This is a genomic window from Variovorax durovernensis, from assembly GCF_977011995.1.
The window spans coordinates 3,399,925-3,455,606 of record NZ_CDRNCW010000001.1 but is presented as its reverse complement, the minus strand read 5'-3'; the positions used below and the strand labels follow the sequence as shown (position 1 = coordinate 3,455,606).

Below are 55,682 nucleotides of genomic sequence, written 5' to 3'. Positions count from 1 at the left end.
CCCAGGAAGCTGAAGGTTTCCGGCTTACCCAACCCGCGCTGCCTTCTTCTCACCGCCGCGTGACGGCCGAACTCCAGCAGCCGGGTCTTGTCCCCATGAAGCTCGAGCGCGAACTGCTCGAGCCTATGCCGCATCGCATCCCAGAAGCGCCTCGCATCGGCTTCGTGCTCGAAGCCGGCAACAATGTCGTCGGCATAGCGCACGACGATCACATTGCCGCTGGCTTCTCGCCCCCGCCATTGTTGAGCCCAGAGATCGAAGACGTAGTGCAGGTAGACGTTGGCCAGCAGCGGCGATGCCACTGCTCCTTGAGGTGTCCCCTTCTCACTGACGCTCCAGTTCCCGTCTTCCAGGACGCCCGCGTTGAGCCACTTGCGCACAAGGCGGATGACGCGCTCGTCGCCAATCCGGTGCTCCAGGAATCGGACCAACCAGTCTTGGCTAACCGAATCAAAGAAGCCTCGAATGTCGGCGTCGAGAATCCAGTTCACCGGGGTGTTGCAGATCGCCACCGACAGTGCGTCCAACGCGTCATGCGGCCTGCGCCCGGGCCGAAACCCGTACGAGAACCCGAGGAAGTCTTCCTCATAGATGGCGTTGAGCACCGCGATGAGAGCGCGCTGGACGATCTTGTCTTCCAGCGCTGCGATCCCCAGCGGGCGCTGTTTGCCGTCTGGCTTCGGTATCAACCGCCGCCTGACGGGTAGTGCCCGGTAGCTACCGCTGTGGACCTTCGCATGCAGCTCCTGAAGGTTGCCCTCCAGGTTCGCCTCGTAGTCCTGCCACGTCAGGCCGTCCACTCCGGGTGCGGCGCGGCGCTTGAGCGCCAGGAACGCGTCCCTCAGCAAGTCGACCGTCACGTGGTGCAGCAGCGCAGTGAACTTCTCCTTCTTCCGCTGCCTTGCAGCGTTGCGTACACGGTCCAACCCCTGTGACACGCTATCGCGGCCCTGTGTCCGTCGCGTGTGCGGTTGGCCCGTGTTCCCCTTGGTCCCCGCCCTTGGCTCCGCCCACTCCGCAGTCGGTCGCCCGACCTTGTTCGCAGGCTTCATCGCTACTATGGCGGAGTCTGACTTCTCGGGTCCGTTCATCATCGGCTACGGCTCCTCGCCTTCCCGATGCGGGCCAGCCCCATACCGCGGCTGGTCAAACCCGAGATCTCCCGGTTCCCGTGCAAAGAGCGTGCGTGCATGCCAGGTTCTACGACCACGCCGGGTTGCCCAAGTGCTTGCGTGAACGCACTTGGACATGTTGCCTTCCGCTACACAGACAGCGTCAGCACCCGGGAACAGTTTCCTATCGCGGCTCAATGGCTGGCCTGCACGTACCCCTACCGACGCTTCACGTGCATCCTCACGAATGCACGCGCACGGCTCGGGGCCGATGTGGTTCGCTACTCCTTCATCGCAGTGGACTTGCACCACCTACTCCTTGCCGGTCTCCCGGCGCACCTGTGTGGAAACTCCAGCGGTGCATCCAGTATGCCGAAGCATCGCGTTTACAGAGCTCTGACGACGTCTCGAGCGATCCGACGGTCTTGTTCCGCGTGTGGGGGTTTCGCAGGCATTCGATGTGCTGCGCAAGCGCTGATGTGTTGAAGAAGGCTCACGCCCCTACCAAGCGCACCGCCTTCATCATCTTCGCCACCCCCAGAATCCGCATCACCCGCTTGAGGTTGTACGCCAGCACATGCAGGCTCATCTCGGTGCCCACATGCGCCTGAGGTTGCCCCTGAAAAGTGGAGTTCTTAACCCTTGTTGAAAATACCGACAAGGAGTTCAGAGATGAGTGACAAGCAGGTGCGTGCGCAGTACACGCGAGAGTTCAAGCAGGAGGCTGTTCGGCAGGTCCGCTCGGGTCAGGCGATTGCGGTGGTGGCCAAGGTACTGGGCATCCCCAAAGCGAGCCTGGGCAACTGGGTGCGGCTGTCAGCCAAGGGAGAATTGGACGGTGCGGGCGGTGGTGACAAGAGCATCCAAGTCTCGCCCGAGCAGATGGAGATAGCCCGGTTGCGTGCAGAGAATGCTCGCCTTCGCATGGAGCGCGACATCGCAAAAAAAGCCGCGGCGTACTTCGCGCAGGACACGCTGCGAGGTACGCCTGGATTCACCAAATGAGAAAGCTGTACCCGGTGAATGTGTCCTGCGGGGTGCTGGAGGTCAGCGCCAGCGGGTACTTCAACTGGCTGCGCCGGCGTGATTCTGGCCACGGTAGACCTGCCAGGCGTCACAGCGACGAAGCCCTGCTGGCGTACATGCGCGCCATCCACGCCGAGGTGAAGGGGGAATACGGTTGGCCACGCATGCACAAGGAACTGCTGGCCCGGGGCATCCGAGTGGGCAAAGACCGGGTGCGCAAACTCATGCAGCAGCACGGCATCAGGGCCAAGACCAAACGCAAGTTCGTGGTGACCACCGATAGCCGCCACAGCCTGCCGGTGGCGCCCGACTTGGTACAGCGGCGCTTCAACCCCGAGGCGCCCAACCAGCTCTGGAGTGGCGATATCACCTACATCCAAACCGACGAGGGCTGGCTTTACCTGGCTGCGGTCATCGACCTGTTCAACCGTCAGGTGGTGGGTTGGAGCCTGCAGCCGCACATGCAGGCCAGCCTGGTCAAGGACGCGCTGGCCATGGCGTGGTGGCGCCGCAGGCCGCCTCCTGGGGTGATATTCCACAGCGACCGGGGCAGCCAGTATTGCAGCCATGAGTTCCAAGATGCCTTGAAGGGCTGGGGCATGCGTTCATCGATGAGCCGCAAAGGCAACTGCTGGGATAACGCACCGACCGAGAGCTTCTGGGGCCGGCTGAAAACAGCCAGCGTGCATGGGCACAAATTCGCTACCCGTGAGCAGGCCAGGCAGGCGGTGATGGACTGGATGGCCTTCTACAATCACCGCAGGCTGCATTCATCGCTGGACTACCTCAGCCCGATGCAGTACGAGCAGCGCTGGTACGAGGCACAGCGTAAAAAGGCCGCGTGAATCGTGGGTTAAGAGCTACACGAAACAGGGGCAAGGTCAGCCAGCGTCTTCGTCAGGAAGTGCGTCGAGCCCATCCAGTGTTTCAGCGTGCCGAAGACGTGCTCCACGGTGCGCCGTCGCAGTGTCATGGCATCGGGCTTCTTGTCCAGTCTTTGCTGCACGCGCTCAAGCACCGTTTCGTGCTCCCATCGACGGATGCGTCGGTAGTCGCCTGTCGTGCACTGATCCTTGATCGGGCACCTGGGGCAGGCGCTGGTCCAGTAGACGCGCAGCGCATTGCCGTTCTTCTCCAATGTGTTGCACCTGTAGATGGCGCGCTCGCCGGCGGGGCACTGGTATTCATCTTCCTTGGCGATGTAGATGAAGTCGCTCTTGTCGAAGCGCCCCGCAGCCTTGGCCCCCGAGGTCATCGGCTTGGGCACGTAGGTCGTGATGCCCGCGTCCTCGCAGGCCTTAAGCTCGATGCCATTGAAGTAGCCACGATCGGCGAAGGCTTGCAGCTTCCCGGTGCCCATGGCCTCGCGTGCCGCCTTGGCCATGTTGCTCAGCTGTGCCCGGTCGTTGCCGATGTTGGTGACCTCGTGCGCCACGATGAGGTGGTGTTTGGCATCGACCGCCGTCTGCACGTTGTAGCCGACCATGCCCGCGCCCTTGGCCTGTGAGTTCATCGACCGGGCATCGGGATCGGTGGTGGAGCGCTGACCATCTGGCTCGTTCTTCAACTGCTCCCGGGTCTCATCGAGTTGCCGCATCTGCTCGCGCAGCTTGCGGATCTTGTCCGTCAGTCGCTCGGTCTTGGCCTCGACCTCCGCAGGCTGGGTACGGTCGGCGGTCTCCAGGGCATCGAGGTAGCGCTGGATGCTTTGTTCGATCTGACGCTGACGAGCGTCAACCTTGCCCGGGGTGAAGTTGGCGTCGCGGCTGTTGACGGCTTTGAACTTGCTGCCATCGATGGCCACGATAGTCTGGGAGAAGAGCTTCAGGTCGCGGCACAGGCCGATGAAGCGCTTGCAGACGTTGCGGATGCCCGCGCTGTTGTGATGGCGGAAGTCGGCGATGGTCTTGAAGTCCGGGGCCAGGCGGCCGGTGAGCCACATGAGCTCGACGTTGCGTTGCGCTTCGCGCTCCAGGCGTCGGCTGGACTGGATGCGATTGAGGTATCCGTAGATGTAGAGCTTGAGCAGGACACTCGGGTGGTACGCTGGCCGGCCGGTGGCTGCAGGGTCTGCACCTTGGAAGCCCAGTGAGCGCAGGTCCAGCTCTTCAACGAAGGCGTCGACGACGCGCACCGGGTTGTCCTGGCCGATATAGTCGTCAAGGCACTCGGGTAGCAAGGTGACTTGCTCGCGGGACTCGCCTTCGATGAATCGCTTCATGGGCACCTCGCTTGAACAGGTGACCCGATTTTATTTTTGAGAAGGCGTGGGGGGAAGTGTTTTCACACAGCCTCGGCCAAGACCCGCAAGGACGACTGGGACGCCTGGAAGAAGCAGTTCGGCGCGCCGCGCGCAAGGCCCGCCAGCCGGCTGCAGTTCGACCACCTGCACTTCGTGCTGCAAGCGGCGGTCGACGGCCTGGGCATCGCGCTGGCGCCGACCTCTCTGGTTTCGCACGACCTGGCCTCGGGCCGCCTGCAGTCGCCGCTGCCCGCGCTGCGCATGACGCTGGACCGCTACTACTACGGCCTGTCGCCCGACGCCGCGCCGGAAGCGGCTTACGTGGCGGAGTGGTTCGAGCGCATGCAGGCCGAGGCGGCCAAGGCGACTTAAGAAGCCACCAGCGACCGGATCACGTCCGCCACGCCGACCGTGCCCTTGCGCACGTCGGCATCGCCGCCCGCGAAGGTGATCCAGCCCTCGTTGAAGCCGTCGAGCATCTGGATGCGCGGCACCGGATCGCGCATGCCCTGCGCAAGAAAGACCGCGCCCCAGGTCTCGCGCGGCACCGCCTGTGCCTGCACCGCGCGGCCCAGCACGGCAGACAACGCAGCCGCGATGTCGTGCTGGCTCAGGCGCTGCGGGCCTTCGAGCTCGACGATGCGCGGCGCCTCGCCCGGCTGCATCAGCAATTCGGCGGCGACGCGGCCCACGTCGGCGGTGGCGACCATCGGCACCGCGCGCTCCAGCGGCTGCAGGTAGCTGGAGAGCACGCCCTGTTCGCGCGCCTGTGCGATGTCCCAGGCCAGGTTCTCCAGGAACCATGCGGGCCGCAGGAAGGTGACGGGAAGCGGCAGCGTGGCCAGCGCCTCTTCCATCAGGGTGCGCTGGCTCAGCAAGTTGGGCTGCGCGGCCTGCGCGCCCACGGTCGACAGGCACACCGCCCTGGCAGGCCGCGCCGCATCGAGCGCCTGGCGCACCGCGCCAATCACCGCCCTCGCCTCGGGAAAGCCGGGCTGCGGATCGAACTGCGAAGGCGGCAGCACGAAAACGCCCGTCGCGCCGGTGAAGGCATGCGTGAGCGCCTGCGCGTCTTCCATTTCCGCGATGGCGACTTCGCAGCCTTGATCGGCCCAGAAGCTGCCCTTGGCCGCGTCGCGGACGACCGCTCGAACAGGCTGGCCCGCCGCCAGCAAGGTGCGTGCGACGGCACCGCCGACCTTGCCTGTGATACCGGTGATTGCGTACATGAAACTTTCCTTTCGAATGCGTGGAGTCAAGATGGGGTCGAATGGTAAAAACCGATCATCTTTGAGTAAAGCGACTGAGCGGCATATCATTCATGACACCTGATCACCAATGAAAAAGCGCGCGCAATGACACTCGACGGACGCCTCCTCTCCAACGTCAGCGTGCTGGCCGCCGTGGTCGAAGGCGGCAGCTTCGCCAACGCCGCCACGGCGCTGGGCCTCACGCCCTCCGGCGTGAGCCGCTCCATCGCGCGACTCGAGGCACGCATCGGCGTGCGGCTGTTCGACCGCACCACGCGCTCGCTGAACCTCACCGACGAGGGCCGGCTGCTTTACGCCAACATCAATCCGCTGGTGCTCGGCATCGAGGACGCGGTGACGATCGCGTCGGGCGCATCCGGCGCGGTGCGCGGGCGCCTGCGCGTCAACACCGACGCATTCACCTCGCGCCTGCTGCTGGCGCGACACCTGCCGCGTTTTCTTGCACAGTACCCCGAGCTCACGCTGGAGCTGATCGCGCGCGAACAACTAGGGCGTGTTAACACTAATAGCGATTGCGTCCACTGCGGCGGATACTTCGGGGCATGGAGATCACACCCGAGCAATTCGCCACGATTGAGCACTGCCTGCCCAAGCAGCGTGGCAACGTCAGCCTGAGCAATCTGCAGGTGGTCAATGCGATCCTCTACGTGGCCGAGCATGGCTGCAAGTGGCGCGGACTGCCCAAGCGGTTTGGCAACTGGCACACCATCTACACGCGCATGAACCGCTGGACCAAGGCCGGTGTACTTGATCGCATGTTCGAGGAGTTGCAGCGAGCGCAGGTCGTGCGCATCAAGATCGAAGCAGTCTCGCTGGACTCCACAAGCATCAAGGTCCATCCCGACGGCACAGGGGCACTAAAAAAAACGGTCCGCAGTCCATCGGAAAGTCCCGAGGTGGATGGAACACCAAGATTCATATGGTTGCCGCGGATGCTCGAACGGCCGTGACGTTTTCGCTCTCGCCTGGGCAGGCGCACGACGCACCCGAAGGCCGGCGCCTGCTCAGCAGTCTTGGGCCGACCAGCAGACCGGTGCATTTGTTGATGGACCGTGCCTACGAAGGCAACGAGACACGGCAGCTGGCACTGGATCTGGGTTTCATTCCGGTGGTGCCACCAATGAAGACGCGGATCGAACCGTGGGACTACGACCGCGAGATGTACAAGCGCCGCAATGAGGTGGAGCGGTTGTTCCGTCGACTCAAAGGCTATCGCCGTATCTTCTCGCGGTTCGAGAAACTCGACCTCATGTTCCTGGGCTTCATCAGCTTCGTGCTCGTCGCTGATGGACTGAGGATGTGTTAACAGGCCCTAGGCGACCTGGTGGCCGAGGGCTTCGACATCGCCGTGCGCTTCGGCGAGCCGCCGTCGTCGTCGCTGGTGGCTCGCAAGCTGATGGACTCGCGCGTCGTCACTGTCGCAACGCCCGCCTACCTGGCGCAGCATGGTCGCCCCGCGAAGCCGGCGGATCTCGGCGGCCATGCCTGCCTGCAGGTGCGCAACCCGGCCACGGGGCAGCCCTATTCGTGGGAGTTCCAGCGCGGACACAAGCTCGAGCAGGTGCCGACCACCGGGCGGCTGCTGCTCACCGATCCGGGCACCGTGCTGGAAACCGTGCTCGCCGGCATCTGCGTGGCGCAGATCAAGGCCGTGGGCATACAGCCGCAGCTCGACAGCGGCGAACTGATCGACCTGTTTCCCGACTGGCCCGACGAGCGGCTTCCGCTCTATGCGCTCTATCCGTCACGGCACCTGCCGGCCGCGAAGGTACGCGCGTTCATCGATTTCGTGATGGAGGTCGTCTCGCCAGTGTCTTCGCCCGTGGCCTCGCCTGCTCCGAAGCCGAAGCCCCGGCGCTGATGCTCACGTCCGGAAGCGGCCAGCGCCATCGGCTGGCCGGCCGCACGATGCCGGCATGACATCCACCACGACACCGCTCCCCCGCGCCTTCCAGAATCTCGCGTGGTCCAACCTCGCCGCGCAGTCTGCCGAACAGTTGAGCCTCGCGGCAGTGCCGCTGGTCGCCGTGCTGGCACTCCAGGCCGGCCCCGGAGAAATCGGCTTCCTCGCTGCCATCCAGACACTGCCTTTCCTGCTGGTCTCCATGCCGCTGGGCCTGCTGGCAGATCGCATGTCGCGGCGGCGGCTGATGGTATGGGCCGAAGGGCTGCGGGCGGTGTCGCTGCTGATGCTGCTCGCGCTTCTGCTCTGGTCGAAGCTCGGCATTGCATGGCTTGCGGTGCTCGGGTTCCTGGGCGCCGTGGGCACTGTGGGCTTCAGCGTCGCGGCGCCTGCGCTGGTGCCGGCCCTCGTTCCACGCGAGGCGCTGGCCGTGGCCAACGGGCGGCTGGAGCTTGCGCGCAGCGCGGCATTCACCGCCGGGCCGGCGCTGGCGGGCGCGCTCGTCGCGTGGGCGGGCGCATCGGCTGCATTCGTGCTCGCTGCCGTGCTGTCGGTCTTGGCCGTCGGCCTGCTGTTGAGCCTCAGCGAGGCGCCGCGCGCGCACGTTGCATCGCGGCGCAACCCGCTGCTCGACGTGAGGGACGGCGCGCGCTTCGTCTGGCGGCATGAACTGCTGCGGCCCATGCTGATGACCGGCGCGGTCTTCAACATCTCGTGGTTCGTGCTGCAGGCGGCCTATGTGCCCTATGCGGTGCGCGTGCTGGGTCTCGGCGCGCAGGCGGTCGGCCTCACGCTCGCCATGTACGGCGCAGGCATGGTGTTTGGCGCATTGCTGACGGCACGGGTGGTGGCGCGGATGCCGTTCGGGCGCGCCATCCAGATCGGCCCGGCGGCAGCGGTCGTGGCCGGCGCGCTGATGGCGGCGACGCTCGTCGTGCCCAGCGCGGCGCTGGCCTCGCTGTCGTTCTTTCTCTTCGGCGCGGGGCCGATGGTCTGGGTCATCACCTCTGCCACGCTGCGCCAGAGCGTTGCGCCGCCGGCCATGCTCGGCCGCGTGTCGGCGGTGTTCCTGACGATCAACACCGGCGCGCGGCCTATAGGCGCGGCGCTCGGAGGACTGGTCGGCGCCACGCAGGGCGAGTCCGCCTGCCTGCTGCTGGCGCTCGCGGGCTTCGTGCTTCAGGCGGGGATCATCTTTGCCTCGCGCATCGCGACGCTGCGGCGGCTGCCTGCGCTGGCACCCACCTGAGCACCGCTAGAACAGCGAAGCCATCCCGTTCGGCCGCGCATCCTCGATGGCGAGCATGCGCAGCTTGGTCATCGCACCGCCGCCGGCCGAGAAGCCGCCCGGCTTGTTGCCCGCCGCCAGCACGCGGTGGCACGGCACAACGGGTGCAAAGGGGTTGTGGCCCATGGCCTGGCCCACCGCACGCGACAGGCTTTTGTCGCCAAGCTCTTCGGCGATCTCTCCATAGGTGCGCGTCTGCCCGGGCGGAATGCGCCGCGCGATCGCGTAGATGCGCTGGTGAAACTCCGACACGCCGCGCATGTCGAGTTCGATGTGGCTCAGGTCGTCGTGCACGCCCTGCAGCAAGCCCTGGATGGCCGAGATGGCGCGCTGCGCCGTCTCGTCGGGCGGCCCTTCGTGCAGTTCCGGAAAGCGCTGCCTCATGCGCGCCCGCGTCGCCGACTCGCCGTCGTCCGCGGGCAGTTGCACGCCGACCAGCCCCTGCGGGCCCCACGCCAGGGCGCACATGCCGATGGCAGTCTCGAACAAGGCAAAGCCGCTCATGGCGTCTCCTGCAGTGCATGCTGGCGCGACGCAAGCACGGCAGCAGCCCACAGCGTGATCGCCGACGCCACGAGGCCTCGTGCCAGGCCGCCGGGGCCGTCGGAAATCCAGCCGGTGACTGTCGGCCCGACGATCTGCCCCGCCGCGAAAACGATGGTGAACATGCTGATGCCCTGCGCCCAGCGCGCGGGCGGCAGGTTGTGGCGCACCAGCGCCGTGGTCGACGCCACCACCGACAGGAACACCCCGCCGAACAGCACGCCCGACACCAGCGCCACCGGCGCCGAGGGGCTCAGCACCGGCAGCAGCGTGGCCACGCCGAGCAGCCCGTTCAGCAGCGCCTGCGGCTGGCCGCCGCGATAGCGGTCGAGCAGCCCGGCCCACAGCCGCGAAGAAGCCACGCAGGCGACACCCAGCAGGGCATAGAACAGCGTGATGAAGCCGGCGCTGGCGCCCTGCTCCCGCAGCAGCGCGATCACGAAAGTCATGTAGCCGATGTAGCCCATGCCGAACAGCGCATAGCCTGCCAACGCCCAGCCGAAGCGGTGCAACGCCACGGGCGGTGCGCTGGCAGTTGTCGCGGACGACATTGCTGCGTGCGCCGCGGGCGTCTCCGGCATCGCGCGGCCGGCCCAGGCCAGCAGGCCGGTGGCCGCCGCGCTCGCGATGGCCAATGCCCACCACGCCCAGGCCCAGCCATGCGGCACGTCGGCCGCCGCGCGCAACACCTGCGGCACGAGCAGCGCCGACAACGCAATGCCGAAGCCGGTGCCGCCGTAGTAAATGCCGAGCAGCAGCCCGCCGCGCGAAGACCCGGCCTCGCCGAGCCGCGCGGCCAGCAAGCCGCCCGCCACGAACACCCAGGCGCTGGCAATGCCGGCCAACAGGCGCTGCAGCAGCAGGGCCGGTGCCGCGGTCACGAAGCCACTGCCCGCCATGAAGACGCTCGCCAGCACGGCGCCGACCACCAGCAGCCGGGTCACGCCGAAGCGGCGCATCAGCGTCGGCGTGATCAGCGCACCGATCAGGTAGCCCACCGCGTTCGCCGTGTTCATGCCGCCGGCCAGCGCATAGCTCCAGCCGAGGTCGGCGCGCATTGGCGGCAGCAACAGACCGTAGGAGAAGCGCGTGATGCCCAGTGACACGGCCGCGCCCATCGAGAGCGCGAATGCAAGCCGAAGTGCAGGCTGTGCCGGGGCGGCGGTGGAAGTGAGCGAGGTCGACATCAGGAGCAAAGGGGGTGCCGCGCATTTTGCGGCACCCTGCCCGATCCCGCTGCTGGGGGCACCCCTCAGGCCGTGCCAGCGACAGGGTCGCCTTGCAAGAGGTGCCGCTCCAGCAGCACGGCCACGTGCACCGCCTCTCGCCGCGCGCCGTCTTCTATCTGGTGGCGGCAGCTGGTGCCGTCGGCCACGACGACCGCATCGGGCCTGGCGCGGATGGCGGGCAGCAGGCTCGCTTCCGCCATCTGCATCGACACCTCGAAGTGGCTGGCCTCGTAGCCGAAGCTGCCGGCCATGCCGCAGCATGAGCTTTCGATCAGCTCGGGTTGCGCGCCGGGAATCAGCTTCAGCACGTCCATCACCGGGCTCACCGCGCCGAAGGCTTTCTGGTGGCAGTGGCCGTGCAGCAGGATCGGCGTCTCGGCCGGGCGCAACGCCAGTTCGAAGCGGCCGAGCTTCACTTCGCGCGCAATGAATTCCTCGAACAGCAGCGCATGCTTTGCCACCAGTTCCGCCTTCTCGCCGAAGCCCATCACCAGCGTTTCGTCGCGCAGCGTGAGCAGGCACGAGGGCTCCAGGCCGACGATGGGCACGCCGGCCCGCGCCAGCGGTACGAGCGCATCGATCAGCGCCTCGGCCTTCGCCTTGGCCTCTTCGACCATGCCGCTGGCCAGGAAGGTGCGGCCGCAGCAGTGATGCCCGCCGCGCTTCTCGACGGTGTGCAGCAGATAGCCCGCCGCCTGCAGCACGCGCGCCGCCGCGAATGCGTTCTCGCTCTCGAAAGTGCCGTTGAAGGTGTCGACGAACAGCACCGCAGCCTTGCCGCCGCGCCGCGCGATGGATAGCACCGCGTCGCGATCGGCGAACAGGCCGGGCTCGTTGTCCTTCGCGCGCCAGAAGGTGTCGCTGCGCCAGGCGGGCAGCGAGCGCCTGGCGGAAAAGCCCAGCAGCTTCTCGCCTATCCATGCGGCGCCGGGCACGCTGTTGCGCAGGTTCAGCAGCCAAGGCAGGTGGCTGGCCTTGTGGGCGTAGTCGGGCAGCCTGGCCACGAGCTTGTCTTTCAGCGTGTGGCCGTGGCGCTTCTTGTAGTGGTCGAGAAACTCGATCTTCATCTTCGCCATGTCCACGCCCGTGGGGCAGTCGCGCTTGCAGCCCTTGCAGCCGACGCACAGGTCCATGGTCTCGTGCATGGCCTCGCTGGTGAAGGCGTCGGGGCCGAGCTGGCCCGAGAGTGCGAGCCGCAAGGTGTTGGCGCGGCCGCGCGTCAGGTGCTGCTCGTCGCGCGTCGCGCGGTAGCTGGGGCACATGGTGCCGGCGTCGAACTTGCGGCAGTGGCCGTTGTTGTTGCACATCTCCACGGCCTTGGCGAGGCCGCCGGTGCTGTCGCCGCCGGTGCCGGGCGCGGTGGTCGCTTCGGTCACCGGGTCGGCGTTGACGTTCCATGCCGACCAGTCGAGCACGGGCTTGAGTTCGATGCGGCGGTACGGCTTGGGTGCGGTGGGCGGCGCAAAGCGAAACAGCGCGCCGTCGTCCATGCGCGGTGTGTCGATGATCTTGCCGGGGTTGAACAGGTCCAGCGGGTCGAGCTTGCGCTTGATGGCGCGGAAGGCTTCGTTGATGGCCGGGCCGAACTGCCATTCGATCCACTCGCCGCGGCACAGGCCGTCGCCGTGCTCGCCGCTGAAGGCGCCCTTGTACTTGCGCACCAGCGCGCTCGCTTCCTCGGCAATGGCGCGCATCTTGGCGGCGCCGTCCACGCGCATGTCCAGGATGGGCCGCACATGCAGCGTGCCGACCGATGCATGCGCGTACCAGGTGCCCCGGCTGCCGTACCTGGCGAACACTTCTGTCAGCGCATCGGTGTATTCGGCCAGGTGCTCGAGCGGCACTGCGCAGTCCTCGATGAAGCTCACCGGCTTGCCGTCGCCCTTGAGGCTCATCATGATGTTCAGACCTGCCTTGCGCACCTCCCACAGGTTCTTCTGCCGCGCGTCGTCGGGCATCTCGACCACGCTGCCGGGCAGGCCGAGGTCGCCCATCAGCTCGACCAGCCGCTTCAGCTGTGCCAGCAGCGCGGCCTTGTCGGCGCCCGAGAACTCCACCAGCAGGATGGCGGCCGGCTTGCCGATGAGCGCTGTCTCCACCGTGGGCTTGAAGGCCGGGTTCCCCAGGCTCAGCTCGATCATGGTGCGGTCGACCAGCTCCACCGCCGTCGGCCCGAGCTTCACGATGTGCTGCGCCGCATCCATCGCCGCATGGAAGGTCGGGAAGTTGACGATGCCCAGCACCTTGGCGCGCGGCAGCGGCGCGAGCTTGAGCTTCAGGCTGCGCGTGTACGCCAGCGTGCCTTCGGAGCCGATCAGCAGGTGCGCCAGGTTCACGCTGCCGTCCGCCGTGTACGGCCGCTCGCTCTGGTTGTCGAAGATGTCGAGGCTGTAGCCCGCCACGCGGCGCATCACCTTGGGCCAGTGTTCGGCGATCTGCTCGCGCTGCTGCCTTGCCAGCCCGCGCACGAACTGCGCGATGCCCGCCGCGCGCACGCCCAGCGAACCCACCGGGCCGAAGTCGACCAGCTCGCCGCTCGACAGCCACGCGCTGGCGCCCAGCACGTTGTGCACCATGTTGCCGTAGGCGATGGAGCGCGAGCCGCAGGAGTTGTTGCCCGCCATGCCGCCCAGCGTGGCCTGCGCGCTGGTCGACACGTCCACCGGATACCACAGGCCGTGCGGCTTGAGCTGCGCGTTCAGATGGTCGAGCACGAGACCGGGCTCGACGGTGGCCGTGCCCTCTTCCACGTTCACGTCGAGCACGCGCCTGAAGTGCTTGCTGTTGTCGATGACCAGCGCCGCCCCCGTGGTCTGCCCGCACTGGCTGGTGCCGCCGCCGCGCGCGAGCACAGGCACCTTCAGGTCGCGCGCGATGTCGATGGCGGTGGCGATGTCGCGTTCGTTCGTGGGCACGAAGGCGCCCACGGGCGTGATCTGGTAGATCGACGCGTCGGTGGCGTAGCGGCCGCGCGAACCGTCGTCGAACAGCACCTCGCCCTGCGTGTCGGCACGCAGCCGCCGCGCGAGGAGCTCGCAGGTGTCGTTGGGCGGAAGAACGGTTCCGGCTGGCTGCATGTGGCTGGCGGGATCGATGCGCATGGTGGGTCGTTGTTTTCTTGAAGGCGGTTCTCAGCTCGACTTGGCCGAGGGATAGATCTCCCCCGCGCGCAGCAGCTCGAGCACGGTGTCGCGCTTGCGCAGCACATGCGACACGAGCACCTTGCGCATGGCGGCGGCGTCTCGAGCGGCCAGCGCGTCGATCATCTGCTCGTGCTCTTGCACGGCGTGCTTCCACTTCGCCTCGTTCTGGTTGGTGCGAAAGCGCAGCGACTGCACGCGGGCGTTGATGGAGCGGTAGGTGTTGGACAGCACCGGGTTGGCCGCTGCGTCGTTGATGGCGGTGTGGATGCGCGCGTTGAGGCGGTAGTAGCCCGACAGGTCGCGCCGCGCGAAGCAGGCCATCATTTCGTAGTGCAGCGCGCGCACCTCGGCCAGTTCCTCGTCGGTGATGCGCTTTGCGGCCAGCTCGCCCGACATGCCCTCGAGCATGGCCAGCACCTCGAAGGTGTTGAGCACGTCGGCCTCGGTGAGCTTCACCGCCACCGCGCCGCGGTTGGGCAGCAGGTCGACCAGCCCCTCGGCCGCGAGCAGCTTGATGGCCTCGCGCAGCGGCGTGCGCGAGACGTTCAGCTGCAGGCACAGCTCGCGTTCGTTGAGCTTGGCGCCGGGCGCGATGTAGCCCTCCACCAGCATGGTCCGCAGCCGCGAGGCCACCTGGTCATGCAGTGCGAGACGCGAGATTTCGATGATTTCCGCTGTCATGGCTTTCCCTTTGAATGCATTTTGAATGCAAAAAACAGCTCTCACAACCTTGATGAATCAGGGTAAACCATCGAACAAAAATGTATTTTGAATGCAAAACTGAAAAGCGAAAGGACAGTCCATGCTGCAACTCGACATCCATCCCACCGGTCGCCACTTCCTCCAGATTCCAGGCCCGAGCCCCGTGCCCGACCGCATCCTGCGGGCCATGAGCCTGCCCACCATCGACCACCGCGGGCCGGAGTTCGGCACGCTGGGCCTGAAGGTGCTGGGCGGCATCAGGCAGGTCTTCAAGACGAAGCACCCGGTGGCGATCTACCCCGCCTCCGGCACCGGCGCATGGGAGGCCGCGCTCGCCAACACGCTGAGCCCCGGCGACCACGTGCTGATGTACGAAACCGGCCACTTCGCCTCGCTGTGGCAGAAGATGGCCACGCGCCTGGGCCTGTCGACCGAGTTCCTCGCGTGGTCGGGCACCGACGCGCAACTGCCCAGCGCGCCAAGCTGGCGTCGCGGCGTGCAGGCCGAGCTGATCGAGGCCCGCCTGCGCAAGGACACCGAGAAGAAGATCAAGGCCGTGTGCGTGGTGCACAACGAGACCTCTACAGGCGTCACCTCCGACATCGCCTCGGTGCGCAAGGCCATCGATGCGGCGGGCCATCCGGCATTGCTGATGGTCGACAGCATCTCGGGCCTGGCCAGCGCCGACTACCGCCATGACGAATGGGGCGTGGACGTGTGCGTGAGCGGCTCGCAGAAGGGCCTGATGCTGCCGCCGGGCATCAGCTTCAACGCGCTGTCGCCGCGCGCGCTCGAAGTGTCGAAGACCGCGAAGCTGCCCAAGGCCTTCTGGGCCTGGGACGAGATCGTCGAGATGAACAAGGACGGCTACTGGCCCTATACGCCCAACACCAACCTGCTGTACGGCCTGTCGGAGTCGCTGGACATGATCCTCGGCGAAGGGCTGGACAACGTGTTCGCGCGCCACCAGCGCTGGGCCGCGGGCGTGCGCGCCGCGGTCAATGCCTGGGGCCTGCCGATCCAGTGCGCCGACCCGGCCGTGTACTCGCCGGTGCTCACCGGCGTGATCACGCCCGAGGGCGTCGATGCCGACGCGCTGCGGCGGCTGATCCACCAGCGCTTCGACCTGTCGCTGGGCACCGGCCTGGGCAAGCTCAAGGGCCGCATGTTCCGCATGGGCCACCTGGGCGACAGCAACGACCTGACGCTGGTGGCCATGGTCGCCGGCGTCGAGATGGGCATGAAGCTCGCGGGCATCAAGCTGGCCGGCAGCGGCGTGCACGCGGCCATGGACCACTTCGCGAACCACACGGCACCGGCCGCGCTGCAGAAAGCCGCATAGGCACGCAGCACTGCCGGTGCTGCACCGGCACAGGCGCCCCCGGCGCGCATCGGATTCCTACCTACGACGGAGACAAAGAAGATGCAAAGACGTTCCCTCATCCAGGCCGCCGGCGCGGCCGCCGCCACGCTGGGCGTGCCCCGGCTCTTCGCGCAGGAGTGGCCTTCGGGCCCGGTGCGCATCGTGGTCGGTTTTCCGCCGGGCGGCGGCACCGACGCCCTGGCCCGCGTGGTCGCGCAGAAGCTCACCGTCATGTGGGGCCAGCAGGTCATCGTGGAGAACAAGGGCGGCGTGGCCGGCGTGCTGGCGGCCGACTACGTGGCGCAGCAGCCGGCCGACGGCAGCACGCTGCTCATGGCGCACATCAACAGCCATGCGCTGGCACCCAGCCTGCAGCCCAAGCTGCGCTACAACGTGGAGCGCGACTTCGTGCCGATCGTGCTGGTGGGCGTCACGCCCAACCTGCTGATCGCCAACCCGGGGCAGAAGGCGCTGAGCGTGAAGGACATCGTGGCCACCTGCAAGGCCGCGCCGGGCACCATCAGCTTCGGCTCTGCCGGCGCAGGCTCTGCGCAGCACCTGGCGCTGGAAATGTTCAAGCTGCAGGGCGGCGTCGATGCGCTGCACGTGCCGTACAAAGGCAGCGGCCCGCTGCTGGCGGACCTGATGGGCGGGCAGATCCAGTACAGCTTCGAGACCATGACCGCGGCCACGCCGCACGTGAAGAACGGCCGCGTCATCGCCGTCGCGCAGACGCGCACCAAGCGCGCCAAGGGCCATCCAAATGTGCCGACCATGCAGGAGCAAGGCTTCCAGGGCTTCGAGGCGACCACCTGGTACGGGCTTGCGGGGCCGGGCAAGCTGCCGGGGTCCATCGCGCAGAAGGTGAACCGCGACGTCAACACCGTGCTGGCGATGCCCGACGTGCAGGAGCGGCTAGACACCTACGGCGCGGAAGACGGCGGCGGCTCGCAGGACAAGTTCAAGCAGTTCATCAGCACGGAAATCGCGAAGTGGGCCAAGGTGGTGAAGGACGGCAATGTCCATGTCGAGACCTGAAGCTGGGAAGATCGGGCAGATGAACCCATCTCAGACCTCTCTTACCGACGCACTCGTCGCCGCGCGCCGCGGCAACCGCACCCTCGACGCCACGCCCTGGCTCGACACGCTCGAAACCGCCGACCATGCCTATGAAGTGCAGGACGCCGTGGTCGCCGCGCTCGGCTGGTTCGGCGCGGCGGCCGTGCCCGGCACCTGGAAGTCGGGCGGCGGCTCGCGCAGCGCGACGCTCACGCATGCGCCTCTGCCGCCCGCCGGTGTTCGCCCGAGCCCGGCGGACTTCAGCGACCTCGTGCTCCACACGCCCGGCATCGATGTCATTTTCAGAAGGTGACTGCACGGAATATCAAGAGTCGGCTGCACAGTCTTTTCTGATCTGTGGTCGTCTCAGAAAACGGAAAATAAAGCACGCTAAGCTGTGGAAGCCCCTGCCAAGCTCGTTCCACCTTGCAACGACGCAATCAGCGGACACGAAACATTCCCCTGCCGCGAATGGCAGGCGCACACGAGTTCAGACAGCACGGTTTCCATGCGCGCCAAGTCGGCCATCTTCTCGCGCACGTCCTTGAGCTTGTGTTCGGCCAGGCTGCTGGCCTCCTCGCAGTGGGTGCCATCGTCGAGCCGCAACAGCTCGGCAATCTCGTCCAGACTGAACCCCAGCCGCTGTGCCGATTTCACGAATTTCACCCGAACCACGTCCGCCTCCCCATAGCGGCGGATGCTGCCGTAAGGCTTGTCCGGTTCCGGCAACAGGCCCTTGCGCTGATAGAAGCGGATTGTCTCCACGTTGACCCCGGCCGCCTTGGCAAAAACGCCAATGGTCAGGTTTTCCAAATTATTTTCCATATCGCTTGACTCCGTACATGAGTACGGAAGTAAGGTTACGCTATCCAATCCAAATTCAAAAGGGCCAACGTATGTCTGAACCACAAAACGGGCGCGGTGCGCTCTTCGCCGGCGGGCTGGCCGCCATTCTTGCATCGACCTGCTGCCTGGGGCCGCTAGTACTGGTCGCCCTGGGCTTCTCCGGTGCTTGGATCGGCAACCTGACGGTGCTGGAACCCTATCGACCGTTGTTCATCGGCGCGGCGCTAGTGGCGCTGTTCTTCGCCTGGAAGCGGATTTACCGGCCCGTGCAGGCATGCAAGCCAGGTGAGGTCTGCGCGATTCCGCAGGTGCGCGCCACCTACAAGCTGATTTTCTGGATCGTGGCCGTGCTGGTCCTGGTCGCGCTTGGATTTCCCTATGTCGTTCCATTTTTCTATTAACCAGGAGTTCATCATGAAGAAACTGTTTGCCTCCCTTGCCCTCGCCGCCGCTGTTGCCCCGGTGTGGGCCGCCACGCAGACGGTCACCTTGGCCGTTCCTGGCATGACCTGCGCGACTTGTCCTATCACCATTAAAAAGGCCTTGAGCAAGGTCGACGGTGTTAGCAAGACCGAGGTCGACTTCTCAACCAAGCTTGCCGTCGTAACGTTTGACGATGCGAAGACCAACGTCCAGGCGCTTAGCAAGGCGACGACGGATGTAGGCTACCCATCTGAGCTGAAGAAGTAAGGCAACAAATAACGGCAGCATCGCTAGAACCACGGCAGAGATGCCGCTCAGGCGATTCTGCCGGTCGTCATCGCGTGAGCAGCCTGTAAACGACCCACGGAGCCTGTTCCCTGAAGCGCACAACCGATTCAGTGACCGAGGCGTCGTACTAGTTGGCTTGGGCACAACGGATAAAAGAGAGAGCGGAATGCAAGAGTTAAACGAAGTTGGTTTGAGCGTGGCGGGAATGACTTGCCCAAGTTGTACAAGGCACGTTGAGGACGCGCTGCTGGCGGTCCCCGGCGTAACGCGAGCGGCTGTCGATTATCCATCGAACAAGGCGCAAGTCACAGGCAATAGGCTTGACGTGTCCGCGCTCGTAGCAGCAGTGGGCGCCCTTGGTTACGGTGCTACGCCTACAGACGAATTTGAAAGCAAAGAGCGCAGTGTTGAACAGCCAGGACTCCTTGGCAAAGCCGCCCAGTGGCTGAGCGGCGAGCGCGCGGTGGAGAAACCGGCAGGTCAGCTGCATGTGGCGATCATCGGTACTGGCGGCGCCGCTGTGGCAGCAGCGCTGAAGGCAGCTGAAAACGGTGCCCGTGTCACCCTGATCGAGCGGGGAACTATCGGCGGCACCTGCGTCAACGTGGGCTGCGTCCCTTCTAAGATCATGATTCGGGCAGCGCATATCGCTCATCTGCGACGCGAAAGTCCTTTTGACGTGGGACTGTCGGCAACGCCCCCAGTTGTCCTGCGTGACCGTCTGCTGGCGCAACAGCAGGCCCGTGTGGACGAGCTGCGTCATGCTAAATATGAAAGCATCCTCGAAAGCAATCCGTCGATCAATCTGGTGCGAGGCAGCGCCCGATTCAAGGATGGCCAAACGCTTATCGTGGAAGCGGCAGAAGGTGACACTCGCGAAGTGGCCTTCGATCGCTGTCTCATTGCCACTGGTGCAAGCGCTGCCATCCCGCCGTTGCCTGGTCTTGCAGGAACGCCATATTGGACGTCCACCGAAGCCCTGGTTAGCGAAGCCATTCCTAAACGGCTGGCAGTAATTGGCGCCTCGGTCGTAGCACTGGAACTGGCACAAGCGTTTGCGCGCTTGGGCAGCGAGGTGACGGTCCTGGCCCGGCGCACCTTGTTTGCCAGTGACGACCCTGCCATTGGCGAGGCCGTGACTGCAGCTTTCCGTGCGGAAGGCATCACGGTGCTGACACAGACGCAGGCGAGTGCCGTGACCTATTGCGACCGCCAATTCATCCTGACGACCGCGCAGGGCGAGTTAAAGGTGGATCAATTGCTTGTTGCCACCGGCCGCACGCCAAATACCGCAAGCCTGAATCTCGAGCGCGCAGGTGTGACGTTTGACTCGCAACATCGCATCCTGATCGATCAAGGCATGCGCACGAGTGCTTCGAACATTTACGCAGCTGGCGACTGCACTGACCAGCCTCAGTACGTCTACGTTGCAGCCGCGGCTGGTACCCGGGCTGGCATTAATATGACCGGCGGCGACGTAAAGCTCGATCTCGACGCCATGCCGGCAGTCGTGTTCACCGATCCGCAAGTTGCCACGGTAGGCTACAGTGAAGCAGAGGCCCAGCGCATTGGTCTGCAAACCGAAAGCCGTACGCTCACGCTCGACAATGTGCCGCGTGCACTCGCCAACTTCGATACCCGCGGCTTTATCAAGCTTGTTGCTGAGGCAGGGTCCGGACGCATTCTCGGAGTCCAGGCTGTGACACCGGAAGCAGGCGAAATCATCCAGACTGCCGCGATTGCCATCCGGGCCCGCATGACCGTCCAGGATCTGGCTAACCAGCTTTTCCCTTACCTCACCATGGTTGAAGGTCTCAAACTGGTGGCACAGACTTTTTCGAAGGATGTGACACAGCTATCGTGCTGTGCCGGCTAAACCTTGGGCACCAAAACAGGGACAGAGGAGTTTTTATGTTTTGTGACATCAGACTTAAATTACGCCGTGTACGCGCGTGCTTGACGATCGTACTGGCAAGTACCGCAACGTTAGGCATGCCAAACCAAGCGTTGGCGGCTTATGATTTTTCTAAGCTCGGCGCCGCGATTGAAACATTGTCGCCAGAGACCGTCAGTGATTGGGAAAAGAAGGCCAGGGCTGGCGATGCCATGGCTCAGAACATCATGGGTCTTGCGTACAAATGCGGTATGGGCGTAAAGCAAAACCACGCGGCATCGATCCAGTGGTTCCGCAGGGCGGCCGAGCAGGGTGAAGCCGATGCACAGTTCAACCTCGGGCGCCTCTACGGAAGTGAAGTCGACGGTATGTATAAGAATGGGCGTGCGGCTCCTGCCAACGATGCAGAGGCTTTCAAGTGGTACCGCCTCGCTGCCGAGCAGGGACACACGCAGGCTCAAGTCAGGCTGGCCCAGCTGTTTGCAAAGGGTCTTACCGACATCGCGCCCGACCAGGTGCAGGCATACCAGTGGATGAGTCTGGCCGCAGCGTCGGGAGAACCGACAGCAGCAAAAGTCGTTGCAGACTATGCAGCTCAAATGAAGCCCGAACAGTTACAGCAAGCCCAGCTGCTGGCCGAGGAATGGCAACGCCGGCAAGGCACAAAGTAATTCGTCTTTGTTAAGCGCAGGACGTAACCGCCGAGTAAGGTTTATCCCGGTTGATCGCTGCCCGATATAACAGGTGGAAAATGGACAAGACTATTTATTCCAAAAAGATTGCCGAAAGCCTTTCATCTGGCAATCATCCTAAAGAGTTCGCAACGCTCTTTGTCGCGCTGCTCCGACAGCTAGCGATGGGGGGACCTGTATCACGCGAAAAGCTCGCCGGCGCACTCGGATGGTCTGGAGCGAGAGTTGCAACGGTACTTGAGCAGGCACCTGGTACGGAATATGACGACGAGGCCAATATCATTGGACTGGGGCTGACACTACGTGAAACCTCTCACGTTTTTGAGGTGGATGGCCGTCATTTGTACACATGGTGTGCGCTGGACACCTTGATGTTTCCCGCCTTGACCGGCAAGATTGCCCGTGTCACTTCCCGCTGCGCCGCCACCGGTAGGCCGATCACTCTCACCGTTGCACCAGAAGCAGTGCTTCATGTCGAACCGGCAGAAGCAATGGTTTCACTGCGAACTCCGGATACTTCGCCCGACATTCGTTGTTCGTTTTGCTGTCATGTGCATTTCTTTGCGTCTCCGTCTATTGCAAATTCGTGGGCTTCGACCCACCAAGGGATTGAGGTCGTGCCTGTCGAGAGTGCGTTCGACCTTGGTCATGATGTCGCGCTTAAGCTGCTAGAGGACTGCGAGGAAAGCCCAGTATGAATGCGTACTCGATATCGAAGCTGGCTGATGATGCTTGCGTCAGCGTGCATGTCGTGCGCGACTACATGATACGCGGCTTGTTGCACCCTGCTCGGCGAACCGAAAGTGGCTAGAACATTTTCGATGACAAAACACTCGGAAGGCTGCGGTTTCTCCGCGCAGCCTTCGAGTCCGGAATTGGGCTCGACGAACTGGCGCGACTTTGCAAAGCATTGGACGCAGACGATAGCGAAAGCCTGGACCGATGCGTCGAGCGCGTGCGATGGAAGATCGACGTGCGTCGAACAGTTTTGACTGTCGTCGAGGCCTCTTTGAATGAAATGGCGGCCGGTGCAGCTACTTGAGGTCCGGCCGGTAAAAGCGTTGGAATTAGCCACTTCGTATATAATATATTGATTAATATAGCTTTTTCGATGAATGTTTGACTAAAGCCTTTATCGCGACAGTGACTCCTGAAGCTGCTTAAACTGCCCCTGAATCACCGCTTTTTCCTGAAGAATCAACTTGTTCTCATCGGACAGAACTTCCGCTCTATTCTGAGAGGCTTTCAGATCCGTTTTGGTGACCTCTAATGCTTGGGATAGTACGGCCACCTGCTTATCGGCATCTGCTTTCTGGCTTGCGAGTGCGGCAATATTATCCGCCAATTGTTTGCTTTCATGCTTCCGCTCCCGGTTTTTTGCCGAGGCGTCGTTAAGTTGATGCTCCAAGTTCTGGATATCGGCCACTTGCCTATCCAAGGTGCTTTTGTGCATCGCATTGGCCTGTTCGAGCTCATGCGTTTGTCGTTGTAATTGCGCATTAGTGTCTATCAGCTCGGACGCTCTTGACTCGGCTTGGATGAGCCGGTTTTGCAGGTCTTGAATCTGGTCTTTCAGGCCCCGGTTAACCATCTGGAATTGCTCGCGCTCCTGCTGCCGGTCTTCGGCGGTGCGTTGCTGGTAGGGGGCACCTCAGAAAACGGAAAATAAAGCACGCTAAGGCATAGCTGACCTTGCCAGGCCTGCTTCGCCCTGTAGGGGGTGATCTCGGGTTCCGTGCCAATCGCAGCGGTTTGAGATTGGGGTAAACCCCTTAATCCGCTAGCGAGTCTCGTCGGGACGACGCGTGACTTCCCGCCCTCAACAACAAGGTCGAGGCGAGTTTGTACCGTCATTGCTGCCTGATCGTTTGCCAGCCAACTCGTGCATGCCCTCGATCAATCCGCATGACCGTGGGGAACCCGCCGTCCGAACACGCCCCCATGGAGAGCAAGCCGGGATACGGCCAGTTTTAGCTCATAAGCGCTTAAGTCACTAAGAATGACTTGCTTACGCAGATACACATAAGCATGCGGAATTGGCCCCTTTTTCCTTTTGATAGCTGGCGCGATCGGCCGTCTATGTCTTGGAAAAACCGCGCAGATCGGATTCATTGCGGCCGTGAGCTCTGTCCGCGCAGCCGCGAATGGCTTGGCCATGCGTCATCGCGCCCTCAACCACCGCCGCGACGTCCGCCAGAAATCGAGGTGCTGGTTCGTGGCCTGCAATCCGCGCGTTTGCAAGAGCCTGGGCCAGTGCATCGCGGTGCTCCTCTTGCGTGATCATCGCAACCCCTCAACCTCAACGGGACACCAAGCCATCAACTCTCCACCATGCAGCCCTGGTCGAACCGTTTAAGCTCTCCAGCGCGTGCTCCTCGATCCGTGGTCCGGTTGAAACGCCGCGAATCGGGCGAGGCACCTTCTGACGGGGCTTCTCGGTGATGCTCACGATTTTCCTCCTGAAACCAAACAACCGCTGCGTCGACGCTTGATGAGCCCCCCGCAAAAAGGAATGGACACGAAGGCCCCCTGTATTCACTTCGGTGGCTGCACGACCTCAGCATGGTCAAGGGGCATTGCTATGGCAGCTCCTGCAGCGCGGAAATCAACGGACATGACACCGTGCCGTGACTCGCACAACAGTCGTCAACCAGCGTAGCCAGGACGGACTCGATGCGGTGGAGATCGGCCAGTTTGGCGCGCACATTGGCGAGCTTCTCTTCCGCAACCTGGCGCGCTTCGTCGCAATGGGTGCCGTCATCCAATGCAAGCAAGCTGGATACCTCGTCGAGGCTGAAACCCAGGCTCTGTGCGGACTTGACGAACCGAACACGCGCCACATCGGCTTCCCCGTAGCGCCGAATACTACCGTAGGGCCTGTCCGGCTGCAGCAGCAGGCCCTTGCGTTGGTAGAACCTGATGGTTTCTACGTTGACCCCGGCCGACTCGGCGAATACGCCGATGCTCAGGGTGTTGTTCACCTGATTTTCCATACCGCTTGACTCCGTACTTAACTACGGAAGTAAGGTTACTCCGGTTCAAGAACAACCGGAAAGGATGGCGGCGATGCCAGAGGAGCCAGAAGAAAAAAGCGGTCGCAGCGTCCTGATTGCGGAAGGACTTGCTGCACTGCTCGCCTCGACCTGCTGCCTCGGTCCCCTGGTTCTGGTGACGCTTGGTGTCAACGGCGCATGGATCGGAAACCTGTCCGCGCTTGAGCCATACCGGCCGCTCTTCATCGGAGCGGCGCTGGTCGCGCTGTTCTTCGCTTATCGCCGCATCTTTCGGCCGGTGCAGGCCTGTCAGCCCGGGGAAGTTTGTGACGTGCCCCAGGTACGGCTCGGCTACCAGGTCCTGTTCTGGATCGTGGCGACGTTGGTCGTCATGGCGCTCGCGTTTCCCTATGTGCTGCCTTTGTTCTACTGAAAGGACCTCGTCGTGAAAAAACTGCTTTCTGTTCTCGCGCTGCTCGCTGCGTTCACTGCTCCCGCGTGGGCCGCCCCGCAAACCGTCACCCTCTCCGTACCGGGCATGACCTGCGCGGCGTGCCCGTTCACGGTCAAGCAGGTGCTGAGCAAGGTCAATGGCGTGACCAAGGCCGATGTGAGCTACGAAAGGAAGCAGGCCGTCGTGTCCTTCGATGACGCCAAGACCAGCATCCAAGCGTTGATCAAGGCCACGGCGGACGCGGGTTACCCGTCGACCGCCAAGCAATAGGTCTTCACCATGGGGCTGATAACGCGCATTGGGGACAAGGCGGGGGCGCTGGGCACCGTCGTCTCCGCGATGGGCTGCGCGGGGTGCTTTCCGGCGCTGGGCAGCCTGGGGGTGGCGCTCGGACTGGGCTTCCTGAGCCAGTACGAGGAACTCGTCATCACCCGGCTGCTGCCGCTGTTCGCGGTGGTTGCACTTCTCGCCAACGGGTTGGGCTGGTTCAGTCACCGGCAATGGCATCGCAGCCTGCTGGGCATGGTGGGCCCGGCGGTCGTGCTGGCGGCGCTCTATCCGTTCTTCGGCTATGGGTGGACCGAGCGGCTGCTCTACACGGGCCTGGCCATCATGGTCGGCGTGTCTGTCTGGGATCTGCTCGCGCCGGCGCATCGCAAGTGCGCTCCGGACTCGAGCGCGCTGCCGAAGCGACAGTGAATCACCTTTTATCAACCCGAACGAACAGGCCGTTGAATGACCAGTTTGCGAATTGAAGGCATGACCTGCGCGTCGTGCGCCGAGCACGTGCGCAACGCGCTGCAGAAGGTGCCAGGCGTGCGCTCGGTGTCGGTGTCCTATCCGGACTGCCTGGCCAAGCTCACGCTCGACGAAGGCACGTCGCCGGCTGCGCTGACGACGGCTGTGGCAGCGGCCGGCTACCGAGTCCTGCGTGCCGACGCTTCGGCGGCGGCACCCACCGGGCTCCTCGGCAAGGCGCGTCAATGGCTCGGTGGCGACGCACTGCCGGGTGCTGTCGACCAGCCGCTCCACGTAGCTGTCATTGGCAGCGGCGGCGCCGCTATGGCCGCGGCGCTCAAGGCGGTGGAGAACGGCGCCCGCGTCACGCTGATCGAACGCGGCACGATCGGTGGCACCTGCGTCAATGTCGGCTGCGTGCCGTCCAAGATCATGATCCGCGCCGCACACGTCGCGCACATGCGTCGCGAAAGTCCGTTCGACGCCGGCCTGTCCGCAGCGGCGCCGACCGTGTTGCGCGACCGGCTGCTTGCCCAGCAACAGGCTCGCGTGGACGAACTGCGCCACGGCAAGTACGAGAGCATCCTGAGCGGCACGCCGGCCATCTCGGTCGTGCACGGCGCCGCGCGCTTCAAGGACAGCCGTACGCTGATGGTGACGCTGCGCAAAGGCGGCGAGCAGGAGGTGTCCTTCGAGCGCTGCCTGGTGGCCACCGGCGCAAGCGCCGCTGTGCCGCCAATCCCGGGCCTGAAGGAGACGCCGTACTGGACGTCGATCGAAGCCTTGGCCTGCCAGGCGATCCCCCAGCGCCTGGCGGTGATCGGTGCATCGGTGGTGGCGGTGGAGCTTGCCCAGGCGTTCGCCCGATTGGGCAGCCAGGTCACGATCCTGGCGCGCAGCAGGCTTTTCTCCCAAGAAGATCCGGCCATCGGCGCGGCGGTCACCACGGCGTTTCGTGATGAAGGCATTGTGGTGCTGGAGCAGACCGGGGCGAGCCAGGTGGCGTACGCCGGCGGCGAGTTCATCCTGACGACGAATCACGGCGTGCTGCGCGCGGAGCGGCTGCTGGTGGCCACCGGACGCTCGCCGAACACTGACGGGCTGGACCTCGAAGCTGCAGGTGTGAAGCTCGGCGCGCGCGGTGCCATCGTCATCGACCGCAGCATGCGAACCAACGTCGCCGGCATCTATGCGGCGGGCGACTGCACCAACCAACCGCAGTTCGTCTACGTGGCGGCGGCGGCTGGCACACGTGCGGCCGTCAACATGACGGGCGGAAAGGCTGAACTCGACCTGACTGCAATGCCGGCTGTCGTGTTCACCGATCCGCAGGTGGCGACTGTCGGCTACACCGAGGCCGAAGCCAAACAGGCGGGGATCGAGGCTGAAAGCCGCACGTTGACGCTGGACAACGTGCCGCGCGCCCTGGTCAATTTCGATACGCGTGGCTTCATCAAGCTTGTTGCCGAGGTCGGTACGGGCCGAATCCTGGGTGTGCAGGCGGTGGCGGCCGAAGCAGGCGAACTCATCCAGGCGGCGGCGCTGGCAATCCGAGGCCACATGACAGTCCAGGATGTTGATTTCCATCCAGAAGTGACCCACTTGGCCCGGTGATTTCCATCTAAATCTGACCCACGTGATAACCCTAACCTGCTGCTTTTAGCAGCAGGAGCACAGGAGTGATTGACGTGGCGACACTGAGTGTCATCAGGCGTTGGGCACTGCGAGAGCAACTGTCCATCCGAGAGATAGCCCGGCGCACGGGCTTGTCTCGCAACACCATCCGCAAGTACCTTCGCGAGGGCGAGGCGGCGCCCAGCTACGCGAAGCGCATCAGCCCGAGCAAGCTCGACGCGTTCGCCGAGAAGCTCGGCGGCTGGCTCAAGAGCGAGGCGTCTAAGTCACGCAAGCAGCGGCGCACGCTCAAGCAGATGCACGCCGATCTGGTGGCGCTGGGCTACCAGGGCTCCTACAACCGCGTGGCGGCCTTTGCACGAGCGTGGCATGCGCATCTCCACGAGGTCCAGCAGACGACCGGGCGCGGCACCTTCGTGCCTCTGGCCTTCGGTCCCGGCGAGGCATTCCAGTTCGACTGGAGCGAGGACTGGGCCGTCATCGCTGGTGAACGCACCAAGCTGCAGGTGGCGCACTTCAAGCTCAGCCACAGCCGTGCGTTCATCGTGCGCGCCTACCTGTTGCAGACCCACGAGATGCTGTTCGATGCGCACAACCGGGCCTTCGAGGTACTCGGGGGCGTGCCTCGGCGCGGCATCTACGACAACATGAAGACCGCCGTGGACAAGGTACGCCGCGGCAAGGAGCGCGACATCAACGCGCGCTTCAGCGCCATGGTCAGTCACTACCTGTTCGAGGCCGAGTTCTGCAACCCGGCCTCGGGCTGGGAGAAGGGCCAGGTCGAGAAGAACGTGCGTGATGCGCGCCACCGGTTGTGGCAACCTGTGCCGGCGTTCGCCACGCTGGCGCTGCTCAACGACTGGCTGGAGGACCGCTGCAAGGCGCTGTGGGGCGAGATCGTCCACGGCAAGCTGCCAGGGACCGTAGCCGATGTCTGGGCGCAGGAACGGCCACTACTGTTGCAGATCCCCAGACCCTTCGATGGTTTCGTGGAACACACCAAGCGCGTCTCGCCCACCTGCCTGGTGCACTTCGAGCGCAACCGTTACAGCGTTCCGGCCTCCTACGCGAACCGGCCAGTGAGCCTGCGCGTGTACGCCGAACGCCTCGTCGTGGCGGCCGAGGGCCAGATCGTGTGCGAGCACACGCGCATCATTGACCGTCGCCACGACACCGCAGGTCAGACCGTCTACGACTGGAGGCACTACCTGGCAGTGCTGCAACGCAAGCCAGGAGCGCTCAGGAACGGAGCGCCCTTCAGCGAGCTGCCGCAGGGCTTCCGGCGGCTGCAGGCCGCGCTGCTGAAGCAGCCAGGCGGAGACCGCGAGATGGTGGAGATCCTGGCGCTGGTGCTGCACCACGACGAGCAGGCAGTGCTGACCGCGGTCGAACTGGCGCTGGAAGCCGGCGTGGCCAGCAAGACTCATGTGCTGAATGTGCTGCACCGACTGCTCGATGCCAAGCCCATTGCGCCGGCGCCTGTCACGGCACCGCAGGCACTGCGCCTGATGAACGAGCCGAAGGCCGATGTGCTGCGCTACGACACGCTCCGGGGGCGTGCCAGCGCTGCTGGCGGCCTGCGCGGGCCGCTGAACTCCAAGTCGAGTAGCCAGGAGGTGCGCCATGCGACATGACCCTGCCAGCGGCGCCATCGTGATCATGCTGCGCGAACTCAAGATGCACGGCATGGCCCAGGCCGTCGCGGAGCTGGCCGAGCAGGGATCGCCGGCCTTCGAGGCGGCCCAACCGATGCTCTCGCAGTTGCTAAAGGCAGAGACAGCCGAGCGGGAGGTACGCTCGGTGGCCTACCAGTTGAAGCTCGCTCGCTTCCCAGCCTATCGCGATCTCGCTGGCTTCGACTTCGCCAACAGCGAGGTCAACGAGGCGCTGGTGCGTCAGCTACACCGATGCGAGTTCATGGACGATGCGCAGAACGTGGTGCTCGTGGGCGGTCCGGGCACCGGCAAGACCCACATCGCCACGGCGCTGGGCGTGCAGGCCATCGAGCACCAACACCGCCGGGTGCGCTTCTTCTCGACGGTAGAACTGGTCAACGCACTCGAGCAAGAGAAGGCCAGTGGCAATCCCGGCCACATCGCGCACCGACTGATGTACGCGGACATGGTGGTGCTCGATGAACTGGGCTACCTGCCGTTCAGCGCATCAGGTGGCGCGCTGTTGTTCCATCTGCTGTCCAAACTCTACGAACGCACGAGCGTGGTGATCACAACCAACTTGAGCTTCAGCGAGTGGGCCAGCGTCTTCGGCGACGCGAAGATGACGACGGCGTTGCTGGACCGGCTCACGCATCACTGCCATATTCTGGAGACCGGAAACGACAGCTTCCGCTTCAAGCACAGCTCGGCTCAACCCGTTCAAGCAGTCCAACCTAAAAAGGAGAAAGCCAAGAACTTATCCACACCGTGAGCCGGCTGGCTCGCAAAGAGGGTGGGTCAATATTCGATGGAAATCGCGGGTCAGGATTCCATGGAACTCAACAAGTCCAGGACCTGGCCGACCAACTGTTCCCCTATCTGACGATGGTGGAAGGCTTGAAGCTCGCGGCCCAGACTTTCACCAAGGATGTGACGCAGCTTTCTTGCTGCGCTGGCTGAGGAACTTCCATGCTGGACTGCGGGGTGGCAATGACTGACAAGAGCGTCCACGCGGCGCTCCAGACATCTCGCGCAAGCGCGCCATCCGTCGCCATAGGTCCTGCTTTGATTGCAGAACTGTCATCGTTCGGTCAGAGCTTCGTTCGTCCCACATTCATACAGTTCACCATACCGGAAGAGATGAACCGCGACGACGTTGGACTCATTTCGGACGGGGAACTCGACCGAAATCTTACCCAAAGGACACGAAATGAAGCGCTCTCTCAAGACCCCTCTCGCAATGGCCATCTTTTTGACTGCGATCGCAGGCCCCGCTTTCGCCGGAAACTATGCGGAGGGTGACCCCCGGCCCGCGCCACTGACCGCCTCCACGAGCCGTGCAGCCGTCGTCGCCGATACGCAGCGCTGGCTCCAGAGCGCACCGGATCAAGGGTATCCCCAAGGCAATCCGCGGGCAGTCATCAGTGTCTCAAGCAACAGCCGCGCGGCGGTGCAGGCGGACACAACGATCTGGATGCGATCTGGCTTGGCTGCCGCACAACTTGGTGAGGCCGGTGCCGATCTGTCTCGGCCCGTCTACCAACGAGCCGCGGCAGAATACGCACGCCGGCGCACCAGTCCCGAGTTTGCCGGGCTGATGGAAGACATCGCACGCAAGGGCGTGACGGCTGCGGCCGGGACCGGCCGTAACGCAACGACTGGCCGGTAGGCCCGGCTGAGAACTTGATCTGAGGTCGCCACCGGCGAAGGGAGACCGTGTTGCCGCCGCCAACTAAAACTGCATGACACGCGCGCCTGTGAACGCGCTCTGACGGCGGCACGCAAGAGCTGACGAAAAATGAAAAATCTGCGATCGGCACGTCAGCCTCTGAGAGATCGTTCATGGCTGCATCGGCTTTTCTTGAAATTAGAGTTCCCCCTCGTCACAGTGCACTGTCGACAGATAACAAGCCTCGCCGTCGCCGCAAAGAACATATGAAACATGCTGTCTGCTCTTCAATACTGATGATCGCCCTTGCAGTCGGCGTGCAAGAAATTGACGCTGCTCCGGTCGATGCCAGGATGGCAACACCGCCGACTGCAAGTCCGCAGGTCAAAACGCCAGGTAGCGGAACTTATTCGTCGGGTCAGGTCAAGAGCATCGATTGGGATCAAGGCAAGGTATTGATCGCACATGGCCCCATTGAGAATCTCGGCATGCCAAGCATGACGATGCTTTTCCGCGTGTCAGAGCGCTCGCTTCTCAAGAATCTGAACACGGGGGACAAGGTTCAGTTCAAGGCGGAAAAAAACCATGGCACGCTGTTCATCGTGGAGATGGTGCGGCAATAGCAAATCTGGCCGCATAACGCATAACGCATAATGACGCGGCAATCGAACAGCAACGTTTCAACCAAGAGTTCCATCGTGCCACCTTGTGCCTCCGCCATCCGTAAAGTCGCTGACGCCTCTGGCGTTGGCGCGGACGGTGCAGCGCCCGCAGCTGACCTTGCGTCGTGCGCAGGCGACTCAGGGGGTCGACATTTTTACCTGCGCGGCCACTGCGCCGATATACGGTGATAGGAATGTTGCGCTCGCTCCGACGTCCGGTCATCCGCGCGATGATTGGCGTTGTGCTGTTCGCTCAACTGGCGGTCGCCGCGTACGCTTGCCCGAAGCTGTTCAACACCATGCCCACAGGCACCAGCATGCACTCGCAAGTGCAGGCAGCAGCTCCCGCCGACTCCGATCGTTCGGAACAAGCCGGCCAGATCATGGTGAGCGACGCAGCGCAAAAGATGCCGGCGGACTGCGGCCAGGTCGATCCCCAGGCTCCGAACCTCTGCGCTGAACATTGCAAACAGGGTCAGCAGAGCGCCGACCATACCCCGAGTCCAGTCGTTGCGCCGGCTCTTCTGACCGCGCTGTATCGCGTGACGCTGTCCACTGCGACACCCACTGCCGAGGCCGCCTACTACGCGCCCGGCTTGCTCTTGCAGGCTGCGGCCCCGCCGCATGCGATAGAGCACTGCTGCCTCCGAACCTGACGTCTCCCGAATAGCGTGCTGTGCTTTGGCCGTCGGCCTGAGCTTGACGCGCCGTCTTGGCCCCCCCGTAACGCGCGCCGGATTGGCATGCCGATGACGATGGTCCAAGATCGGACGCACCGTTATCGTTTGGAGATGTTTCATGTTCTCGTATCCAGTTGCCTTCGCCCCGCGGACTCTGGCCCTCATTCGCCGTTCCTCGGTTTGCGCGCTGTTGAGCAGCGTCCTCAGCGCCGGTGCGTTCGCCCAGACGTCAGGCATCGGTGTTTTGGCGCTCCAGGACGCCCTGCGCCTGGCGCAAGACCGCTCGCAACAGCTGGTCGCTCAAGATGCCCTCGCGACGGCCTCTCGCGAAATGGCGGTCGCCGCGGGCCAGCGACCCGATCCCACGCTGCGTGCGGGCATCAACAACCTGCCGGTGAACGGTGAAGACCGCTTCAGCCTGACGCGCGATTTCATGACGATGCGGTCCGTGAGCGTGATGCAGGAACTCACGCGAAGCGACAAATTGAGCGCACGTTCGGCACGCTACGAGAAGGAAGCTGAAGTGGCCGAGGCCGGCCGGTCGCTGGCGCTGACAAAACTGCGAGGCGGCACCGCTGCCGCCTGGCTGGATCGCTATTTCCAGGAACGTATGCGCGAGGTGCTGCTGCAGCAGCGCGACGAAGCGAGGCTGCAGATCGAGGCGGCAGACGCCGCTTACCGCGGGGGCAAAGGCAATCAGGCCGACGTATTCGCGGCCCGCTCGGCGGTGGCGCAGATCGAAGACCGCATCGTTCAGGTCGAGCGCCAGATCGCCACAGCCACTACCGCGCTCGCGCGCTGGGTCGGTGCGCCGGCCGCCTCGTCGCTAGGTTCACTGCCGAAGATCGATCAGGTTCCCCTTGTCCAGCAGGATCTGGAGACGCGCCTGGCGCACCACCCGCAGATCCAGTTGATGCTCATGCAGGAGGAGACGGCAAAGGCCGAGGCGGAGATTGCGCGCGCCAACAAGAAATCAGACTGGTCGGTGGAGGTCATGTACAGCCAGCGCGGTGCCGCTTATTCCAACATGCTGTCCGTGAACCTGTCGGTGCCTTTGCAGTGGGACCAGAAGAACCGGCAAGACCGTGAACTGGCATCCAAGCTGGCCATGGTCGAGCGCATGCGGGCTGAACGCGAAGAGGCGACGCGCAGCCATGTGTCCGAGGCGATGGCGATGCTGCAGGAGTGGCAAAGCGATCGCGACCGGCTGGCTCGGTACGACAACTCGCTCATTCCCCTTGCTGCAGAGCGCACGCGGGCGGCGATCGCCGCCTACCGAGGCGGCGCGGCCCCTCTCTATGGGGTCCTGGAGGCGCGCCGCAATGAGATCGACATCCGTATGGAGCGCATCCGGCTCGAGATGGATGCTGGGCGCCTGTGGGCGCAGCTGAACTACCTGATCCCCGAAGGCCACGCGTCCTCGAAGTCCTGAACACCGGAGAAACCCTTATGAAACTCAAACCCCTCGTGCTCGGACTGGTCGCCGCCAGTGTGCTCATCCTCGGCGGCTATGGGATTTACGCGCTCGGCAAACGCCACGGCAGCGACGGCTCGGCAGCGACGGTGGCTGCCGCCTCAGGCGCCCCAGGCGCCCCAGGCGACAAGGTGGACCCGGCCACCGGGCGGAAGGTGCTGTACTGGCACGACCCCATGGTGCCGGGCCAGAAATTCGACAAGCCGGGCAAATCGCCCTTCATGGACATGCAGCTGGTGCCCGTCTACGCCGGCGAGTCCGGCGACGAGGGGACCGTCGCCGTCAGTCCACGCGTGCAACAAAACCTGGGCATCCGAACCGCCGAGGTAGCGCGCGGCGAAATGACGCCGCGCGTGGAAGCCGCCGGCAGCATCGCGTTCAACGAGCGAGACCAAGCCTTCGTGCAAGCACGGTCCACGGGCTTTGTCGAGAAGTTGTTTGTTCGCGCCACGCTGGACCCTGTGGTCAAGGGTCAGCCGCTCGCCGAGCTGTACGTGCCGGACTGGATTGCTGCACAGGAAGAATTCCTCTCGGTGCGCCGCATGCAGGGGACCGATCTGGCGGTGCTCGTCGACGGGGCGCGCCAGCGCATGCGCCAGGTTGGCATGACTGACGACCAAATCCGCCTGGTCGAACGCGCTGGCCGGGTTCAACCACGCATCACGCTCGTAGCCCCGACCAGTGGGGTGCTTGTCGAGCTGACCGCGCGCGAAGGTATGACGGTCATGCCAGGCGCAACGCTCTTCCGGATCAACGGCCTGTCGACCGTATGGGCCAATGCCGATGTACCGGAAGGCCAGTCGGCCCTGCTTCGCGCCGGATCGATCGTGCAGGCGCGTTCCCCTGCAGTTCCGGGAAAAGTGTTCAAGGGCAAGGTCCAGGCCATCTTGCCGGAAGTCAATCAAGCCACGCGCACGATCAAGGCCCGCATCGAACTGGCCAACCCGCAAGGTCAGCTCTCACCGGGCATGTTCGTGAGCGTCGCGCTGAACGCGGACATCGAGCAAGGGCTGATGGTTCCGACCGAGGCGATCATCCAGACCGGCCGGCGCATGGTGGTCATGGTGGCCGAAGGCGACGGCAAGTTCAGGCCGGTGGACGTCGAGATCGGCAACGAATCCAACGGCCAGACCGAGATCAAGCGCGGCCTTCAAGCCGGTCAAAAGGTCGTGACCTCCGGCCAGTTCCTGATCGACTCCGAGGCCAGCCTCAGAGGCACGACCACGCGCATGGAGGATGGCGGCAAGGCTGCAGGTGCCACCGCCGGCGGTGGTATGGCCGCGGCGGCAGAGCACACCGGCAAAGCCAAGGTCGAGGCCATCGGCAAGGACACGGTTTCCCTGTCGCACGAGCCGATCCCTTCGATGCAGTGGGGGGCCATGACGATGGACTTCGGCATGCCGGCCGCCGGTCTGCCGCAAGGCCTGAAGCCGGGTCAGACCGTGAACTTCGCGTTCCATATGAACAAGGAAGGCCTGCCAGTGCTGACGCGGATCGACCCCGCCGGCGCAGCAATGCCCGCGCCCGCTGCCAAGGATGCGATGCCGATGGGATCTTCGGAGAAGAAGCAATGATCGCCAAGCTGATTCGCTGGTCGATCGTCAACCGCTTCCTGGTGCTGCTGGCTACCGTGATGGTCAGCGCCTGGGGCGTCTACTCCTTGATGCGCACACCGCTCGATGCGCTGCCGGACCTCTCCGACGTGCAGGTCATCATCCGCACCACTTATCCGGGGCAGGCGCCACAGATCGTCGAGAACCAGATCACCTATCCCCTCACGACGACGATGCTGTCGGTTCCGGGCGCAAAGACGGTCCGAGGGTTCTCATTCTTCGGTGACTCGTTTGTCTATGTGCTGTTCGAGGACGGCACCGACCTCTACTGGGCCCGCTCCCGCGTGTTGGAGTACCTGAACCAGGTGCAATCGCGCTTGCCGGCGAGCGCAAAGGCCTCCCTCGGGCCCGATGCCACCGGAGTGGGCTGGGTCTACTCGTATTCGCTGTTGGATCGCAGCGGCAACCATGACCTCTCGCAATTGCGCGCGCTGCAGGACTGGTTCCTGAAATACGAGCTCAAGACCGTCGCCAACGTGGCCGAGGTCGCCTCGATCGGTGGCATGGTCAAGCAGTACCAGGTCGTTCTTGATCCGGACCGGTTGCGCGGCTACAACTTGACGCACAGCAAGGTGGTCGAAGCCATCCAAAAGGCCAACCAGGAAAGCGGCGGCTCGGTACTCGAACTGGGCGAGGCCGAGTACATGGTCCGTGCCTCCGGCTACCTGAAAACCCTCGACGACTTCCGCAAGATCCCTCTGATGACCACCGAGGCGGGCGTCTCCGTGCGGCTGGGCGACGTGGCCCGGATCCAAACGGGTCCCGAGATGCGGCGCGGCATCGGTGAACTCGACGGCGAAGGCGAAGTTGCGGGCGGCGTCATCGTGATGCGCTCCGGCAAGAATGCCCTGGAGACGATCGACGCCGTGAAGGAAAAGCTCAAGAGCCTGCAGGCGAGTCTGCCCAAGGGCGTGGAGATCGTGCCGACCTACGATCGCTCGAACCTGATCGAGCGCGCAGTGGAGAACCTCACGCACAAGCTGATCGAGGAGTTCATTGTCGTCGCGGTGGTGTGCTTCATCTTTCTGTTTCACCTGCGCTCGGCCTTCGTCGCCATCGTTTCGCTGCCTCTTGGCATCCTGGCTGCCTTCATTGTGATGCGGTACCAGGGCGTCAACGCCAACATCATGTCCTTGGGTGGCATTGCGATCGCGATCGGCGCCATGGTCGACGCCGCGGTGGTGATGATCGAGAACGCGCACAAGCACATCGAAAAATGGCGTCACACCCATCCCGATGAAGAACTCAAGGGCGAAACGCACTGGCAGGTGATCGGCGAATCGGCCGCCGAAGTGGGTCCGGCGCTGTTCTTCTCGCTGCTGATCATCACGCTGTCATTCATCCCGGTGTTCACGCTGGAGGCGCAGGAAGGTCGCTTGTTCTCGCCGCTGGCGTTCACCAAGACCTATGCGATGGCGGCGGCCGCAGGGCTGTCTGCCACACTGATTCCGGTCCTCATGGGCTACCTGATCCGGGGCAAGATTCCCGATGAAAACAAGAACCCGCTGAATCGATTCTTGATCGCCATCTACCGGCCGCTCTTGAACGCGGTGCTGCGCGCACCCAAGCTGACGATCGGCGCGGCCGCTGTGCTCCTGGTGGCCAGCCTGTGGCCGTTGCAGCATATCGGTGGCGAGTTCATGCCGCCGCTGGACGAAGGCGATCTGTTGTACATGCCCTCGGCCTTGCCGGGACTCTCGGCGGGCAAAGCGTCCCAGTTGCTGCAGCAGACCGACCGCCTGATCAAGACGGTTCCGGAAGTGGCGACCGTGTTCGGAAAGGCCGGCCGCGCCGAGTCGGCCACCGATCCCGCGCCGCTGGAGATGTTCGAGACCACCATCCAGTTCAAGCCGAAGGATCAATGGCGCGCCGGCATGACCCAGGACAAGCTGGTCGAAGAACTCGACCGCATCGTCAAGGTGCCGGGCTTGTCCAACATCTGGGTGCCACCGATCCGCAACCGCATCGACATGCTGGCCACGGGCATCAAGAGTCCTGTTGGCGTCAAGGTGGCCGGCACCGACCTGGCGGAGATCGATCGGGTGACCGCACAGATCGAACGCGTCGTCAAAACCGTACCCGGGGTCTCCTCGGCGTTGGCAGAGCGTTTGTCGGGTGGGCGGTATGTCGACGTCAAGATCGACCGTGACGCCGCAGCGCGCTTTGGCATGAACGTCGCCGATGTGCAGTCCATCATCGCTTCCGTGATCGGGGGAGAGAACGTCGGCGAGACGGTCGAGGGCCTGTCTCGCTTCCCGATCAACGTGCGCTACCCACGTGAGTTCCGGGACTCGGTCGAGCGGGTGCGGCAGTTGCCGATCGTGACCGACCGCGGCGCCCGCATCGTGTTGTCCGACATCGCAAAGGTCGAGGTGGTCGATGGACCCCCGATGCTCAAGAGCGAAAACTCGCGCCTGTCCGGCTGGATCTATGTGGACATCCGCGGCCGCGACCTGCGTTCCGCAGTGCACGACATGCAGCGCGCTGTCAGCGAGCAGGTCAAGGTGCCACCGGGCTACTCCGTTTCATGGTCCGGGCAGTTCGAATTCCTCGAGCGCGCCACCGCCAAGCTGAAGATCGTTGTGCCGTTCACGCTGCTGATCATCCTGGTGCTTCTGTACCTGACTTTCAAGCGCTTCGACGAGGCACTTCTGATCATGGCCACCCTGCCTTTTGCGTTGGTCGGCGGGATCTGGCTGCTGTACCTGCTCAACTACAACCTCTCGGTTGCCGGGGCGGTCGGGTTCATTGCCTTGTCAGGCGTTGCCGCCGAGTTTGGCGTGATCATGCTGCTGTACCTCAAGCACGCTTGGGATGAGCGTATCGCGAGCGGCGCGACGAGCAACGATGACCTGCTGGATGCGATCCGCGAAGGCGCAGTCCTGCGCGTGCGCCCGAAGGCAATGACCGTTGCAGTGATTCTGGCGGGCCTGGTGCCGATCATGTGGGGCTCCGGCACGGGCTCGGAGGTGATGCAGCGCATCGCTGCGCCGATGGTGGGAGGCATGGTCACAGCGCCCTTGCTTTCCATGTTCGTGATCCCGGCTGTCTACTTCTTGATCCGCAAGAAGCGCGAGCGGCGTGCCGCAAGGCCCGGATTCTGGAGACGAGGCCATGTCGCCGAGTGAGTCCCGTCGTCATCGGCTCGCTTGCGTCGGCGCCGTCGCCTGTCTGCTTCTCGTGCTGTTCTGTGGCGCGAGCCGGGCATCCACGGGACGCGTTGTCGGCGAGCGGCCAATGGTGGCGTCGGCACCGGTATTGGAGGAGGCACTGCGCCCGATGCCGAAGGCATTGGACGACATGCCTTGTGCGCAGTGCTATGCGGCTCCCGAGCCGGGGGCCGGCGTCGGCGCAGAGAGCGAGCCACGGGGAGCCGTGCCGCAGCAGCACCACGCAACCTCGGTTGCCGACACCACTTTGCCCAAGGATGCCGGAGGCTGGCCGCCGCGAATGCCCGTGCGCATCGCGTTTTGCCGGTGGCTTGATTGATCAACGACGTTGTCCCGAATAACAGTTCCATATCAGTTGATCAATCAAAGGAGTCAATCATGGAGACGATTTCATCTTTGCGTCGCCGCGGGAATGCAGGGGCCCCCATCATGAAGAAGCTGCTCGTGTTTCCGGCCGGCATCGTGGCGCTGGGCGCTGTCTTGACCGCATGTGCCGGTCCTGGCTGGCAAGAGGACACCAAGGCCGCGGAGCTCAGTCCCGCGCAGCAGTGCGCCGCGGAGCGCTTGGTGTTACCGCTCGATCATGGGCCACGCCCGCAGACGACGCCGTACGAGAACAAGCTTCGCAAGCAGCGCTTTGAGGCCGAAATGAAGGCCTGCAAGGCAGCGGCCGCCAAGGGGGTGGCCCAATGAACCCGCTTCGCCGCCGCTTCAGCGCGACGACCGCGATCGCCCTGGCCGTCCAACCGATGTGGGCCAGGGCGGCTGCGCCGGTTGTCGATGTCTGGAAAGGCCGTGGCTGCCTGTGCTGCGAGGCTTGGGTCAAGCACCTGGAGCGCGGCGGCTTCAGCGTCACGGTCCACGACGTCGGCAACACCGAGGCGCGAGCGCGCCTGGGCATGCCGCTGAAGTACCGCGCGTGCCACACCGCCAGCGCCGCTGGTTATGTGCTGGAAGGGCATGTTCCGCTCCGGGAGATTCAGCGGCTGCTGCGGGAGCGTCCCGACGCGATCGGGCTCGCCGTTGCCGGCATGCCGCGCGGCTCGCCGGGAATGGATGGCCCGGCGTACCGCGGGCGGCGAGATCCGTTCAATGTGCTGCTCGTTCATCAAGACGCGAGCACCACGATCTACCAGTCCTACCAATGAAAGGAAACACAATGAACATCCCACGTATGGCGCTTGCCGCCGCGCTTTGCGCTGCGCTCACACTGCCCGCGCTGGCACAGACCGCCATGCCGATGCCCTCCGGCGGAAGCGTCGCAGCTTCGAGCGCGCTCGCCGTTGGCACGATCAGGCACATCGACGCCGCGCAGCACGTCCTGACGATCGAGCACCAAGCCATTGCCCGCATGAACATGCCGGGCATGACGATGCAGTTTCGTCTGGACAAGGGCTTGTCTACCGACGGATTGAGCGTCGGTCAGCCGATCGCCTTCACCCTCACTCAATCGAGCGACGGACTGGCCATCAGCGAGGTGCAGCCCATCCGCGTCTCGGCCGCCGCCGCCCCCTCTGCGGGCGCATCGAGGCCTCACCACGGCATGCAAGGCCAGGACACTTCCCGCATGAACATGAGCAGAATGGACAAGGAGGCGATGGCCAAGTGCCACGACATGATGATGAAGCCCCAGTGAGCACCACGCCCGCTTTGCTCAGCACGCCGCCGAACGGTGGCTCCCAATCAATCGTTAGCCAGGAGTTCTTATGAAAAAAGTAGTATTCGCCTCTCTCGTCGCCGCAGCCCTGCTGCCCGCAGCCGCTTTGGCACAGCAGAAGATGGACGACATGAAAGGCATGGACATGTCCAACATGAAAGACATGAACATGCCCAAGAAATCGGGGGCCTCGGCCCAATCCACCCACATGGCCATGGGCGAAGTGAAGAACGTCGACCCCAAGGGCCAGGTCGTCACGGTCGCTCACGAACCGATCACGTCGTTGAACTGGCCGGCGATGACCATGGGCTTCGTGGTCAAGGACAAGATGCTGATGGACAAGCTGGTCGTCGGCAAGAAGGTCCAGCTCGAGTTCGTGCAGGAGGGCGGCAAATACGTCGTCACTTCGGTGAAGTAAGCACGACGATCGAGCCGCGACGCGTTCCGGTCGTCCTCCCGGACTGGGGCGCGCCGCACATCGAACGGACAGGCGCCATGTCTGGTTGCCAAGCTGGCTGCGGCAGTTGCGGATGCGATCGCGGCGGCTGTGACGCATGCCAAGCGGCCCCGGGGAGCGAGCCGGGGCGTCGAACGAGCGGCTCAAGGGGTGCGGGTCGACGGATGCCCGGAGGGCGCCCTTGGTCGCGCAGCGTCATCTGCGGCAGAGCGTGCCGTCAGCATCCGGCCGGCCGCATCGACCTTGACCAAGCCGAGCCGCGGGTGGCTCCAGTAGCGTGTTTTGCCGTCCTCGGTCTGGACCTTGGCCGGCGTGGCCTGATCACGCGCTTGGTTCTCGGCGGGTGCTGCGAAGGAGGCTGCGGAAGCGAGCGACAGTGTCGCGGCCAGAATGGACGCAAAAAGTTTGTTGGACATGGTCGTAAACCCTCATCATTGGTCATTTGAAAACGTCAGCGACGGCTGACGGCCTCACGCGTTCCGAACGAGGTCGCAGGGGCGTCGTGATGAGGGAGAGTTTGAAAGCGGACGAGGCACCAGAGGCTGATGCTTTGATTACGTTTTTGCAATGCGGACAGGATCCACTGGGATGCCCGCAAACCGTTCAAAGAAATGAAAATCCTGTTGATCGAAGACGAAGCGAGCGCCGCTGCCTACTTGAAGCAAGGTCTGACCGAGAGCGGCTTCACGGCGGAAGTCGCGACCAATGGCAGCGACGGCCTGCACGCAGCCATGAACGGAGATCATGACCTGGTGGTCTTGGACGTGATGCTGCCCGGCATCGACGGCTTTGCGGTGTTGTCCGCCCTTCGAACTTCGAAGCAGACGCCGGTGCTGATGCTCACGGCGCGCTCCAAGGTCGACGACAAGGTCAAGGGTTTCGACCTCGGCGCCGACGACTACCTGGTCAAGCCTTTCCAGTTTCCCGAGCTGCTTGCTCGAATCCGCGCGCTCCTCAAGCGCGGTGCCAAAGCAGCGTCCGACGACGTGCTGCGCGTCGCGGACCTCGAGGTGGATTCCGTCAAGCATCGCGCCATCCGAACCGGCCAGCGCATCGATTTGTCAGCCAAGGAGTTCGCGTTGCTGGTCTTGTTCATGCGCAGGAGCGGCGAAGTGCTGTCCAGGACGCAGATTGCTTCGCTGGTCTGGGACATCAATTTTGATTCCGATACCAACGTCGTGGACGTGGCCGTGCGCCGCTTGCGCGTCAAGATCGACGACCCCTTCGAGACGAAGCTGATCCACACCGTGCGGGGGGTGGGCTACGTGTTCGAGCACCGGCCATGAGGCCGAAAAGCCTGTCGGTGCGGCTGGCGCTGTTGGTCGGCCTGTTGGGCCTTTTGCAGGGTGCCGGCGTCCTGTGGTTTTCCTATCACACGATGCAGCAGGAACTGGGGGCACAACGGCGGTCCGTCCTGCGTGACAAGGTCGACTACGCTCGACAACTGATCGGTGAATTGCCGGACGAAGTGGCTATTCGCGCCAGTGCCTTCGAGCTCGTGGACCTCATCACCGGACACGCCGAGTTGCATCTGGCGATCGCGCGACGGGGGTCCACGAATCCCACCGTCGCGTTCAGCCGCGAAGCCATTGAATCCTTAAGCCGATTGAAGGACGACACCTGGGGAACAGACGCATTCCTGCAGTGGCGTGCGCAGACCAGCAACGCGCCGATGCTTTCACAGGCCGGGGCCGTGCAACTCAAAAACGGCGAGGCCTACGAGATTGTCGCCACCGTCGACCGCAGCGAAGACCAGCGGCTGCTGCGCAGTCTGCTGGTCACCGCACTGACCGGGGCACCATTCGGCTTGGCGCTCGTGATCGTCAGCGCACTGGCTATTGTCATGTTTGGTCTGCGGCCGTTGCGGCGTTTCCAGAAAGCCGCCACCGGCATCACGGCTCGCAACCTCTCGGCCCGGATCGACTCGAAGGGCCTGCCCACCGAACTGCAAGGCCTTTGCCACGCTTTCAATGCCATGCTGGAGCGCCTGGACGACGGGGTGCGCCGGTTGTCGGAGTTTTCGGAGGATTTGGCTCATGAACTGCGTACGCCTCTGGCGACGCTGCTGGGCCGCACGCAGGTCGTGCTGTCGCAGCCGCGCACAGTCGAGCAACTGACGGACCTGCTCGAAAACAACGTCGACGAACTGGAGCGACTGAGCCGTCTGGTGTCCGACATTCTGTTCTTGGCGCAAGCCGATCATGCGCAAATGGCCGTAGAGCGGCGCGAACTCGATCTGGCGGACCAGGCGCGCACCGTCGCTGAATTCTTGCAGTTGCTGGCCGACGAGCGCGGCATCAAGATCTCGGTGGAAGGCAGCGCGCGCGTGGCAGCAGACGGCGGCCTGGTGCAAAGGGCGATCACCAACCTGCTGTCCAATGCCGTGCGTCATGGAGCACAGGGAATGCCGGTGACGGTGGCCGTGTCGTATGCCGATGAACTGAGTGCCAAGTTGGAGGTGGTCAATCAGGGTGAACCGATCGCGCCCCAGCACTTGGAACGGCTCTTTGACCGCTTTTACCGCGTCGACAGTTCGCGCGCGCGCGATTTGGGCGGCACCGGCCTCGGATTGGCGATCGTCAAAGCGATCATGGGACTTCATGGCGGGCGGGTCGCGGCCACCAGCAGCGCAAGCGGCGAGACGCGCTTCGCGCTTTACTTTCCGCGTGCGGACAAGGGCCGCTGACCGATTCTCCGGCCTCTGGACGTCGCATTGTTCAGCCGGCACCCCATCAGCGCGCTAAACAGGACACCGGCACCGCCTGCGGTGATCGAGATTGAGCGTCTCGCCGGCCCATGCGCACACGTACCGCCTCATCATGAGGTCGGTGCCGTCTCATTCCAACCCGCGAAATCCCTTGACCTTTACACGGTGGGAAGGTGGAGACTGTTCTGGAATAGGAGCCCATCATGCAACTGCACCCTCACAGTCCAGGCGCAACGGAGGCCGACAAACGTTCTCATCGGCATCCCGTTGGTGCGAATACTCAGCTTGCCGCGGGTGAGCATGCCGGTCAGCGCGACGCTTTGAGCAAGCGGGCCGCAGTTGCAGGTGTCGAATACACCTGTCCCATGCACCCGCAGGTGCGGCAGATGGGGCCCGGAAACTGTCCGATTTGCGGGATGGCTCTGGAGCCGGTTGTCGCTACGGTGGAAACAGGGGAGAACCCGGAACTGAGGGACATGAACCGTCGGTTCTGGGGTGGGTTGGCGCTCACCGTGCCTGTGGTCGCGCTCGAGATGGGCGGCCACCTCGCCAATCTGCAGAGCTTGATGAGTCAGCAAACATCGAACTGGCTTCAACTGTTGTTCGGCACACCGGTGGTGCTGTGGGCCGGCTGGCCGTTCTTCGTTCGGGGGTGGGCCTCTGTGACGAACCGCAACCTCAACATGTTCAGCCTCATTGCGCTGGGCGTTGGTGTTGCCTGGGTGTACAGCATGATCGGCGCGATGGCACCACGGTTGTTCCCGTTGGACCTGCGCACGGGGGACGGGGCGGTTCCGATCTACTTCGAGGCGGCTGCGGTCATCACCGTCCTGGTGCTTTTGGGGCAGGTGCTGGAATTGCGGGCGCGCGAAAGGACGTCCGGTGCGATACGCGCCTTGCTCGACCTCGCACCGAAGACGGCCGTGCGCGTGAGAAGCGACGGGTCCGACGAGACGGTGGAACTCGACGCTGTGCTCGTGGGCGAGCGGCTACGGGTGCGCCCGGGGGAAAAAATACCGGTAGACGGCGAGATCGTGGAAGGCAAGGCGACGGTCGACGAGTCGATGGTCACCGGTGAACCGATTCCGGTCGTCAAGACGCCCGGTTCCAAGGTCACTGCCGGCACTCTCAACCAGACGGGTGGCTTCGTCATGCAAGCCGAAAAGGTGGGCGCTGATACCCTACTTGCCCAGATCGTCCAGATGGTTGCGTCCGCTCAACGCAGCCGCGCCCCGATTCAGCGGATGGCCGACCGGGTGGCGGGCTGGTTCGTGCCGGTTGTGATTGCCGTCGCGCTTCTGGCCTTCGGCGCCTGGCTTGTCTGGGGACCCAGCCCGGCCGTCGCGTACGCACTTGTCTCTTCCGTCGCCGTCCTCATCATCGCCTGTCCCTGCGCTCTTGGCCTGGCCACACCGATGTCCATCATGGTGGGCGTTGGGAAGGGCGCGCAGCACGGCGTGCTCATCCGAGATGCACAGGCGCTGGAGCGCATGGAGAAGGTCGATACGCTCGTGGTGGACAAGACAGGCACGTTGACGCAGGGGCGGCCGAAGGTGGTGCGCGTCGAATCGGCGCCTGGCTTTGACGTCGCCACGGTGCTTCAGAAGCTCGCCAGCGTCGAGCGGGCGAGCGAACATCCACTGGCCGCCGCCATCGTCGCCGACGCACTGGAGCGCCAGTTGCCCCTGTCGCCCGTTCTGGACTTTGACTCACCCGTCGGCAAGGGCGTGATCGGCATGGTCGAGGGCGCGCGGGTGATCTGCGGAAGCGCGAAATTTCTGGCTGAGAACGATGTCGACGTCAGTGGCATGGCTGCAGCGGCAGACGCTGTGCGGGCGCAAGCTGCGACGGTCATCTTCGTGAGCATCGACGCCCGCCTGGCTGGTTTCGTCGGCATTGCCGACCCCATCAAGCCCAGCACACCGGAAGCCATCGCCGTGCTGCGCCGCGAGAACATCCGCGTGGTCATGCTCACCGGCGACGGCAAGACCACCGCGGAGGTTGTAGGTCGCCAGCTCGGCATAGACGAAGTCATTGCAGACGTTCTGCCGCAAGACAAGACATCAGTGGTGCAACGGCTGAAGGCCGAGGGCCGGGTGGTGGCCATGGCAGGCGATGGCGTCAATGACGCCCCGGCGCTGGCTGCAGCAGACGTTGGCATTGCCATGGGAACCGGCACCGACGTTGCCATGGAGAGTTCAGGGGTGACGCTGCTGCAGGGTGATCTCATGGGGATTGCGCGTGCGCGTCGCCTTTCGCAGGCCACGATGAAGAACATCCGAACCAACCTCTTTTTCGCCTTCTTCTACAACGTCGTTGGGATTCCGATAGCAGCTGGCATGCTGTACCCGTTCTTCGGCATCCTCCTGTCGCCGGTGGTGGCGGCCGCCGCGATGGCGCTGTCGTCGGTGAGTGTGATTGCCAATTCGCTGCGTCTACGCGCGAGCAAACTGGTCGATTAGTTGTTGGTCGTAAAGGATCGCCGGAGAATAAACATTCGCCCCACGGCGAAGGTCAACCGGTCCCCCTCTTGACCTTGCCACAGCGGTAAGGTGTTGGCTGAAGGTATCGACAACAGGGTCGTTTGGAGGCATTGCGATGGCGCACAGATCTGACGTTTCCCAGGGCCTGGGGCAGGAGGTGCTACGGCTATATAAGCAGGCGGTGGCCGAGCGGCGATGGGAGGTCGCCGAGTTCCTGATGTGCGCTCTGGAGCAGTTGGCAAAATCCGACTTGGAAAGTGAGGCTGCAGTTGAGCAAGGTTACTTGTACATCGGCCGCGGTCGGCAGTCTTTCAATGCGTGAGACGTGACGCCGATTGCCATGGCGGTTGCAACCCGCAGGCCCCTCGTCCAGAAGCGTCGCGGCGTTGTTCCAAATCAACATGGCTCAGACACCGAGGCCGGTCCCCAAGGGGATCTTGAAGTGACACCGCACACCCCGCACAAAGCGGGCGCCGTCGACACGCGACCACATCCAAGATCTGCATAGTCTTCGCAGCGGCTTTTTATCGGGTTGTGCCCCACTGGACGGGGGACCAGTCACGACGACGAGGCCGCTTAGCCTTGCCGACCAACTGCCGCGCATGCCGCGGTGCACGCGCTCCGTGTTGCACTGTTCGCGGCTGCCTGCAGGTGACGAAATCGTCATGCGGCGGTCAGGCGGTTGTTGTACCCCAGCTTCTAAAGTTTGAACCGTGACGCAAGCGAGACGGTCGACCTTGAAGCCGATCACCGAGGCGTCATTTCTCTTAACTTTCAAGGAGCCTGAGATGAAGAAGATTCTGCTCGCGATTGGGACCACAACACTGCTGCTGTCCGGCGCCTACGCGCAGAGCCAGACGCAGGAAGCGGCTCCGCCGACCAACACCAAATCGCAAATCTTGGCCGAGGCCAGGAAGAATGCGAAGCCGACAGGCGTCAAACAGATCAAGGATGGCGGCACCGCCGTTGGACAAGGCTCGGGCGTGATGGGGACGAGCAAGTCCGAGATGGTTGGCGAGAGCCGGAAAGCGGCGCGTGAGGCGCGTCCCCACCGGGATTCGACGCAAGGCGGCACCCCCAAAGAATCGCGGTGACGACAAGTTCCTTCATCGTCGTACCGGACCGGCGCCTTGCCAGTCCGGTCGACGTGAACGACCCGTCGAACGTCAAGTGTCCCATCCTGCCGCGCCCCTATTTCAAGGAATTTGATTATGAACTGCAATTTGAAAACGATCATCAAGATTGGTATCGGGCTAGGAATTGCCCTGACCGCTGTGTACTTCGCATTGCCCTCATCCCACGCGTTCATTCTGGCCAGTGCACCCTTCTTGCTGTTCCTCGCCTGCCCGATCGCGATGATTTTCATGATGAAGGGCATGAACGGCGCCACGAAAGATGAGAGCGCCAAGGTTGAAGAGGGCAAAGTGAATTCCGTGGTGGGCGAGACCAAGCCAGACAAGACCTAACGCGAATCTCGACCACGCATTCACGCACGTTCGGCTGCGCGGCTGCGCCAACGCCGGAGCCAAGCGAAGCCCTTGCCGGAGTAAGGTGGGATCAGCACCCTCGTGACAGATTGCTGTTCTACGGATGAACTATTGTGATAACTCTTCTTATCGCAATAGCCATCTCATCTGGCTAAACTCCGAAGATGAAAAGTACCCTGAGCACCCGGATCCTGGAAGAGGCGTCGCAGGACTTCCCCGGTGCCGCGGCGCTCGCGGCCCTGCGCGCCTGGTACGCCGGCATGGGCACCACCGAGGCTGTCGCTCAGTTCCTGCCGCACAGCACTGGCGCAGGCAGGTCATCCCGCGCCGTCCTGGGCGACATCCGGCGCCAGTTGGCGGACCGCGCCCGCCGGTGCCGCCGCGACGATCTGGCGCAACTGATCCTGCACCCGTCCTCCGAGCGGCCGAAGCGGGTCTGTGCCGTCATGGCGGCGATCGACCTGTTGCGCGGGCTCGCCGTGCCGCGGCCGCTGGTGACGGACGCCGTCGAGCGCTGGCTGCCCGCGCGCATCGCCAAGCCCATCCAGGCCCACGGCCTGCGCACGCTGGCCGATCTGACGGTGCGCGTGCCGCGCCGGCGGCGCTGGTGGGCGGACATTCCCGGCTTGGGCGCCACCGGCGCCAGGCAGGTGGAAGCTTTTTTTGCGGCGCATCCGTCTCTGACCGCCGCCGCCCGTGCGCTGGTGCCGGTCGGCATGCCGCAGGACGTGGTGCCCTGGGAGCGGCTGTACGTGCCCCACGAGGTCGACGGCTCGCGCGGTGCCTTCCGGGCGCCGCTGGAGACCTGCATCCTGGGCGCGCGCAACGACTACGAGGCGGTGCAGGCTTGGCTGTCGCTGCACGAGTCGGCGGCCACCCAGCGGGCCTACCGCAAGGAGGCCGAGCGGTTGATCCTCTGGGCCATCCTGGAGCGCGGCAAGGCGCTGTCGTCGCTGACGACAGAAGATGCCGTGGCGTACCGGGCGTTTCTGCGTCACCCCGCACCACGCGGGCGTTGGGTCGGACCGGCCGCGCCGCGTTCCTCGCCCGAGTGGCGGCCATTCACCGGTGCCCTGTCAGCCCGCTCCGTGGCCTACGCGCTGTCGGTGGCCGGAGCCTTGTTCCGCTGGCTGATCCAGCAGCGCTATGCGCTGGCCAATCCCTTCGCCGGCATCAAAGTCCGGGGTGCCTCGAGGTCAGAGCCGCTGGCGGTGACGCGGGTCTTTGGCGAAGGGGAATGGGCGATCCTGCAGGCGGTGGCCGAGGGCCTGGAATGGGTGCATGGCTGGGAAGCACCGGCGGCGCAGCGGCTGCGGTTCGTGCTGGATTTTGCCTACGCGACCGGGCTGCGCATTGGTGAGTTGGTCGGCGCAACGCTCGGCCAGATCGAGGCGGACATTCATGGCGATCACTGGCTGCGCCTGGTGGGCAAAGGCGGCAAGGCCGGCAAGGTGGCGCTGCCGCCGCTGGCCCGGTCTGCGCTGGACCGGTACCTGATGCAGCGTCAACTGCCGATCACGCCGGCCCGATGGAATCCGAAGACGCCGCTGCTCGGCAGCCTGGAGTTGGAGAGTGTTGCCGGCATCACGGCCACGCGGCTGTGGAGCATCATGCGGCGCTTCTTTCTGAAGGTGGCCGAGGCCGTCGAGGCGGACAGCCCGGCGCTTGCGGACAAACTGCGCCGTGCCAGTCCCCACTGGATGCGCCACACCCATGCCACGCATGCGCTGGCGCGCGGCGCGGAACTCACGACGGTGCGCGACAACCTGCGCCACGCCTCTATCACGACGACCTCGATCTACCTGCACGGCGACGAGGTTAAGCGGGCGCGGCAGATGGATACCGCGTTCGCAGCACGCGGCCCGAACTCATGAGCCGGCCGCGGCGGCTGCCTTGCGCAGGGCGCGCAGTTCCAAGCGCGCGGACTCGCGGATGTCGTCGCGGTCCAGTTCGACGGCGGTGTCGTCGGCCCAGGTTTGCCAGAGGCTTTCGAGCCAGGCTTGGCGGGTGCTGAAGGATTCGACCGCGTAGTCGAGCCAACTGGCGTATCCGGCGGGCGGTGGTAACGGCTTTTGAATGGTGAAGAGGAATTCTCCTTGGTGAGTCGAAACAGGGCCGAGATCATCCAATGCGACAGCGATGGCCGGCAAGTCCAATTTGCATCTGTTGCTTATTGATCCTGCCGGGTGATCAGCGCTCGAACCGCGGTGCCGTATTGCTGCTGGATCTGGGCCCACTGGGTAGCCCGCTGCTCGTAGGCCGTTGTTTCCTCGGTCGTCATCGCCTGACTTGCCTGCGCCCAGCGCGCAAAGGTAGCCACGGTCGAGACGCCGCGGTCGTGGCCGGCGCGCAAACGCCGAGGAACGGCGCTCGTCCAGGCTAATGCGCGTTCGCCGTTGACCCGCTCGAAGATCGAGTCAACGATTCGGACTCCGGCGCTTTTCGACGTTGCATTGCTGTATTTGCCGCCGACAACGATGTCAGAGAATTTCATGTGCCGTTCAGATTTCTTTTTAAATCAATAGCTTAGATGCTTTGTGTCTTGCTGAGCCACGGCAGTCCAGTCCCCAACCTCAATTCCGCCGCCCTCGGATCGCTCGGGCATCAGGAACATCGAACCAAGCACACCAATCTGCACGGAAAGGACGATCACCCCGAGCTACGCTGGGCGTTTTCTGAGTCGCGTGCAAATCACAGCGGTTTGGCATTGAATTCCCATATGAATCAAGCACTTGTGAAAGGCCTGGTGTCGAGGCACTTTCTGATTCATGTGCAAACCGCAGCGCTGCGGTGCATCACATGGCCCCGGCAGCACGCCGCTTTGGGGCGGTCTTGTGCAGCAAGGCGTCCTCGAACTGCTCGATCCTGAACGCGATGGTTCCGCGAAAGTTGATGTGCCCGAAGTGCACCGGCCCCATGCGGCGCAGCCAGGCATCTTCGATGGGGTGCTGTTCCTTGCGCCAGCGATCGACAACACCTTGCATCCTCATGGTGTTCCATGCGACGACCACGTTCGTCAGCAAGGCGTGAGAACCCGAGATGGCCCGCATCTCGTCGCGCCGGCGACCGCGCTCGGGAAGAATCCGGCCATGGTAGATGGCACGCTGAAGTTGGTGCACCGACTCACCCCGGTTCAGCAGCGTGTGGATCTCGCGGCGGAATTCGGTGTTGGTGAAGTAGTCGCACAGAAAAATCGTGCGCAACAGCTTTCCCAGCTCATCTGCGGCCCGGTGCAAAGGATCACCCTTGGCGGCGCTGCCGAGTTTTTCCAGCGCTTCCTTGGCCGAGAGATGGCCGCCGCGGATCGAGGCGATCAACCTCAAAAGATCATCCCAGCCTTTGGTGATCGCCCGCTCGGAGACGTCGCCAATGGCAAGCTGCTCCAGATTCTCGGGTCGCTCGAACGAGCGCGGCAGATAGAGCTTGCGCTCGGCGAGATTCTGCAGGCGAACGCACAGGTCGAAGCCCAGCAGCTTCGCGACGGCCATCGCGACGTTCGTGTAGCCGTGCGTGTCCACCGCGAGCAGAGACAACCGGAGACCGTCGGCACCCAATGTGTTGTTGTGGGACTCCACCCCGTGAACCGCGACCGGTGCCTGGCGCTCGTTCAGGACGATCGGCTGGTCATAGAACAGGCCGTACGATCCCATGACGTGCGAATAGACCCCAACCGCGGGCGTGCGCCGGCGCGGGTCCAGCCGCGCGTTGTACAAGTGCCTGGACGCGTCCAGCGACATCATGTCGGCCGACGCCTTGTCGCCCTTGCCCCAAAGGCTTGCGATAGGGTGCTGGCGCTGGAATGCGACGAGACGCTCATTCGCACGCCGAAGGCGGCCATGCCCTTCCAGGGACCGCATGGCGGCCGAGATGTGAGAAACCTCCAGGCCGGGAACCATCGCGGCGACACCTCTCGCATCGTTCTCAGTGCCGTGCGCCAGGAGCGCACCGTACAAGGCACTGAGTTCGCGGGGCGTTTTCGCACGACTGCCCAAAAGCAGTTCACTGAAACCGACATGCGCATCGAGTTCAACGATCATGTCGCCGAACTGGGCATCGCCGATGATCGCAAAGATGGCATCCCGGCTCCGGCTGGCTTGGGCGTCGACGTCCATCGGCTGGATGGCAGGCAGTCGCACATGCCCTTGGGCGTCGATCTCGACCTTTCCGGCGGCGCACGCGGTGGACAGCGCCTGGAGGCATTCCTTCAGGGTGCCATGAAGGCGATCCAGAAATTGCTTCGGGTCGGCTGTGAGGCTCAGGGCACTGATCAAGCTCTGCCGCTTCTTCTTCCAGTCCTGCGGCGAGATCAACTGATCCTGCCTGTTGCGGTGGCTCCAGCTGTGATCGATCCACAGACGACCACCGCGCAGACCCTTGCGCACCGACGTGAGGGTGGACGCGCGAAGCGCGGCAAGAGCCTTCTTGCGATCGGGAGCATTCAGCAACTCATGCCACACCGGGTCCGTGATCGTGACATCGAAATCCTTAGGCAACTCTCTGATGCCACGCGCCTGGAGGTCGCGCAGCGCCTGGATCTGCTTGAGGGGACGCTGCGATTCATCGCCCTTGACCTCGAAGTGTGCCAACGAATTCAGCAGGGCTGTGATCTTCTGGTTGTCCTGCGTGAGTGCCTGCCTGACAAGCGCTGCGCGGCTCGTGAGGGGAGAACCGCACTCGGGCGGGATCAACGCTTTCAAGGCTTCGATCTTCTGCTGGGCCGTCTGGTCCTCGGCATACAGCAAGTTGCGAATCTTTTCGCGCTCCTGGCGCAGTTCGATGGCGCCACGTGCCTGCGTGGACTGGACCCGGCTGGAGGCATGGCGCACAAAATCGCAGACGCGGCGACCGGCCATGTACACGGTGGCGTCCGTCAGCTCGAGCAGGGTCACGCGCAGGAAACAAGCAATCTCCACCGCCTTCCTGTCCTCGCTCAGCCGCTCGGTGTCGAACGGGGGCCGGCTGACGACGCTATGGCTGTAAGCCCTCAGGCGCGCGTTCGAGATGCCGGACAGCGCCCAGTCGTGAACGCCGAGGGATTTGAGGTAGGAGACCTTCTCAGTGACCTCACTCAGGCCGCTGGGACCATGTTTACCCGGCGGCACCCTCAGCCATTCGAGAATGGTGCCACCCGTTCGGCCACGGCGCTTCGAAAACACCCGGGTAATGGCCCGCCTCAACATCGGTGCAGAGATCTCGCTGCGCACCGAGGCGAGCGCGGCGGCTTCAGTGGCCGCAAAGGCCTGGCGGGCGATGTCCCGAATCGCACGATCCCCTGGCAGGAGGTGTCTGCGGTCGAAGAGCCAGTGCTCAGCCTCCTTGACGAGTTCGTCGACAGATGAGGCCGTCGCCGCGAGTTCAGTCAGCGCGTCGGCAAGTTGTTTGAGAGTCGAGTCGTCGGCCGGGGAGAGGCCACTGGCTTCTCGGGCCCATTTTTGATGAGCGAATCGCGTGGCCGACCGCTTGTACAGCGTCTTGAGCGTTGCGATCGCCGTGTCGTTCAACGCCAGCGATATGCAAAGGGATTTCAGCAGCGCTCGGGGAATGCCCGTGACCTTGTCGAGAGAGCGACCCGTGGCCCGAATGAACACCAGTTGCAGTGCTGCACCCAGTCGCGCGCTCTTGAACTTCTCTCGAACGTCGGCGATGTCCTTCTCACTCAGGCGAAAGGATTCATCAACATCCATCTCCGAAAGCGACTTGGGCAACTCGACCGCACCCACGAACCTCAAGTGGAAACTCGACACCGTGTTCCTCTCGTCGACGCCGAATGGCGCAGGCGGCGCCAATCATGGCAGAGACGGAGGTCCGTGAAACCCGGGCTGAGTTACTCTTGCGAATACAAGGGTTTACCCTTTATTCAAACCGCTGCGATTTGCACCGGAACCGAGATCACCCCTGTAGTGACGCGATCAACGGGCAGGAAACATTCCCCTTTCGTGCATGGCAGGCGCACACGAGTTCAGACAGCACGGTTTCCATGCGCGCCAAGTCGGCCATCTTCTCGCGCACGTCCTTGAGCTTGTGTTCGGCCAGGCTGCTGGCCTCCTCGCAGTGGGTGCCATCGTCGAGCCGCAACAGCTCGGCAATCTCGTCCAGGCTGAAGCTGTCGACGTAGCGGAGGAAATTAGAAAATAGCGAAGTTGTTCTGCAGCGTTGAACCGCCCAGATCCCTACCGCCGGCCGGGCCAGAAATCCCGCTCGCGTCACGCAGTCGGGCGTTTTCGCCGTCATACGAGCAGAGGGCTACGTCTTTGGGTTCGGTGCAAATGTTGCCTCCCCCGGGCAGTCGAACTCGATGTAGTATACCCCCCTATAGTATATTAAGCGAGGTGCAGGATGAGCCATACCATCCGCGAGAAGCAGAAGCTGCTCAATCGTGTACGCCGCATCCGCGGCCAACTCGATGCGATTGAGCGCGCGCTGGAAGAGGAACAGGGGTGCGCGCCCGTCCTGCAGCAGATCACGAGCTGCCGTGGCGCCATGAATGGTCTGTTGGCCGTCGTGCTGGAAGACCACATACGTACCCACCTAACCGAGGTGGATGACGAGCATGAACACGCCGAGGGCAGCGCCAAGGAGCAGCTAATCGAGGTCGTGCACAGTTATTTCAAGTGAGCCGTTATGAGCAACTTCTACGACACGCCGTTCGGCGCCAGCCATGACCACGTGTTCCTTGGCGAAGGGCACGAGAAGAATGAGCGCAAAACCTGGGCCGTGATCGTGCTGTGCACGCTCATGATGGCCGCCGAGATCGTCGGCGGAAGCGTGTTCGGCTCGCTGGCACTGGTGGCCGATGGGCTGCACATGTCGACGCACGCTGGCGCCATGCTGATCGCGGCGCTGGCTTACACGTATGCGCGGCGTCACGCGAATGACCCGCGCTTCGTGTTCGGTACGGGCAAGCTCGGTGACCTGGCAGGCTTCACCAGCGCCATCATCCTGGCGATGATCGCGCTGTTGATTGGCTACGAGGCGGTGGCGCGATTCCTCTCGCCGGTGCCGATCCACTTTAGTGAGGCAATCCCGATTGCGATCGTCGGTCTACTGGTCAATGTCGCCAGCGCTTGGCTGCTGAGCGGGGGGGACCACGGTGGTCACAGCCATGGCCACAGTCATCACCATGGTCACGTCCACGGACACGATCACGGCGCAGCCGGACTTGGCGATACACATGCACACGGCAAGGAAGTGCAGCATATCGACGCGCCGGCAGGTGTGTTCGCGCTGTCGATCTTTGAAGATAACGTGCCTCCAGTTTTCCGCCTGGCTGGAGAAACCGCCCCGCTGCCCCGCGACGTGGCGACGGTGACCACCATCCGGCCGGACGGCAGCCGCCAGGAATTCCTGATGGTCCGCAAGGCGAACTATCGGGAATCCACAACAGAGATTCCGGAACCGCATACCTTTACTGCCGTGCTCGGTATCGGCGGCCAGGAATACAGCGTGGCTTTCGACGAGCATGACCACGATCATGCCGATGGACACGGGGCGCACCATCGCGACCACAACATGCGTGCGGCCTATGTACACGTGCTGGCCGATGCGGCCGTCTCTGTTCTGGCCATCATCGGGCTGTTGCTGGCAAAAGCCTTTGGCTGGCTCTGGATGGACCCACTTGCAGGTGTGGTGGGCGCGTTGGTCATCGCCAACTGGGCCTATGGATTGATGCGCGACACGGGCGGCATCCTGGTCGACATGACGCCGGACAAGCACATCTGCGGCCGCATCAAGACTGCACTGGAAACCGATGGCGACACGCTGCTCGACCTGCACGTCTGGCGCATCGGCCCCGGACACCTGGGCGCGGTGGTCTCGGTCGGCACACGCCAGGCGCACCGCGGGCCGCAGTTTTATCATCAACGGCTGCGGCGATTCCAAGCGCTGTCACACGTTACGGTCGAGATTCATTCGATGCCGGCCAAATGACCTAACGGCCGACCTGGACATTTCCTCCGGACGATCAGCACGGGGGCGGTATCCCGCCATGTGGGTACCGCATTCGCCCGACCAAAACAAGAAAACCTTGTCGCGGCCTAACCGCGGACGCTCTCCCGACCATGTACTGCCCATCTAGATTTGCCCGCATTTGCGCGGCAGCGTTCGCTCTTGCTGCGCTCGTTTCCAGCCCGTCACATGCACATGGCATTGCTGGCAACCGCTTCTTTCCGGGGACGCTGAATTTCGACGACCCCGCCGTTGCTGACGAATTCTCGATCACCGCTGGCGCCGTGCAACACCCAAACGACGGCGGCAACGTCACGGATCGCGGCGCGACAGTCTCGTTCGCACGGCTGCTGACACCCGAGGTCTCGATCGGCTTCGACAGCGGTTTCATTCGGCGCGACTGGGACGGCGCACGCCAGCACGGCGCGACCGGTTCCGACCTGATTCTCAAATCCCGGCTCTACGAAGACGATCTGAACGAGACGCTTGTTGCCGCCTCGCTGATCTATGGGCTGCCCCAGAGTGGCGCCAAACGGCTCGGTGCCAGCACGTCGGCGACCATCGCCCCCAGCCTGTACGTTGGCCAGGGGTTCGGTTCGCTGCCTGACGCATGGTCTTGGTTGCGGCCGTTCGGCATCACGGCGGGCGTCAGCGTGGCCGTGCCGACCAGCAAAGCATCGGACAACTTGAGCTATGACCCGATGACGCGACGGTTCAACCCAGTGAGGACAGCCAACGTCACCACGGTGCATTGGGGGTTCGCATTGGAGTACAGCACGCTCTATTTGACGGATCGGTTTGTGCCCGGCGTGCTCCCCAAAGAGGAACCGCTCCACCAATGGATTCCGTTGGTTGAGTTCGCGTTCGAGTCGCCGCGGGGCCAGCGTACGCGTGGCACCGTCAACCCCGGCGTTGCCTATGTCCAGGACACGTGGCAGGTAGCGGCAGAACTAGTCGTTCCTCTGACCCATGGGTCGACGCGAGGCGTTGGTGCGAATATCCAAGTGTTGTTCTTCCTGGATGATTTTCTGCCAGCGGTGTTTGGCAAGCCAATGCTAGCTCGCTAGCTGCGGATTCCTAGACCTTCGATAGGGGCAGTTGCACCGTAAATCTCGAGCCACGTCCCTCCTTGCTGCTGACGGTAATGGTTCCCCGATGCAGCTCCACCACCAGCTTGACC

At 63.7% G+C, this 55,682-nt stretch carries 54 protein-coding genes and 4 pseudogenes (2 of these 58 only partly in view); 40 read left to right on the top strand and 18 right to left on the bottom strand.

The annotated features are described in order from the left end of the window. Both ltrA and ACWV14_RS16440 read right to left on the bottom strand, forming a co-directional pair. Positions 1–1,094: the 5' portion of a group II intron reverse transcriptase/maturase gene (ltrA, locus tag ACWV14_RS16445; RefSeq protein WP_454908022.1), read on the bottom strand. Its footprint begins 385 nt before the window's first position; the window shows 1,094 of its 1,479 coding nt (coding positions 1–1,094); the start codon lies at positions 1,092–1,094; its stop codon lies beyond the left edge, outside the window. A 511-nt stretch (positions 1,095–1,605) separates the two neighbouring features. Continuing rightward, positions 1,606–1,773: a hypothetical protein gene (locus ACWV14_RS16440; protein ID WP_454908835.1), complete on the bottom strand. Its 168-nt coding sequence runs from the start codon at positions 1,771–1,773 to the stop codon at positions 1,606–1,608. An 11-nt stretch (positions 1,774–1,784) separates the two neighbouring features. On the opposite strand from ACWV14_RS16440, the gene ACWV14_RS16435 reads away from it, so the two are divergent. Then, positions 1,785–2,983, top strand: a protein-coding gene (locus ACWV14_RS16435; protein ID WP_454902123.1) for an IS3 family transposase whose coding sequence is annotated in 2 segments (ribosomal slippage) — positions 1,785–2,052 and positions 2,052–2,983 — 1,200 coding nt in all. Because the reading frame shifts where the segments join, the coding sequence is not laid out codon by codon here. A gap of 41 nt (positions 2,984–3,024) precedes the next feature. Here ACWV14_RS16435 and ACWV14_RS16430 read toward each other — a convergent pair. After that, positions 3,025–4,359: pseudogene (locus ACWV14_RS16430) on the bottom strand (IS1182 family transposase); the annotation flags it as partial. Between the two features lie 72 nt (positions 4,360–4,431). Between ACWV14_RS16430 and ACWV14_RS16425 the strand changes: the two are divergent. Beyond that, positions 4,432–4,752, top strand: a pseudogene (locus tag ACWV14_RS16425) (LysR substrate-binding domain-containing protein); the annotation flags it as partial. On the opposite strand, the gene ACWV14_RS16420 reads toward ACWV14_RS16425, so the two are convergent. Then, complete coding sequence (locus ACWV14_RS16420) at positions 4,749–5,609, bottom strand: NmrA family NAD(P)-binding protein (RefSeq protein ID WP_454908352.1); 861 nt, start codon at positions 5,607–5,609, stop codon at positions 4,749–4,751. The pseudogene ACWV14_RS16425 and the gene ACWV14_RS16420 sit on opposite strands and share 4 nt — an antisense overlap. A gap of 126 nt (positions 5,610–5,735) precedes the next feature. On the opposite strand from ACWV14_RS16420, the gene ACWV14_RS16415 reads away from it, so the two are divergent. The 4 genes from ACWV14_RS16415 (at position 5,736) to ACWV14_RS16400 (ending at position 8,803) form a co-directional block, all read left to right on the top strand. Then, on the top strand, positions 5,736–6,266 hold the full coding sequence (locus ACWV14_RS16415) for a LysR family transcriptional regulator (protein ID WP_454908353.1): 531 nt from the start codon (positions 5,736–5,738) through the stop codon (positions 6,264–6,266). After that, a protein-coding gene (locus ACWV14_RS16410; RefSeq protein ID WP_259652097.1) for an IS5 family transposase occupies positions 6,194–6,957 on the top strand; the annotation gives its coding sequence in 2 pieces (ribosomal slippage) (positions 6,194–6,509 and positions 6,509–6,957; 765 coding nt in all). The genes ACWV14_RS16415 and ACWV14_RS16410 overlap by 73 nt, the downstream gene beginning before the upstream one ends. 18 nt (positions 6,958–6,975) lie before the next feature. Beyond that, a complete protein-coding gene (locus ACWV14_RS16405) occupies positions 6,976–7,512 on the top strand; it encodes a substrate binding domain-containing protein (RefSeq protein ID WP_454908354.1) in 537 nt (178 codons plus the stop codon). Between the two features lie 55 nt (positions 7,513–7,567). Further along, complete coding sequence (locus ACWV14_RS16400) at positions 7,568–8,803, top strand: MFS transporter (protein ID WP_454908355.1); 1,236 nt, start codon at positions 7,568–7,570, stop codon at positions 8,801–8,803. Positions 8,804–8,809: 6 nt separating this feature from the next. Here the strand turns inward: ACWV14_RS16400 and ACWV14_RS16395 are convergent, their stop codons facing one another. The 4 genes from ACWV14_RS16395 to ACWV14_RS16380 all read right to left on the bottom strand — a co-directional run bounded on the left by ACWV14_RS16395 (position 8,810) and on the right by ACWV14_RS16380 (position 14,438). Beyond that, positions 8,810–9,346 (bottom strand): methylated-DNA--[protein]-cysteine S-methyltransferase, encoded by a 537-nt coding sequence (locus tag ACWV14_RS16395; RefSeq protein WP_454908356.1) that lies wholly within the window; start codon positions 9,344–9,346, stop codon positions 8,810–8,812. Continuing rightward, on the bottom strand, positions 9,343–10,572 hold the full coding sequence (locus tag ACWV14_RS16390) for a YbfB/YjiJ family MFS transporter (RefSeq protein WP_454908357.1): 1,230 nt from the start codon (positions 10,570–10,572) through the stop codon (positions 9,343–9,345). The genes ACWV14_RS16395 and ACWV14_RS16390 overlap by 4 nt, the downstream gene beginning before the upstream one ends. Positions 10,573–10,637: 65 nt before the next feature. Next, positions 10,638–13,715: an FAD-binding and (Fe-S)-binding domain-containing protein gene (locus ACWV14_RS16385; protein ID WP_454908358.1), complete on the bottom strand. Its 3,078-nt coding sequence runs from the start codon at positions 13,713–13,715 to the stop codon at positions 10,638–10,640. Between the two features lie 30 nt (positions 13,716–13,745). After that, positions 13,746–14,438 carry a GntR family transcriptional regulator gene (locus ACWV14_RS16380; protein ID WP_422086634.1) on the bottom strand — a complete coding sequence of 231 codons (693 nt, stop codon included), beginning with the start codon at positions 14,436–14,438 and terminating at the stop codon, positions 13,746–13,748. Between the two features lie 121 nt (positions 14,439–14,559). Between ACWV14_RS16380 and ACWV14_RS16375 the strand changes: the two genes are divergently transcribed. The 3 genes from ACWV14_RS16375 (at position 14,560) to ACWV14_RS16365 (ending at position 17,194) form a co-directional block, all read left to right on the top strand. Further along, entirely contained in the window at positions 14,560–15,801 is a 1,242-nt protein-coding gene (locus ACWV14_RS16375) for a pyridoxal-phosphate-dependent aminotransferase family protein (RefSeq protein ID WP_106934440.1), read from the top strand. A gap of 81 nt (positions 15,802–15,882) precedes the next feature. Continuing rightward, positions 15,883–16,860 (top strand): Bug family tripartite tricarboxylate transporter substrate binding protein, encoded by a 978-nt coding sequence (locus ACWV14_RS16370; RefSeq protein ID WP_454908359.1) that lies wholly within the window; start codon positions 15,883–15,885, stop codon positions 16,858–16,860. Positions 16,861–16,879: 19 nt separating this feature from the next. Further along, the gene (locus ACWV14_RS16365; RefSeq protein ID WP_454908360.1) at positions 16,880–17,194 is read left to right on the top strand and encodes a hypothetical protein; all 315 of its coding nucleotides are present in this window, start codon (positions 16,880–16,882) and stop codon (positions 17,192–17,194) included. Between the two features lie 77 nt (positions 17,195–17,271). Here the strand turns inward: ACWV14_RS16365 and merR (ACWV14_RS16360) are convergent, their stop codons facing one another. Continuing rightward, positions 17,272–17,706 carry an Hg(II)-responsive transcriptional regulator gene (merR, locus tag ACWV14_RS16360; protein WP_015063540.1) on the bottom strand — a complete coding sequence of 145 codons (435 nt, stop codon included), beginning with the start codon at positions 17,704–17,706 and terminating at the stop codon, positions 17,272–17,274. Positions 17,707–17,777: 71 nt separating this feature from the next. Here merR (ACWV14_RS16360) and ACWV14_RS16355 point away from each other — a divergent pair, with 71 nt between their 5' ends. The 6 genes and pseudogenes from ACWV14_RS16355 to merD all read left to right on the top strand — a co-directional run bounded on the left by ACWV14_RS16355 (position 17,778) and on the right by merD (position 22,066). Further along, complete coding sequence (locus ACWV14_RS16355; RefSeq protein WP_001294663.1) at positions 17,778–18,128, top strand: mercuric transport protein MerT; 351 nt, start codon at positions 17,778–17,780, stop codon at positions 18,126–18,128. A gap of 13 nt (positions 18,129–18,141) precedes the next feature. Then, positions 18,142–18,417, top strand: a complete 276-nt coding sequence (gene merP, locus ACWV14_RS16350; protein WP_011405607.1) for a mercury resistance system periplasmic binding protein MerP — start codon at positions 18,142–18,144, stop codon at positions 18,415–18,417. A 187-nt stretch (positions 18,418–18,604) separates the two neighbouring features. Beyond that, positions 18,605–20,314, top strand: coding sequence for a mercury(II) reductase (merA, locus tag ACWV14_RS16345; protein ID WP_011405608.1), 1,710 nt, complete (start codon positions 18,605–18,607; stop codon positions 20,312–20,314). A gap of 35 nt (positions 20,315–20,349) precedes the next feature. After that, entirely contained in the window at positions 20,350–21,003 is a 654-nt protein-coding gene (merG, locus tag ACWV14_RS16340; protein ID WP_011405609.1) for a phenylmercury resistance protein MerG, read from the top strand. Positions 21,004–21,083: 80 nt separating this feature from the next. Further along, on the top strand, positions 21,084–21,722 hold the full coding sequence (gene merB, locus ACWV14_RS16335) for an organomercurial lyase MerB (RefSeq protein ID WP_011405610.1): 639 nt from the start codon (positions 21,084–21,086) through the stop codon (positions 21,720–21,722). Next, positions 21,719–22,066 (top strand): annotated as a pseudogene (gene merD / locus ACWV14_RS16330) (mercuric resistance transcriptional repressor MerD). Before merB ends, merD begins: the two are co-directional and overlap by 4 nt. A 90-nt stretch (positions 22,067–22,156) precedes the next feature. On the opposite strand, the gene ACWV14_RS16325 reads toward merD, so the two are convergent. The 3 genes from ACWV14_RS16325 to merR (ACWV14_RS16315) form a co-directional block, all read right to left on the bottom strand. Then, positions 22,157–22,615 (bottom strand): hypothetical protein, encoded by a 459-nt coding sequence (locus tag ACWV14_RS16325; protein ID WP_011405611.1) that lies wholly within the window; start codon positions 22,613–22,615, stop codon positions 22,157–22,159. A 486-nt stretch (positions 22,616–23,101) separates the two neighbouring features. Further along, positions 23,102–23,308, bottom strand: coding sequence for an antitoxin VbhA family protein (locus tag ACWV14_RS16320; protein ID WP_454902699.1), 207 nt, complete (start codon positions 23,306–23,308; stop codon positions 23,102–23,104). A gap of 295 nt (positions 23,309–23,603) precedes the next feature. After that, positions 23,604–24,017, bottom strand: a complete 414-nt coding sequence (merR, locus tag ACWV14_RS16315) for an Hg(II)-responsive transcriptional regulator (protein WP_454902698.1) — start codon at positions 24,015–24,017, stop codon at positions 23,604–23,606. Positions 24,018–24,090: 73 nt separating this feature from the next. Between merR (ACWV14_RS16315) and merT the strand changes: the two genes are divergently transcribed. The 16 genes and pseudogenes from merT to ACWV14_RS16235 all read left to right on the top strand — a co-directional run bounded on the left by merT (position 24,091) and on the right by ACWV14_RS16235 (position 39,842). Next, the gene (merT, locus tag ACWV14_RS16310) at positions 24,091–24,450 is read left to right on the top strand and encodes a mercuric ion transporter MerT (RefSeq protein ID WP_454902697.1); all 360 of its coding nucleotides are present in this window, start codon (positions 24,091–24,093) and stop codon (positions 24,448–24,450) included. Positions 24,451–24,462: 12 nt separating this feature from the next. After that, complete coding sequence (gene merP / locus ACWV14_RS16305) at positions 24,463–24,741, top strand: mercury resistance system periplasmic binding protein MerP (RefSeq protein ID WP_454902696.1); 279 nt, start codon at positions 24,463–24,465, stop codon at positions 24,739–24,741. 9 nt (positions 24,742–24,750) lie between these two features. Beyond that, a complete protein-coding gene (gene merC / locus ACWV14_RS16300; protein ID WP_454902695.1) occupies positions 24,751–25,170 on the top strand; it encodes an organomercurial transporter MerC in 420 nt (139 codons plus the stop codon). A gap of 36 nt (positions 25,171–25,206) precedes the next feature. Next, positions 25,207–26,787 (top strand): annotated as a pseudogene (gene merA, locus ACWV14_RS16295) (mercury(II) reductase); the annotation flags it as partial. 101 nt (positions 26,788–26,888) lie between these two features. Continuing rightward, positions 26,889–28,478 carry an IS21 family transposase gene (istA, locus tag ACWV14_RS16290; RefSeq protein ID WP_454901620.1) on the top strand — a complete coding sequence of 530 codons (1,590 nt, stop codon included), beginning with the start codon at positions 26,889–26,891 and terminating at the stop codon, positions 28,476–28,478. Further along, positions 28,468–29,271, top strand: a complete 804-nt coding sequence (gene istB, locus ACWV14_RS16285) for an IS21-like element helper ATPase IstB (protein WP_454901618.1) — start codon at positions 28,468–28,470, stop codon at positions 29,269–29,271. The genes istA and istB overlap by 11 nt, the downstream gene beginning before the upstream one ends. A 438-nt stretch (positions 29,272–29,709) precedes the next feature. Beyond that, a complete protein-coding gene (locus tag ACWV14_RS16280; RefSeq protein WP_454902693.1) occupies positions 29,710–30,168 on the top strand; it encodes a hypothetical protein in 459 nt (152 codons plus the stop codon). A 173-nt stretch (positions 30,169–30,341) separates the two neighbouring features. Further along, positions 30,342–30,791, top strand: coding sequence for a copper-binding protein (locus ACWV14_RS16275; RefSeq protein WP_454902692.1), 450 nt, complete (start codon positions 30,342–30,344; stop codon positions 30,789–30,791). 233 nt (positions 30,792–31,024) lie between these two features. Then, positions 31,025–31,486, top strand: a complete 462-nt coding sequence (locus tag ACWV14_RS16270; RefSeq protein WP_454902691.1) for a hypothetical protein — start codon at positions 31,025–31,027, stop codon at positions 31,484–31,486. Between the two features lie 142 nt (positions 31,487–31,628). Next, positions 31,629–32,942 (top strand): TolC family protein, encoded by a 1,314-nt coding sequence (locus ACWV14_RS16265; RefSeq protein ID WP_454902690.1) that lies wholly within the window; start codon positions 31,629–31,631, stop codon positions 32,940–32,942. A gap of 17 nt (positions 32,943–32,959) precedes the next feature. Further along, positions 32,960–34,558, top strand: a complete 1,599-nt coding sequence (locus tag ACWV14_RS16260) for an efflux RND transporter periplasmic adaptor subunit (protein ID WP_454906003.1) — start codon at positions 32,960–32,962, stop codon at positions 34,556–34,558. Then, on the top strand, positions 34,555–37,725 hold the full coding sequence (locus ACWV14_RS16255) for an efflux RND transporter permease subunit (protein WP_454902689.1): 3,171 nt from the start codon (positions 34,555–34,557) through the stop codon (positions 37,723–37,725). The genes ACWV14_RS16260 and ACWV14_RS16255 overlap by 4 nt, the downstream gene beginning before the upstream one ends. Positions 37,726–38,196: 471 nt before the next feature. Continuing rightward, the gene (locus ACWV14_RS16250; protein WP_454902688.1) at positions 38,197–38,460 is read left to right on the top strand and encodes a hypothetical protein; all 264 of its coding nucleotides are present in this window, start codon (positions 38,197–38,199) and stop codon (positions 38,458–38,460) included. After that, positions 38,457–38,915 carry a DUF411 domain-containing protein gene (locus ACWV14_RS16245; RefSeq protein ID WP_454902687.1) on the top strand — a complete coding sequence of 153 codons (459 nt, stop codon included), beginning with the start codon at positions 38,457–38,459 and terminating at the stop codon, positions 38,913–38,915. The genes ACWV14_RS16250 and ACWV14_RS16245 overlap by 4 nt, the downstream gene beginning before the upstream one ends. Positions 38,916–38,941: 26 nt before the next feature. After that, positions 38,942–39,403, top strand: a complete 462-nt coding sequence (locus ACWV14_RS16240; RefSeq protein ID WP_455240232.1) for a copper-binding protein — start codon at positions 38,942–38,944, stop codon at positions 39,401–39,403. Between the two features lie 70 nt (positions 39,404–39,473). Further along, positions 39,474–39,842, top strand: coding sequence for a copper-binding protein (locus ACWV14_RS16235; RefSeq protein ID WP_454902685.1), 369 nt, complete (start codon positions 39,474–39,476; stop codon positions 39,840–39,842). Positions 39,843–40,024: 182 nt separating this feature from the next. On the opposite strand, the gene ACWV14_RS16230 is transcribed toward ACWV14_RS16235, so the two are convergent. After that, the gene (locus ACWV14_RS16230; protein WP_454902684.1) at positions 40,025–40,297 is read right to left on the bottom strand and encodes a hypothetical protein; all 273 of its coding nucleotides are present in this window, start codon (positions 40,295–40,297) and stop codon (positions 40,025–40,027) included. 195 nt (positions 40,298–40,492) lie between these two features. Here ACWV14_RS16230 and ACWV14_RS16225 point away from each other — a divergent pair, with 195 nt between their 5' ends. From ACWV14_RS16225 to ACWV14_RS16200, 6 genes are all read left to right on the top strand, one after another. Further along, positions 40,493–41,167, top strand: coding sequence for a heavy metal response regulator transcription factor (locus ACWV14_RS16225; RefSeq protein WP_454902683.1), 675 nt, complete (start codon positions 40,493–40,495; stop codon positions 41,165–41,167). Next, positions 41,164–42,567, top strand: a complete 1,404-nt coding sequence (locus tag ACWV14_RS16220) for a heavy metal sensor histidine kinase (RefSeq protein ID WP_454908365.1) — start codon at positions 41,164–41,166, stop codon at positions 42,565–42,567. Before ACWV14_RS16225 ends, ACWV14_RS16220 begins: the two co-directional genes overlap by 4 nt. Before the next feature lie 224 nt (positions 42,568–42,791). Next, positions 42,792–45,050: a copper-transporting P-type ATPase gene (locus ACWV14_RS16215; protein ID WP_454908366.1), complete on the top strand. Its 2,259-nt coding sequence runs from the start codon at positions 42,792–42,794 to the stop codon at positions 45,048–45,050. A gap of 758 nt (positions 45,051–45,808) precedes the next feature. Next, positions 45,809–46,165, top strand: coding sequence for a cell envelope biogenesis protein TolA (locus ACWV14_RS16210; protein WP_454908367.1), 357 nt, complete (start codon positions 45,809–45,811; stop codon positions 46,163–46,165). 117 nt (positions 46,166–46,282) lie between these two features. Next, positions 46,283–46,537, top strand: coding sequence for a DUF2933 domain-containing protein (locus tag ACWV14_RS16205; RefSeq protein WP_455342659.1), 255 nt, complete (start codon positions 46,283–46,285; stop codon positions 46,535–46,537). 185 nt (positions 46,538–46,722) lie between these two features. Next, a complete protein-coding gene (locus ACWV14_RS16200) occupies positions 46,723–48,432 on the top strand; it encodes a phage integrase family protein (protein ID WP_454908368.1) in 1,710 nt (569 codons plus the stop codon). Here ACWV14_RS16200 and ACWV14_RS16195 read toward each other — a convergent pair. From ACWV14_RS16195 to ACWV14_RS16180, 4 genes are all read right to left on the bottom strand, one after another. Next, on the bottom strand, positions 48,427–48,708 hold the full coding sequence (locus ACWV14_RS16195; protein ID WP_454908369.1) for a hypothetical protein: 282 nt from the start codon (positions 48,706–48,708) through the stop codon (positions 48,427–48,429). The genes ACWV14_RS16200 and ACWV14_RS16195 overlap by 6 nt on opposite strands. Positions 48,709–48,728: 20 nt before the next feature. Beyond that, positions 48,729–49,052: a hypothetical protein gene (locus ACWV14_RS16190; RefSeq protein ID WP_454908370.1), complete on the bottom strand. Its 324-nt coding sequence runs from the start codon at positions 49,050–49,052 to the stop codon at positions 48,729–48,731. 301 nt (positions 49,053–49,353) lie between these two features. Continuing rightward, positions 49,354–52,302, bottom strand: coding sequence for a Tn3 family transposase (locus ACWV14_RS16185; RefSeq protein ID WP_454908371.1), 2,949 nt, complete (start codon positions 52,300–52,302; stop codon positions 49,354–49,356). Between the two features lie 145 nt (positions 52,303–52,447). After that, on the bottom strand, positions 52,448–52,789 hold the full coding sequence (locus tag ACWV14_RS16180; RefSeq protein ID WP_454909465.1) for a MerR family DNA-binding protein: 342 nt from the start codon (positions 52,787–52,789) through the stop codon (positions 52,448–52,450). Positions 52,790–52,894: 105 nt separating this feature from the next. Here ACWV14_RS16180 and ACWV14_RS16175 point away from each other — a divergent pair, with 105 nt between their 5' ends. The 3 genes from ACWV14_RS16175 (at position 52,895) to ACWV14_RS16165 (ending at position 55,569) form a co-directional block, all read left to right on the top strand. Beyond that, on the top strand, positions 52,895–53,173 hold the full coding sequence (locus tag ACWV14_RS16175) for a metal/formaldehyde-sensitive transcriptional repressor (RefSeq protein ID WP_012435739.1): 279 nt from the start codon (positions 52,895–52,897) through the stop codon (positions 53,171–53,173). Between the two features lie 6 nt (positions 53,174–53,179). Further along, positions 53,180–54,484: a CDF family Co(II)/Ni(II) efflux transporter DmeF gene (gene dmeF, locus ACWV14_RS16170; RefSeq protein WP_454909464.1), complete on the top strand. Its 1,305-nt coding sequence runs from the start codon at positions 53,180–53,182 to the stop codon at positions 54,482–54,484. A gap of 131 nt (positions 54,485–54,615) precedes the next feature. Further along, positions 54,616–55,569: a hypothetical protein gene (locus ACWV14_RS16165; RefSeq protein WP_454909463.1), complete on the top strand. Its 954-nt coding sequence runs from the start codon at positions 54,616–54,618 to the stop codon at positions 55,567–55,569. 10 nt (positions 55,570–55,579) lie between these two features. Here ACWV14_RS16165 and ACWV14_RS16160 read toward each other — a convergent pair whose 3' ends face one another. Beyond that, positions 55,580–55,682, bottom strand: partial view of a sensor histidine kinase gene (locus tag ACWV14_RS16160; RefSeq protein WP_454909637.1) — the 3' portion only. Its footprint extends 1,499 nt past the window's final position; the window shows 103 of its 1,602 coding nt (coding positions 1,500–1,602); its start codon lies beyond the right edge, outside the window; it ends in the stop codon at positions 55,580–55,582.

What these genes read in the sequence shown, in the direction of transcription:
- ACWV14_RS16420 (WP_454908352.1), bottom strand. Translation starts at nt 5,609, where the DNA reads ATGTACGCAATCACCGGTATCACAGGCAAGGTCGGCGGTGCCGTCGCA.
- ACWV14_RS16415 (WP_454908353.1), top strand. Translation starts at nt 5,736, where the DNA reads ATGACACTCGACGGACGCCTCCTCTCCAACGTCAGCGTGCTGGCCGCC.
- ACWV14_RS16400 (WP_454908355.1), top strand. Translation starts at nt 7,568, where the DNA reads ATGACATCCACCACGACACCGCTCCCCCGCGCCTTCCAGAATCTCGCG.
- ACWV14_RS16395 (WP_454908356.1), bottom strand. Translation starts at nt 9,346, where the DNA reads ATGAGCGGCTTTGCCTTGTTCGAGACTGCCATCGGCATGTGCGCCCTG.
- ACWV14_RS16390 (WP_454908357.1), bottom strand. Translation starts at nt 10,572, where the DNA reads ATGTCGACCTCGCTCACTTCCACCGCCGCCCCGGCACAGCCTGCACTT.
- ACWV14_RS16385 (WP_454908358.1), bottom strand. Translation starts at nt 13,715, where the DNA reads ATGCGCATCGATCCCGCCAGCCACATGCAGCCAGCCGGAACCGTTCTT.
- ACWV14_RS16380 (WP_422086634.1), bottom strand. Translation starts at nt 14,438, where the DNA reads ATGACAGCGGAAATCATCGAAATCTCGCGTCTCGCACTGCATGACCAG.
- ACWV14_RS16375 (WP_106934440.1), top strand. Translation starts at nt 14,560, where the DNA reads ATGCTGCAACTCGACATCCATCCCACCGGTCGCCACTTCCTCCAGATT.
- ACWV14_RS16370 (WP_454908359.1), top strand. Translation starts at nt 15,883, where the DNA reads ATGCAAAGACGTTCCCTCATCCAGGCCGCCGGCGCGGCCGCCGCCACG.
- ACWV14_RS16365 (WP_454908360.1), top strand. Translation starts at nt 16,880, where the DNA reads ATGAACCCATCTCAGACCTCTCTTACCGACGCACTCGTCGCCGCGCGC.
- merR (WP_015063540.1), bottom strand. Translation starts at nt 17,706, where the DNA reads ATGGAAAATAATTTGGAAAACCTGACCATTGGCGTTTTTGCCAAGGCG.
- ACWV14_RS16355 (WP_001294663.1), top strand. Translation starts at nt 17,778, where the DNA reads ATGTCTGAACCACAAAACGGGCGCGGTGCGCTCTTCGCCGGCGGGCTG.
- merP (WP_011405607.1), top strand. Translation starts at nt 18,142, where the DNA reads ATGAAGAAACTGTTTGCCTCCCTTGCCCTCGCCGCCGCTGTTGCCCCG.
- merA (WP_011405608.1), top strand. Translation starts at nt 18,605, where the DNA reads ATGCAAGAGTTAAACGAAGTTGGTTTGAGCGTGGCGGGAATGACTTGC.
- merG (WP_011405609.1), top strand. Translation starts at nt 20,350, where the DNA reads ATGTTTTGTGACATCAGACTTAAATTACGCCGTGTACGCGCGTGCTTG.
- merB (WP_011405610.1), top strand. Translation starts at nt 21,084, where the DNA reads ATGGACAAGACTATTTATTCCAAAAAGATTGCCGAAAGCCTTTCATCT.
- ACWV14_RS16325 (WP_011405611.1), bottom strand. Translation starts at nt 22,615, where the DNA reads ATGGTTAACCGGGGCCTGAAAGACCAGATTCAAGACCTGCAAAACCGG.
- ACWV14_RS16320 (WP_454902699.1), bottom strand. Translation starts at nt 23,308, where the DNA reads ATGATCACGCAAGAGGAGCACCGCGATGCACTGGCCCAGGCTCTTGCA.
- merR (WP_454902698.1), bottom strand. Translation starts at nt 24,017, where the DNA reads ATGGAAAATCAGGTGAACAACACCCTGAGCATCGGCGTATTCGCCGAG.
- merT (WP_454902697.1), top strand. Translation starts at nt 24,091, where the DNA reads ATGCCAGAGGAGCCAGAAGAAAAAAGCGGTCGCAGCGTCCTGATTGCG.
- merC (WP_454902695.1), top strand. Translation starts at nt 24,751, where the DNA reads ATGGGGCTGATAACGCGCATTGGGGACAAGGCGGGGGCGCTGGGCACC.
- istB (WP_454901618.1), top strand. Translation starts at nt 28,468, where the DNA reads ATGCGACATGACCCTGCCAGCGGCGCCATCGTGATCATGCTGCGCGAA.
- ACWV14_RS16280 (WP_454902693.1), top strand. Translation starts at nt 29,710, where the DNA reads ATGAAGCGCTCTCTCAAGACCCCTCTCGCAATGGCCATCTTTTTGACT.
- ACWV14_RS16275 (WP_454902692.1), top strand. Translation starts at nt 30,342, where the DNA reads ATGGCTGCATCGGCTTTTCTTGAAATTAGAGTTCCCCCTCGTCACAGT.
- ACWV14_RS16270 (WP_454902691.1), top strand. Translation starts at nt 31,025, where the DNA reads ATGTTGCGCTCGCTCCGACGTCCGGTCATCCGCGCGATGATTGGCGTT.
- ACWV14_RS16265 (WP_454902690.1), top strand. Translation starts at nt 31,629, where the DNA reads ATGTTCTCGTATCCAGTTGCCTTCGCCCCGCGGACTCTGGCCCTCATT.
- ACWV14_RS16260 (WP_454906003.1), top strand. Translation starts at nt 32,960, where the DNA reads ATGAAACTCAAACCCCTCGTGCTCGGACTGGTCGCCGCCAGTGTGCTC.
- ACWV14_RS16255 (WP_454902689.1), top strand. Translation starts at nt 34,555, where the DNA reads ATGATCGCCAAGCTGATTCGCTGGTCGATCGTCAACCGCTTCCTGGTG.
- ACWV14_RS16250 (WP_454902688.1), top strand. Translation starts at nt 38,197, where the DNA reads ATGAAGAAGCTGCTCGTGTTTCCGGCCGGCATCGTGGCGCTGGGCGCT.
- ACWV14_RS16245 (WP_454902687.1), top strand. Translation starts at nt 38,457, where the DNA reads ATGAACCCGCTTCGCCGCCGCTTCAGCGCGACGACCGCGATCGCCCTG.
- ACWV14_RS16240 (WP_455240232.1), top strand. Translation starts at nt 38,942, where the DNA reads ATGGCGCTTGCCGCCGCGCTTTGCGCTGCGCTCACACTGCCCGCGCTG.
- ACWV14_RS16235 (WP_454902685.1), top strand. Translation starts at nt 39,474, where the DNA reads ATGAAAAAAGTAGTATTCGCCTCTCTCGTCGCCGCAGCCCTGCTGCCC.
- ACWV14_RS16230 (WP_454902684.1), bottom strand. Translation starts at nt 40,297, where the DNA reads ATGTCCAACAAACTTTTTGCGTCCATTCTGGCCGCGACACTGTCGCTC.
- ACWV14_RS16225 (WP_454902683.1), top strand. Translation starts at nt 40,493, where the DNA reads ATGAAAATCCTGTTGATCGAAGACGAAGCGAGCGCCGCTGCCTACTTG.
- ACWV14_RS16220 (WP_454908365.1), top strand. Translation starts at nt 41,164, where the DNA reads ATGAGGCCGAAAAGCCTGTCGGTGCGGCTGGCGCTGTTGGTCGGCCTG.
- ACWV14_RS16215 (WP_454908366.1), top strand. Translation starts at nt 42,792, where the DNA reads ATGCAACTGCACCCTCACAGTCCAGGCGCAACGGAGGCCGACAAACGT.
- ACWV14_RS16205 (WP_455342659.1), top strand. Translation starts at nt 46,283, where the DNA reads ATGAACTGCAATTTGAAAACGATCATCAAGATTGGTATCGGGCTAGGA.
- ACWV14_RS16200 (WP_454908368.1), top strand. Translation starts at nt 46,723, where the DNA reads ATGAAAAGTACCCTGAGCACCCGGATCCTGGAAGAGGCGTCGCAGGAC.
- ACWV14_RS16190 (WP_454908370.1), bottom strand. Translation starts at nt 49,052, where the DNA reads ATGAAATTCTCTGACATCGTTGTCGGCGGCAAATACAGCAATGCAACG.
- ACWV14_RS16180 (WP_454909465.1), bottom strand. Translation starts at nt 52,789, where the DNA reads ATGACGGCGAAAACGCCCGACTGCGTGACGCGAGCGGGATTTCTGGCC.
- ACWV14_RS16175 (WP_012435739.1), top strand. Translation starts at nt 52,895, where the DNA reads ATGAGCCATACCATCCGCGAGAAGCAGAAGCTGCTCAATCGTGTACGC.
- dmeF (WP_454909464.1), top strand. Translation starts at nt 53,180, where the DNA reads ATGAGCAACTTCTACGACACGCCGTTCGGCGCCAGCCATGACCACGTG.
- ACWV14_RS16165 (WP_454909463.1), top strand. Translation starts at nt 54,616, where the DNA reads ATGTACTGCCCATCTAGATTTGCCCGCATTTGCGCGGCAGCGTTCGCT.